Consider the following 54,753-nt stretch of genomic DNA (forward strand, 5'->3'; position numbering starts at 1 on the left):
CCGCCCCCCCCGCGCCCCGGGGGCGGGGGGTTCAACCCCCCCGGGGGCCGCGGGGGGGGCCGGCGCCCCCCCCCCGGCCGGCCGGCCGGGGGGGCGCTCGCCGTCAACCCCACACGGGCGGACCGGCCCCACGCGAGAGCCCGGGCTACGAACAGGGGGTCGGTGGCGGCGTGACCTGGCAGATCACGACGAGTTCGAGGCGGGGGACGACGTAGTGGGCGACGAGGCCGCCTGCTACGTCGAGGTAGCGCATCGGCTCGCCGCTGCCTTGATAGGTGGTGCCGTCCAGGCAGAACGCTGCAGCGGCGCGGACGAGTTCGGCAGCCCGTCGCTCGACGGCGGCAAGGAATTCAGCGGGAGCGCCAGCGGTGACGTGCTGCTCGCTGGGGAGGTATTCCCAGCTCCAGGTCATGCGGTCACCGCCGCGTAGGCCGCGCGGTAGACCTCGGCGACGGTGGTGGCGTGCTCGCGACACTCGTGGACGGTGCCGGCGTGGTTGGCCAGGTAGTTCGCCCGGTGGTAGGCCTGAGCGGTGGCCGGGTACCGCTCGATCTCCACCACGGCGGCCCAGTGTGTGACGAACGAGCGGATCGGCTGGACGCTCCCGGCCTCGATGGCCTCGGCCATCGCTCTCGTCTGCCCGTCGATCATCTCCGGGAGCCGGTCCGGAGCGACGACGGCCAGTGCGGCCTTGAGCGCGGCCGGACTCTGCTCGGGTCGGGGGATCAGTTCCACTCCATCGTGCACCGGCTGACTCATTGCGGCACTCCTCTCCTCCGGAGCGAGACTACTTGGCAACGACCCCGGAGTGGGTGCCCGCACCACGGCCGGCCTGCCAGCGGGTACACGGAGGTCGCCCGTCGTGGCAGGAAATCATCACGTCCACGTCCTCCCAGGTGTCTGCGCCGTCCATACCGGGTGGTCCGCCCGCCACAGCCTTGGTGCGCTTCAGGTGCGAGTTCGGTTCGTTTGCTCCGAGCCGCCGGTCGACCTCCCCAGGCACGGAGCGCGGCACCGGTACGCGTGCTGGCCGCACGCACCGTCCTGTCCTCTCACCTACCAGGTCTGGTAGGTGAGAATCCCATGATCGCAAGGAGATCCGAGCAGCGCACCATATGTTTCGGCGCCCCGTTCGCCAGGCGTTCCGGCGGAAGCGGTGGTGGCATGACCTCCGACCTCGTGGAGGCGGATCCTGACGGCCGACCCCGACGCCGCACCGAACCCGGGCACCCGCACCGGCGCGGCGCCGCTGCGGGCGGCGGCGTGGACGGCGGCGCTCGCCGGGCCGGGGGCGCGGTGCCGGGGGCGGGGCCTCCACGGTGGAGCGCAAGGCGATCGTCGCTCTCCCCCGAGGGTCGATGGCCGGCGGTGGGCGAACATGTCGTGTTCCGTGCAACTTCGGGGTGGTTTCGTGGCTGCTCGATCCCCGGTCGAGGGGCTCGCGCCGTCCTTGCGCCCCGACGGCGACGCTCTTCATGGGCCGCGATCACCCCGGCGGCTCGACACCGGACACCTCGACCGAAGGATTCCCCATGCAGATCGGCAGGAAGCTCCTCACCCTCACCGCCACCGCAGGCCTCGCCCTGGCCGGGGTGGCCGTGGCGGCACCGGCGAACGCCATCGGCGGGGTGGGCTGCCCGACGAACGGGCTCACGGTCACCACCAGCGGCAACGGCAACTACTGTGCCGCGGGCTCCATCGGCTACAAGAACACCAGCAGCCTGTTCGGGATAGGCCAGATCGACCACGTCATCTACGAGTCGACCCAGTGGAACTGGGCCGCCTTCTACAACTCCAGCGGCGTCATCAAGCTGAAGCCCGGTCAGTCCACCGGCTACCTCGGCGGCGTGATCACCTACGCGCTGGAGATCGACAACCCGAACTGGACGTGACCACCGGCCCCACCGGTCCGTGAATCCGGCACCCGCCACCGACCCGCAGTCGCCCGTGGCGGGTGCCGCTCCGCCGCGCCCGCTCCCGGAGGACGGAAAGATGAAGCGCTCCACGACCTCGGCCCTGACGCTCCTCCTGCTGACGGCCCTCGCGGGCTGCGGAACGGGCGGCGGCACGGGCGGCACCCGCCCGGCGCCCCCGCAGCTGGGCGACATCCCCACCATCACCGGCGTCGCCCAGGTGGTGCGCCCGATCGACGCCTACCTCCCCACCGCGGCGCAGAGCCGCACGGTGGAACGGGCCGCCTACCTGACGAGTGCCCGCTGCCTGCGGCGGCTGGGCATCACGGAGCCGCCCGGCCCGGACCCGGCCCGGGCCGAACCCGCCGACGGGGACGTCCGCTCCCGGCTCTACGGCTACTTCGCGCCCGACCGTGTCGCCACCACCGGCTACGACGCCGTCGTGGCCACGGGCACCGGGCAGCCCGCCTCCCCCGCCACCGTGCAGGTGCTCACCGGGCGGGACGCGACCGGCACCCCGGTCGCGGACTTCCAGGGCCGGGCCGTCCCCAGGGGCGGCTGCCTCCAGGAGGGACTGGACGCCGTCGGCGGAGCGGTGTTCCTGACCTCCGACCCCTCCGCCCTGCCCGGCGGAGGCCCGCAGGAGCCCCTGACGGACCCTCGCGTCGTGGCCGCCGACCGGCAGTGGAGCAACTGCATGAAGGACCGCGGCTTCGCCTACGCCACCCCGGCGGACGCCTACATGGACCCGCGCTGGCGCAGCGGCCGCACGCAGGGCGCCGCAGCGCCCGCCGACCACACCCCGGCCGAGCTCGCCACCGCGGCCGCCGACGACGCCTGCAAGCGGTCCACCGACTTCATGGGGATCGCGGTCGCCGTCCAGGCCGCCTACGACCGGCAGTACATCGCGGCGCACCCGCAGGAGCTGACGGCGTTCGCGCAGGGCGTCAGCCGGCACGTCGCCGACGCGCAGAGGCTCGTCGCGCAGGACGCGGCCGGGTAGCGACGGCCCGGGCGGCGAAGGGCCCGAGGCGACCCGCTCCGGCGCGGGGTCCGCCGGTCGGTCCAGGCCTACGGACGCGTCAGCCCGGCCGCCGACCGTCCGATACCGGCCGGCTCGCGGACCGGAACGACGGCCCTCGTCCGTCCGGTCCGAAGCCACGACACGCTCCAGGAAGCCGCCGACGACAGGCTCGACGAAGTCGCCGGCCGGCTGCCCTGGGGTCTCCGATTCCGGTCACCGGTGCGACGGTTCGTCCATCAGCCGCGCGGTGCTGCGGGCGAAGGCGCACAGCTGCTCCACCGCGGGCAGGCAGGCCTGCGGGTCGGGTGTCCGGGTCCCGCGTTCGGCGGCCCGGGCGGCACACCACTGCTCCCAAAGGCCGCCCGGCGCGAGGAACCTGAGCGCGTCGTCGCGCCCCGACTCCCCGTCCAGGTGGAGCAGCGCCACCATGGCGAACAGCTGGTCGTAGGACAGGTCGGGCCTGCGCAGGTACCGCTCCAGGTAGGCGACCAGCAGGGCTGCGTCGGCCTCGGTGGCGAAGACCGCGAGGGCCGCGCAGTAGGAGGCACCGACGTAGGGTCCCTCGCTGGCGAGCAGGAGTTCGCCGATCCGCTCGCGGTACTCCGTCCGGCCGGAGACGACGATCAGCCAGGTCGCGACCTTGCGGTCGCGCCAGCCGCCCTCCAGCAGGACGTCGAGGACGCGTGGGGTGACCTCACCCGCCGCCCGGGCGAGTTGCTGCGCCGTCCGGTCCCGCTCGGCGTCGTCCCGGCGGAACAGGGAAGGGCCGAGCCGCAACTGCCACCGCCCCGGCACGGCGTAGCGCTTGAGGAAGTCTCGCGTCTCGGGGTCGTCGAAGGTGTCGCGCATGGCCGTATCCTCCTGGGCCGGCCGGCCCTCCACCAGGGGTTTTTACTGGCGGAGCGCGGGATCCGACGCCTGCGGACGTGTCCGGCCGCCGCCGTGGGTCACCGGGCGGCGGACGAGGCGGCGGGCGAGGCGGCGGGGGAAGCCGCGGACGAGGCGGCGGGCGAAGCCGCGGCCGTTGCGGCGAACGGCCCGTCCAGGGCGGCCCACTGCAGGAGCAGGACGGTCTTGCCGTCGGTGATGCGTCCGTCGCGGACCATGGCGAGGGCCTCGGTGAAGGGCAGTTCGAGGACTTCGATGTCCTCGCCGTCCGCCTCGAGTCCGCCGCCGTCCCCGGTGCGGTCGGCCGGGGTGTAGGGGGCGGCGTAGAAGTGCAGGCGCTCGGTGACGGAGCCGGGGCTCATGTAGGCGTCGAGGACGTGGGTGAGCGGTCCGAGCGTGACACCGAGTTCCTCGGCGGCCTCGCGCCGGATGGCGGCGAGCGGGTCGTCGCCGTCGAGGAGCCCGGCCGCGGCCTCGACGAGCATGCCGTCCGGGTGGTCGTTGACGTAGGCGGGGTAGCGGAACTGGCGGGTGAGCAGGACGCGGCCGCGTTCGACGTCGTGGGGCAGGACGACCGCGCCGTTGCCCCGGTCGTAGGTCTCGCGCTGCTGGGTGACCCAACGTCCGTCACGGCGGCGGTAGTCGAAGGTGGTGCGGCGCAGGACGTGCCAGCCCCGGGAGGTGAGCTCCACGTCGCGGACCAGGACGCCGGGGTTGCGGTGCAGGTCGCGGCCGGCCTCGTCGAGGCCGGTGCGGCCGCGGTGGTCGGGGGTGTCGATACCGGGGCGGGGGTTCACGCGTTCTCCTGCGGGGTGCGGCGCGGGAGTTCGGCGGCGTCGTGGAAGACGGGCAGGCCGCGGCGACGGGCGGTGGCGACGTCCTGGTCGGCTCCGGCGGAGTCGCCGGGGAGCCGGAGCACGGCGTCGCAGTGGGCGAGCAGGCGCTCGGCGGTCGGGTAGAGGACCTGGTCGGCGAGGGGGTCGGTGGGGCCCGCGCCGGCCGAGCGCAGTACGGGCAGGGCGATCCACTCCCCGATCACGGGGACGTGCCCGGCGGCGAACACCGGCCAGGCGGCGGCTTCGAGGCGGGCGAGGTTGGCGGCCATGGCCTGCGGATCGCCGTCGGTACCGGAGCGGTAGGGGCCGGCGATGAGGACGAGCAGGGGCTGGTCGGTCGTGGGCTGGTCGGTCGCCATCGGCTGGTCGGTCGTGGGCTGGTCGGTCATGGCGCGCTACGATACACGCAGAAACGTGCAAGAACAGGAGAGAACGCGGATGCTGGCTGCCGAGAGGCGTGACCACCTGCTGGGACTGCTCGCCCGGGAGGGCAAGATCGTCGCCAAGGAGGTGGCCGCCGACCTGGGGATCTCCGAGGACAGCGTGCGCCGCGACCTGCGCGACCTCGCCGCCGAAGGGCTGTGCCAGCGGGTCTACGGCGGCGCGCTGCCCGCCTCCCCCGCCGTCGCCGACTACGCCGCCCGCCAGAGCGTCACCCCGGACGGCAAGCGGCGGGTCGCCGCGGTCGCCGCCGCGCTGGTGCGGCCGGGCGGCGCCGTGATCCTGGACGGCGGCACCACCGCCCTCGCCGTCGTCCACGCCCTCCCGCCGGACCTGGACTGCACCGTGATCACCCACAGCCCCACGATCGCGGCCGCCCTGCTCGACCACCCCCGCGCCGAGGTCTTCCTCCTCGGCGGCCGCCTCTTCAAGCACTCCGCGGTCACCTGCGGCGCCGCCGCGGCCGAGGCCGCCCTGAACGTGTCCGCCGACCTGTTCCTGCTCGGCGTCACCGGCGTCCACCCCGAGGCCGGACTGACCACCGGCGATGCCGAGGAGGCCGCGATGAAGCGCGCCCTGGCCGCCCGCGCCGCGGACACCTACGTCCTCGCCTCGTCCGAGAAGATCGGCGCCGCCTCCCGCTTCCGTGTCCTGCCCTGGGAGGACGTCAGCGGCCTGATCACCGACGCCGACCGCCACCACCCGGTCCTCGACCGGCTCGCCGCGCAGGGCGTGGAGATCCTGGCCGCGGACTGACGGCTGGCGGGCAGGCGGGCAGGCGGGCGGGCTGACGGGCTGCACAGGGATCGGCGCCGCCAGAACGAGGACACCCGGACCCGGAACCGGGTAGCCGGGCTACGATCCCGGGGTCAGCCCCCGGACCCTCCCCGCAGGCCGTCCAGCACCAGGTCCGCCAGGCGCTCCGGCAGGTCCGGTTCGATCGGGCGGTGGCCGAGCAGGGCGCGGGTCTGGACCGGGGCGCAGAGCAGTTCCAGCGCCAGGGCCGTGTCGGTGCCGGCCGGGAGTTCCCCGCGCTCGACGGCCCGGCCGATGATGACTCCGGCCTGGTCGAGGCGGGAGCGCCAGAAGGCCTGCCAGGCCTCGGCGAGCTCGGGGTCGCGGGCGGTGCCGGGGCCGGCCCCGGCACCGGGCCCGTCGGAGCTGAGCACGGCCGCCTGGGCGACGGCGCGGCCGGCCGGGGTGGCGAGGTACTCGGCGAGCGCGCGGGCGAAGGCGGCCAGGTCGGTGCGGACGGCTCCGGTGTCGGGGACGGGGATTCCCTCGTCGCTGCCGGCCAGCATGGCGTCCAGGACGAGCTTCTCCCGGCTGCCCCAACGCCGGTACACCGTGGTCTCGTTGACTCCCGCGCGGGCCGCGACCGCGGCGACGGTGAGCCGGGTGATGCCCTCCTCCACCAGCACGTCCAGGGCGGCCGCCAGGACGGCCTGGCGGACGCGTGCGGCGCGGCCGCCCGGGCGGCGGCGGATCGGTTCCGGTGCGTGCTCGGTCATGTGTCGATCACCTCGGCCACCACCTTAACGCAGGACTTCTTGCCTTAAGCGCCGTCCCGGGCGCATAGTCACTAAGGCAAGAGTTCCGGCTTTAAGCGCAGCAGGAGGCACCACCATGCCCTTCACCTGGCCCCTGGACCCGCAGGACCTGTTCGTCGAGCGCTACCCGCAGATGACCCTCGGCCTGCCCGCCGACGAGGTGGACGCGGTCCGCGCCGCCGTCACCGGGATGTGGCCCGACCGGCCCGGCGGCTGGGTGCACGAGTGGTCCGCCCTGGCCGCCCGGCACGCCGCGGCCGGGCGCCACCGCCTGGCCGCGCAGGCGTACGGCTGGGCCAAGTTCCCCTCGCTCGCCGACGATCCGAAGCGCGCCGCGCTCGCCCGCCAGGTCGAGCAGTACGTCCTCGCCGCCCCCGGCTTCCCGGTGGAGTTCGAGCGCCGCACGCTCGCCGTCCCCTACCGTGGCGGCGAAACCACCCTGCCGGTCCACCTGATGGCCGCCCCCGGCCTGCCCGCCGACGCGCCGGTCGTGCTGGCCAGCGGCGGCGTGGACTCCTGGAAGACCGACCTGCACGGCATCTGGGAGCAGCTCGCGCTCGCCCTGCCGGCGCGGCTCCTGCTGTTCGACCTCGCCGGCACCGGCGAGAGCGCCCACCTGCCGATGACCCCGGACGGCGGGGCCGAGGTGGTCGCCGGGCTGGTCTCCCACGCCCGTGCGGCCGGCAACGGGAGGGTCGGCCACTTCGGCATCTCGATGGGCGGCCACTACTCCGCCCGGACGGGCCTGACCGGCGCGGTGGACGCCTCCGTGGTGCTCGGCGGCCCGGTGGAGCGCTCCTTCGCCCCGGGCCGCGGCTTCGCCTTCGGCATGGACGGCATCGTCGGCAACGCCCTGGGCTTCGACGCCCCGCCGGGCACGGCCGAGCGCGAGGCGGCCTTCGCCGCCTTCGACCTGCGCCCGCTGCTGGACCGGGACGCCAACGGGCCGATGCTGGTGGTCAACGGCACCGAGGACGTGCACGTCCCGCTGGAGGACACCCTGGTGTTCGAGGGCCGCCGGGACACCCGGGTCGTGCTGATCCCCGACACCGGGCACTGCGCGATCTCGCGCTTCGGCGAGGCGATGGCCGTGATCACCCCCTGGCTGGCGGACACCCTGACGGCGGTCTGACGCCCCCGGTCGGGCAGGGCCGGTAGCAGGGCGGGGCGACGCGCCACCACCCCAGGAATCTGGGATACCAGCCATTGAACGCACACTGACAAGCTGACGGCGGCGGACGGCCCGGCGGGCACCCCCGTGCCTTCCGGTCCGACCGCCGCATCCCCGTCGTCTCGCTCCCTGGAGAGCCCGTGCGTTCGCTAGTCCGGCGTGTCGTCCTCAGCCTCACCCTCGCCCTCGGCGGCCTGGCCCTGCTGCCCGGCGCCGCCTCGGCCGACACCCCCTCGACCGTCCTGTTCAACCAGTACTCCGAGCGCTGTCCGGACGGGTCCCTGGCCGGGATCCAGGACATGCACCCCTGCGCCCCGTCCGACAACCCCGGCATGTGGGTCATCAAGCCCGTCCCGGGATACCCCGAGCGGTACACCGTCAACAGCGCCGTCAACCCGGCCTACTGCCTGACCTCCGGAGACCTCCCGACCCTCGTCGGCTGCGTGAACGGCGCCACCTCGCAGCAGTGGGAGATCACCCCCTTCCAGGCCCAGGCACCCCTGTACGACCTGGTCGGGCTGCGGCTGAAGAACGTCTCCAGCTCCGACTGCCTGGACAACTCCCGCAAGAACTTCGGCGGCTGGAAGATCGTCATGCGCGGCTGCGACGGCGGCTCCTACCAGCAGTGGAACGTCTACCGCAGCACCTACGACGCCCTGTTCGGCGGCCGGCCCGCCCAGCACAAGGGCATGACCTGGGCCACCCTCGAACAGCGCGCCGACAACGTCGTGCACGTCGGCTTCGACGACCTCGCCACCAGCAACCCCTACACCGGCGACACCCCGGCCACCACCGTCCTGCCCCTGCTGTGCATCCGCCAGGACGGCCGCCCCGCCCCCGCCGGCGTCCCCACCGGCGGCTACCACAGCTGGGCCCGCGGCGAGGTGAAGGCCACCCAGCCCCTGCCCGGCAGCCGGCTCACCAGCCGCGCCACCGCCGACCAGACCTGCGCCACCGCCTTCGGCACCGGCTTCCGCATGGCCGAGTTCCACGACGCCTCCGGCTGGGGCCTGTGGGCCAACGGCACCCTCCCCACCGGCACCCGCTTCTGGACCGCCATCAACGACCAGCCCGCCAACCCCTGGAGCTGACCCCCCACCACCGCAACGGAGGCGGGCGCCGACCGGCGCCCGCCCCCGTTCCGTCATTCAAGACACGCCCCCACCACGGTTACGCCAGGCCACCCCAGTCGCCTTGGCTCCGCCACAGCGGCTCGTCGGGGTCGCCAGGTGCCACCTCGTCCGCATATGCGTACGTGCCGTCGACAACGCCGAGCAGAAACGCCGCGAAGCCTCCGTCGAACCGGTCCCACTCCTCCAGGCTCCGGTAGAAAGCAACCACCGGCCAGGTATCCGGTTCTTCGCTCTCGGCCAGCCAGAAGAACTGGTCCGCATTGGGGTTGGACCCCCAGGAGAGCAGACCACCCGACTCGGGGTGAATTGGATAGGGACAGTCTCCGTCAGCGCCCAGCTCGGCGGCGATCCCCTCCGTCGTCAGACACACGAAACCGGGGAAGCCCACCACCGGCCCGCCATCGTAGGACGTGCACGTCGGCACCCACACGGACAGCTCACCGTTGATCCGCACCGACCCATACCGGTCCACGAACTCCCGATAATCCGAAGGGAAGGCGAACCCGACCTCCTCGACGGACCTGTGCCACGGCGTCGCCGCAGGTCGCGAGGCGGGATCGCCGAGGAGCCGGGTCAACTGTTGAAGTTCCACATTCATCCTCTGTCCAGTTCGAAGAAGCTAGTTTCCTAGGGAGATCGCCTGGTTCCTACCGTTGAGGCGAGCGTTGTCCACGTAGGTGTATTCCATCATGTCAGGCACCCCGCTGGGGTATTGACTATAGGCGAGCAAGGAGAATCCAAACGGGACGGTACTGGCGGAGGTGCGGTAAAGGGGAATGACCGTGTAATTAACGATCTGCCCTTCTCTCATCGCGTCTCTGACATGTTCCTCGAACTCTCGGAAGCTATCCATCACGCCCGTGTTTGCCGCCTTTTGAAAGCAAGGCGCAAGATTCCTGTTGTCCGTTCCAGTTCCACCAAACTCCCGGGCGATGAAGTGGCAACGAGCCAACGGATCACTTGAAAGAGGAAATCCGTTAGCGGCTGCGATGTTCTGCGCGTCCTGCCACCCAGCAATATTGCCTCTCGCGCGGGTACCGCGGCTTCCGCTCGGAGCGCCAGCCAGGCAGGCGTGGGCTCCCGTAGGACGTTGGGTAGCTGAGGCCCCCGAGGCCACCACATCCTCCATAGCCCAGTAGTCGATCCACCCCCCCTTCTGGCCATTGTCATCCACTGCCCCCGCCGGGCGCTGGTCCAGGCAACTCCGCGGCTGGCGGGCCGGCTGACCTGAACCCGCCCCCGGCTGAGCACCGGGGGCGGTCTGAGTATCGGGGGTCGGCGCCACGTTTGGAGTGAGCGTCAGCATGCTCAGCATGTCAGCCGCGGTGTAGGAGGCGGCAATGATGCCGAAGAGCTCACGGATGTCCCTGCCAATCCAGTCGATCCGGGGAACCGGACGCTCCACTGCAGCCTTGGACGGATCCCAGAGCGGCCCCTTGGTCTGCCCATTGTCCTTTTTCTTATCTGCCTCCTTCTTCTTTTCATAGACTCGCGGCGAGCACATAACCATGCACCTTCCGCCGCCAGTGCCACGACCGCCGTCCTTGCCCGGGCCACGACCTGGGCCAGGACCCGGACCGTCACCACCGGGACCGGGCCCCTCACTGGGAGGGTCAGCAGGGACGTCCACGGGGCGGGGGCGGGCCGCAGCTCGGGCCCGGGCTTCCGCCTTTTCCAAGGCGATGTCGTCGACGTAGGCGGTGGAGGCGGCGTAGGAGCCGGCCGCGGCACTGGCGCCGCTCTGGGATTGCAGGTGCCGCTGGTAGAGCTCCCAGGCCGTGCCTGTGGCCGCGATCCCGGTGACGAGGGCGCCTGTCGCTGATACAGCGCTCCCCCAACTGAATGCGCCGCCGCCACCAGTAGAAGTGCCGGGTGCTGTCGCGGCACCCACACCGAACCCTCCTCCGAGGACCCTCTCGTGCCCCGAGGGGTCGGTGCCGTTGAGGGGGCTGGCGTTGCCGTAGGTGTAGCGGTTGGCCTGGGCGGAGGAGGACGGGTCGAGGAGCCAGGAGTCGCGGGAGGTGAAGGAGCCGGTGCCCGGGCGGTACCAGCGAGCAGCCATGTTGACGTCACCGGAATCCGGGTCGGTCCAGCCGCTCTGGTATCCGAGGCTGGTGGTGGTGCCGGTGGTGCTGGCGGGCTTGCCGAAGGGGTCGTAGGTGGTGGTGCCGGTGACCGTGGTGCCGTTGGCGTCGAGGGTCGTGGTGGCGTCGGTGTGCTGGTCGGTGCGGACCCGGACGGCGGTGCTGCCCTTGGAGGCGCCGAGCAGGTTGCCGGCGGCGTCGCGGGCATAAGTCCAGGTGCCGTCGCCGGTCACGCTGTTGGAGGCGCCGTCGTAGCTGAAGCGGGCGGCGTTGCGGCTGGTGACGCGGTCGAGGCCGTCGTAGGTGTAGGTGCTGGTGCCGTCGGAGAGCAGGCGGTTGCGCTCGTCGTAGCTCGCGGTGGCGGCGCCGTTCCTGGTGCGGTTGCCGGCGGCGTCCCACTCGTACGCGGTGGTGGTGCCGTCGACGCTCCAGGAGGTGAGGCGGCCGGCCTGGTCGTAGCCGTAGTGGTTGTCCTTGACCGGGTCGGTGGCGCCGCCGCTGACGGTCTTGCGGGTCAAGCGGTTGTCGAGGTCGTACTCGTAGGTGGTGCCGGTGAGTGCGGTGGCCGCGGGGTTGCCGGCCAGGACCTGGTCGCCGCTCAGCCGGCCGAGGGCGTCGTAGCTCAGGCGCCGTTCGGAAGTGGATTTGAGCTTGGCCGGGTCGGCCGGGTCCGGCGCGACGTAGAACTGCTTGTTCAGGCGGCCGTCGTCGTCGTATCCGTACCAGTTCTGGGTCTTCAGCTTGGGGTTGTTGGCCCAGTCGAGCTGGCCGTCGGCCTTGTAGCCGAAGACGGTCAGGTCGGTGTCCTTGTCCCAGCGCTTGGTGATGCGTCCGTCGGCGTCGTACTCCCAGGTCTGGTTGGGCGCGGTGAGGTCGGTGCCGGCCTTGGTCGGCAGGCCGCGGTCGTTGTAGGCGTACTGCTGGCCGTTGATGGCGGAGGAGTTGTGCCGGATCAGGTGCCCGGCCTTGTCGTAGGCGAGGTCGCGGTCGGTGGTGGCCGCCTCGGCGCCGGTGCCGCTCTCGTGGACCAGGCGTCCGGCCGGGTCGTAGCTGCTGGTGCGCACCACGCCGCCGGGTTCGGTGCTGCGCACGGCCTGCCCGGCCACGTCGTAGGCGGTGGTCCAGGTGCGGTCGGCGGCGGCCGGGTGGGCGGTGGTGGCGGGTTCGACGGTGGACTCGGGCAGACCCCAGGTGTTGAAGGTGTAGACGGTGGTGTTGCCCTTGCCGTCTGTCAGGCGGGTGCGGCTGCCGGAGGCGTCGTAGCCGAGGGTGGTGGTGATGGCCTGGCCGGCGGCGACGGGTTCGGTGACCTTGACCGGACGGCCGAGCGCGTCGTAGTCGGTGCTGGTGACGGCTCCGGTGGTGGGGCTGGTGCTGGTCAGCACACGCCCCTCCAGGTCGTAGGTGGCGCTGGTGGTGCGCAGCACCGTGCCGGCCGGGTCGAGGTTCTCGGTGGTGGCGGGGTTGCCGAGGGCGTCGTAGCGGGTGCGCACGGACTCGCCGAGGGGGGCGCTGGCACGCACGGCGCGGCCGAGGCCGTCGTACTCGGTCTTGGTCACGCGCCCGGCCGGGTCGGTGGCGGTGAGGGGCTGACCGGCGGGGTTGTAGGTGGCACTGGTGGTGCTGCCGGCCGGGGTGGTGAGGGCGGTGCGGTTGCCGGCGTCGTCCCAGGTGAACTTGGTGGTCAGGTTCTGCGGGGTGGGTTGGCGTTCGACGACGGTGGCGGTGAGGGGGCGGCCGAGTTGGTCGTAGGTGGACTCCGTACGGGCACCGACCGGGTCGGTGGCGGACAGCTGGAGGCCGGTGGGGGTCCAGGTGGCGTTCCAGGTGGGCGGGTTGTCGTCCACCGGAGGCTGGAGGGCGCCGAGCGAGTTGGGTTCGACGCGCTGGATCTGGTGGCCGAGTCGGTCGTAGCCGAAGGTGGTGCGCCGGCCGGCCGCGTCGGTGCTGGTGATGACGCGGGAGAGCTTGTCGTACTCGACGCGTCGCACCGCGGTGAGGGCGGTGCTGGAGCCGGGCGGGGTGTAGGAGGGCAGGCGGCTCTCGGTGACGCGGCCGAGCTGGTCGACGGTGGTGCGCACGACCTGGCCGAGCGGGTCCTTGGTGGAGACTGCCTCGCCGAAGGCGTTGTAGCCGGTGGTGGTGGTCGGTCGGGTGGTGGCGGTCGCTCCGGCACTCTCGACGGAGACCTGCGGGGCCGTGGTGGTGATCAGGCGGCCGAGGGTGTCGTACTGGTAGTTGGTGGTGCGGGAGGCGGGGTCGGTTCCGGGAGCGTTGCCGTTGGGCGTGGTGCTGGCGGTGAGCAGGCCTCGCTGGTCGTAGCTGAAGGTGCTGACGGCGGTGGGGCCGCTGGCGGAGGAGGCGAGCTGGGTGCGGGTCAGGCGGCCCGCGGTGTCGTAGGTGTTGGTCTGGACGCTGTTCTCGGTGTCGCTGACCTTGAGGGTGCTGGTGGTGACGCGGTCGTCGGCGTCGTAGCCGAGGATGGTGGTGCGGTTGAGGGCGGCCGGGTCGAGGACGCTCTGGGTGAGGCGGCCGGAGGGGTCCATCGTCTGGACGAGAGTGGTGCGTCCGCCGCCGGTGGTGCGCTTGACCAGGTAGCCGGCGCCGTCGTACTCGTTCGCCTCGAGGACGATCGAGTGGCTGGTGCCGTCGGCCTGGGTGACGTTCTCGGCCGTCGTGGTGGCGGGCAGGCCGTCGTCGAAGTAGGTGTGGCTGGTGACGGCGCCCATGGCGTCGGTGACGGAGGCCAGACGGCCGGCCGGGTCGTAGGCGCGGGATTCGAGGGTCAGGTCGCGCACGCCCTTGCCGTCGCCGTTCCAGCCCTCGACGACGGTGGTCGCCGGCTGGCTGCGCGGGGTGTAGGTGTAGCGGGTGACCTGACCGAGCGGGTCGGTGACGCGGGTGCGCAGGCCGAGCGTGTCGTAGCCGTAGCGGGTGGTGTTGCCGGCGGCGTCGGTGTCGGTGTCGATGCGGCCGGCGCTGTCGTAGGTGGTGGTGGCGGTGCGGGAGCCGTCGTTGCCGAGGATGTCGGCGGTGGTGGTGCTGGTGGGGCGGCCGTCGGCGTCGAGGACGAGGGTGGTGCGGGTCTGGTGGCTGTCACCGGTGACGGCGTCGGTGACCTTGGGCCCGGTCTGGGTGATGAGGTGGCCGAGTTCGTCGTACTGGTAGGTGGTGGTGACGCCGCCCGGCTGCGCGTCGGAGGTCTCGGTGGCCCAGATCTTGCGGCCCGCCGCGTTGTAGCCGTAGGTGATGGTGAGACCGCTGGGCAGGGTGGTGCGGGCCAGGTCGCCGGAGGCGTAGTAGGCGTAGGCGGTGACGGCGCCGCCAGCGGTGGTCTCGGTGGCGAGCAGGCCGGGCGGGGTGGTGCCTCCGCTGTAGGCGGGTTCGGTGCCGGTGGTGTAGCTGGTGCGCGTGGTGCGGCCGTCGGGGCGGGTGGTGGCTTCGGGCAGGCCGAGGGCGGTGTAGGCGACGGTGGTGCGGTAGGTGGTGTCGCCTGGCCCGGTGGAGCGGGCGTCGCGGGTCTCGGTGGGCTTGTCGTTGCGCGGGTCGTTGGGGTTCGCGCCGTTGTAGTAGTAGCTGGTGTAGGAGGTCCAGCAGGAGTTGACGTCGCGACAGGTGGTCAAGGAGATGGTGTTGCCGCGGGCGTCCTGGCCGCTGACGGTGGAGTGGCCGTTGGGGTCGGTGACGGTGTGGACGAAGCCGCCGGTGTCGTAGGTGTAGCTGGTGGTGTTGCCGGCTTCGTCGGTGCGCGAGATGAGGCGGTTGCCCCGGGTGACGTCGTGGATGTCGGTGGTGGTGTTGCCGGCCGGGTCGGTGAGGGTGACGCGGGAGGCGAGTTCGGTGGCCGAGGAGGCGGAGCGCGCCTGGTAGTGGGCGGCGACGCGTTCGGCGCTGAGCGGGTGCTGGTAGAAGGCGACCTCGTCGATCTGGCCGGTCAGCCAGGACCACCCGCCGTTGCCGCCGGGCCAGCTGCCGAGGTAGCCGCCGCCCAGGGTGATGCGGTCCATGTCGAGGTGGTTCGCGGCGCCGGCGGCGGAGCCGACCAGGGTGCCGTCGAGGTAGAGGGACTGGGTGCCCTGGCCTGCGCTGATCACCGCGTGGTGCCAGGATCCGTCGGTGACCGCGCCGCCCGAGGTGATCGGGGTGCCGCTGATGCCGTAGAACACTCCGCGCAGGCGGCCGTCGGTGCCGATGTAGAGGACAGGCACCGTGTTGCCGCTCGTCTGGTTGCCTTCGCTCAGGAGCACGCCCGGTCCGCCGGTGCGGAACCACATCTCCGCGGCGACGTCGCTCTGGGTCTGGAGGATCGGGGTGGGGAGACTGACGTAGGAGCTGTTGGTGCCGTTGAACTCGGCCGCGTGCCCGTCGCCGGGGCCGAAGGCGCCGGTGGTGCCGGCCTTGGCGTCGACGGTGTAGGTGCCGTTGCCCTTGATCGCGCCGACCTCGCTGGCGGCCGTGGTGCCGCCGGTCTCGTCCAGGCGCCAGTAGCCTCCGGGTGAGTCGGCGACCACGGCGCCGCGGTAGCCGACACCCTGGCCGGATACCTGAGCACTGCGGGCGCGGTAGTGGGCGACGACGTCGGTGTCGGTCAGCGGGTGCTGGTAGAGGGCTACTTCGTCGATGGTGCCGGTGAAGTGGCTGATGTCGCCGGACGTGGCGGGCCAGTACCGGGTGAATCCGGCGCCGATGTAGGTGTGGCTGTTCTGCTGGTGGTCGACCCCACCGGTCTGGGTGCCGAGAACCTGACCGTCGAGGTACAGGGTCTGGGCCGTTCCCTGGACGGAGAGCACGGCGTGGTGCCAGGCGCCGTCGGTGACGCTGGTCGCGGAGGTGAGCCCTTCGGGGGCGGTGCAGCAGAAGCGGCCGCGCAGCTTGCCGTCGGTGCCGACGTACATGACCGGGGCCCAGGATCCGCCCACGCCTGCCGGGTCGTCGATCTTTCGGCTCTGGTCGCCGATCAGGACGCCGGGGGTGGTGGTGTTGAACCACAGTTCGACGGCCAGGTCGGTCTTGGCGTGCAGGAGGTCCTGGGGGATCTCGACCTGGGAGTTGTCCGATCCGGTGAAGCGTGCGGCGGTGTCGTCGGTGGGCGCGAAGACTCCGGGGGCCTTCTTGGTGACGCCGTCACCGTAGCTTCCTGCCAGGCCGTTACCGACCTCGCTGGTGGCGGTGGCACCGTCGCGCTCGCCCAGGCGCCAGTAGCCGGCCGGGCCGGAGGCCTTGACGGCGTTGTTGTAGAGGAACGATCCACCGCTGAAGGTGGGTTCGGAGACCTTCCAGTCGCTGCCGGCGGCGTCGGTGACCTTGGTGACCCGTTCGGTGGTGGGGTCGTAGGTGACCTGGGCGCTGGTGCGGCCGGTGGGCAGGGTGGTTTTGGTCAGCTGGGAGCTGCCGGTGCGCAGGGCGTAGTGGTCGGCGACGGTCTGGTCGGTGAGCGGGTAGTCGTAGACCGCGACCTCGTCGATCTGTCCGTTGAACCAGGACGAGCCACCGTTGCCACCGGGCCAGTTGCCGGTGTAGCCGCCGCCGAGGTAGGCGCGGTCCATGTTGAGGTAGTTGATCTCACCGCGGTCGGTGCCCACCAGGGCTCCGTCCAGGAACAGGGCCGTGTTGTCCCTCGCCCCGGTGAGCACCACGTGGTGCCAGGCGTTGTCGGTGACCGTGCCCGAGCTGGCGATCGGTGCCCCGTTGATGCCGTAGAAGAGGCCGCGCAGCTTGCCGTCCGAGCCGACGTAGATCGTCGGGACGACGTTGTACGGGTCCTCCCCCATGGCCCGGTTCTGCATGCTGAGGATCACGCCCGCCGCACCGGTGCGGAACCACAGCTCCACGCTGCGGTTGACGGAGGAGGTGATGGCGCGGTTGGGCAGCTCGACGTAGGAGGTGGAGCGTCCGTTGAAGGTCACCGCGCCGTCGCCGCTGCCGGCGATCGCACCAGGCGCGCCCCAGGTGACGTCCTTGACCTGGGCGTCGTTGGCGACGGTCGAGCCGTCGCTCTGGCCGAGGCGCCAGTAGCCGCTGGGGCCGGCGTCGCGCACGGCCGTGCGGTAGCGCGAGCCGGTGCCGTACTCGTAGACGGTGCAGCCCTTGTCGGCGGCCAGGGCGACTCCGGGCGGGCAGACCTTGGTGAGCTGGTCACCGGTGTACTGGTGCGGACAGGGTGGAGGTTCGGGCCCCCGCGGGCGGGGTTCGTTAGGCTCGGGGCCGCAGGTGGGGCGGGCTGTGGGTGGTGGGGGTCCGGCGGGCCCTCGACCTGCGGGTTCGCCTTCCGATGTCGGGCGACTGAAAGCGGGTCTGCGCATGCTGGAGTACGACGCCACCGGGTTCCTGCGCGGCGGGGTGCCGCACCGGATCGTGGCGGGGGCACTGCACTACTTCCGGGTCCATCCCGCGCTGTGGGAGGACCGGCTGCGGCGGTTGCGGGCGCTGGGCGTGAACACGGTGGACACATACGTGCCGTGGAACTTCCACGAGGTGCGGCGCGGGGAGGTGGACTTCACCGGGTGGCGGGACGTGGCCCGTTTCGTGCGCCTGGCCGGGGACCTGGGCCTGGACGTGATCCTGCGCCCGGGGCCGTACATCTGCGCGGAGTGGGAGTTCGGCGGGCTGCCGGCCCGGCTGCTGGCGGTAGAGGGGCTGCGGCTGCGCTGCGCCGATCCGGCGTACCTGGCGGAGGTGGACGGCTGGTTCGACGCACTGGTGCCGGAACTGCTGCCGCTGCTGGCGAGCCGGGGCGGCCCGGTGGTGGCGGTGCAGGTGGAGAACGAGTACGGCAGCTACGGCACCGACGCCGCGTACCTGCGGCACCTGCGGGACGGGCTGGTGCGCCGGGGCGTGGACTGCCTGCTGTTCACCACCGACGGCGCCCACGACACCATGCAGCAGGGCGGCACGATCCCCGGACACCTGTCGACCGCGACGTTCGGCTCGCGCGCGCCCGAGCGCCTGGCGGTGCTGCGCCGCCAGCAGCCGCAGGGGCCGCTGGCGGCGATGGAGTTCTGGATCGGCTGGTTCGACCGCCTGGGCCTGCCGCACCACGTGCGCGACGCGAAGGAGACCGCGGCCTCGCTGGACGAGCTGCTGGCCACCGGCGCCTCCGTCAACCTGTACATGGCGCACGGCGGCACCAACTTCGGCCTGTGGTCGGGCGCCAACCACTCCGGCGCCCACCCGTGCGACGCCGGGTACGAGCCGACCGTCACCAGCTACGACTACGACGCGCCGATCGGCGAGGCGGGCGAGCTGACGGAGAAGTTCCACGCCCTGCGCGAGGTCATCGGCCGCTACCTGCCGCTGCCGCCCGGCGAGCTGCCCGCCGACCCGCCCCGGGTGGCGCCGCAGCACCTGGAGCGGGCGGACGGCCGGGCCGGACTGCTGGAGCACCTGGACGTGCTGTCCCGGGTGGCGGAGCGGGCCGCGCCGCTGCCGATGGAGCAGCTCGGGCAGGACCGCGGGCTGATCCACTACAGCACCCGGGTGCCCGGACCCCGGCCCGGGCTGCCGCTGCGCATCGACGGGCTGGCGGACCGCGCGCACGTCTTCGCGGACGGGCGGCTGCTCGGCGTGCTGGACCGCAACTCCCCCGGCGAGACGCTGGAGCTCGCCACCGGCGAGGACGGGGTGGTGCTGGACGTCCTGGTCGAGGCGCTCGGGCGGGTGAACTACGGCCCGCAGATGGACGACCGCAAGGGCATCACCCGCGGCGTCTCGCACGGCGGCCAGCGGCTGTTCGGCTGGCAGATCCGGCCGCTGCCGCTGACCGACCTGGCCGGGCTGCGCTACGACGACGAGGAGCTGCCCGAGGGCCGTCCGGCGTTCCACCGCTACACGGCCGTCCTCGACTCCCCCGCCGACGCCTTCGTGGCCCTGCCCGGCTGGGGCCGCGGCCTGCTGTGGCTCAACGGCTTCCTGCTCGGACGCCACAGCGCCGAGGGCCCGCAGCGCACCCTCTACGCCCCCGCGCCGCTGTGGCACGCGGGCGGCAACGAGCTGGTCGTCCTCGAACTCGACCGGCCCGGCTCAGCGGTGGAGCTGCGCGACGCCCCCGACCTCGGGCCGACGGCGGCCGCGCCCAGCTCCGAGTACTGACCGCGGGAGGGGAGGTCGGGCGCCGCGGCCCCCGCCCTCCCCTCCCGGTGCGCCGTCACGTCCCGGTGCGCCGTCACGTCCCGATGAGCTGCAGGGACGCCCACAACGCCAGGACGGCGGCGGCCAGGGTGGCGGGGACGGCGAGCACGCCCAGGCGGGTGAACTGCCGCAGGCTGACCTCGCCGCCCTGGTCGAGGACGATGCGCCGCCACAGCAGGGTGGCCAGCGACCCGGCGTAGGTGAGGTTGGGGCCGATGTTGACGCCCAGCAGCACGGCCAGGACGGCGCCGGGGCCGGCCGGCGCCGCCAGCGGCACCAGGACGAGGGTGGCGGGCAGGTTGTTGATGACGTTGGCCAGGACGGCGGCCAGCGCGGCGAGGCCGAACAGGGCGGGCAGCGCGGTGCCGTCCGGGATGAGGTGGGCGAGCCCGGAGGCCAGCCCGTTGTCGACGACCGCGCGCACCACGACGCCCAGCCCCAGCACGAACGCCAGGAAGGGCACGGCGGCGGAGCGGGTGATCGCCGCCACCGTGGTGCGGCCACGGACCAGCGCCCGCACGGCCAGCACCGCGGCCCCGGCCAGCGCCGCCCAGGCCGGGTTGACCCCGACCGCCGAGGCGACGACGAACCCGGCGAGCGTGCAGCCGACCGTGACCAGGGCGAACAGCGGCATCCGCGGCTCCTCGCCGGGCGGCGGCGCCTCGGCCCCGGCGGCCAGGTCGGCGGCGAAGAAGCGGCGCAGCACCGCGTACTCGACGGCGATCGCCACCAGCCAGGGCAGGGCCATCAGCGCGGCGAAGCGGCTGAAGCTCAGGCCGCTGGCGGTGAAGGCGAGCAGGTTGGTCAGGTTGGAGACGGGCAGCAGCAGCGAGGCCGTGTTCGACAGGTGCGCGCAGGCGTAGAGGTGCGGGGCGGGGCGGGCGCCGAGGCGGGCGGCGGTGGCGAGGACGACCGGGGTGAGCAGCACGACCGTGGCGTCCAGGCTGAGGACGGCCGTCACCACGGAGGCGACGACGAAGACCTGCACCAGCAGCCGTTGCGGCCGCCCGGCCGCGCTGCGCGCCATCCAGGCCCCGCAGGCGTGGAAGAGCCCTTCGTCGTCGCACAGCTGGGCCAGCACCAGGACGGCGGCGAGGAACCCGATCACCGGGCCCAGCCGGGCGGCCTCGGCGCTCGCGTGGTCGAGCGGGACGGCTCCGGTGACGATCAGCAGGGCGGCCGCGGGCAGGGCGAGCGCGGCCTCCGGCCAGCCCCAGGGGCGCACCACCGCGCCGACCAGGACCAGGGCCAGCATGGCGATCGACAGGGCCTCCGCGCAGGCGGTGTTCAGGGGACGCTCCTCGGGTTCGGTGGGGACGGGGAGGATCGCGGAGGGGTGACCGGGCCGTCGGCTCCGGGCCGCTGACCAGCGCCGTCACCACGATCCCGGACGACGGACGGCAGCATGCCACAGCCCTGCGCGGCCCGGCCCCGGCCCCCGGGGGCGCGGCACGGCCGGGCACCGTCGGCACGCCGCGGCGCGGTGGTCGGCCCGGCCGGAGATTCTCCGGGATCCGGCGTTCCGGCCCGATGCCGGGATCTTCGAGACGACGTGGTGCTCCTTCGACGTGCTGGCGGAGCACCTGCGGGAGCTCGCCCTGCTGAACCGGGGCCTGGACCTCTCGCTGACCGACCGGCGCGGCCCGGCCGGGGACAGGTCCGAGCGCTTCCACTTCCCGTGCGGGGCACGGGACTTCGTCGCCCTCCTCGACGGGGAGGGCGTGACGCCCGTCCACCCGGACGTCATCGGCTTCGAGTGCGAGGACCCGCGGATGGCGGGGACGCTGGAGGTGGCGCTGCGCTGGCGCGACTGCGCCGGGGAGCGGGTGCGCGGCTTCGCCAACAGCCGGGCCACCGCCCACGGGACGCACCTGGAGGGGCTGCGCGACGGGGTGGCCGCCGCGCTCGACGCGTACGCCCGCACGGCCGACCCGGTGGAGCCCGCCCCGGCACCGGTCGGCCCCGAGCTAATCGGCGAGGGCCTGACGGCGGTGGTGTCGGTGAAACTGGACCACCCCGAGTTCGAGGGGTCGATCCGCGACGTGCTCGGCAACCACCCGGTGCGCGCCTGCGTCGCGGAGGCCGTCCGGGAGCACCTCGGCGCCTGGCTGGAGGAGCACCCGGAGCGGGCCGCGGCCGTCGTCGCCCGGATCCTCCGGGGCGCCCGCCGGAGCTGACGGCCCCCGGCCCCCGCACGGCAGGCAGCCCCCGCCGGCTCAGCCCCGCCGCCTCAGTCCCACCAGAAGGACCAGTGGTGGCTGCCGACGAGTTCCTCGGCGTAGGCGGTGAGGGCGCCGGTGCCCTGGAAGACGAGGTCGGGGCAGAGGGCGGTGTGCTCGGCGGCCACGCGCAGGGCCTCGGCGGGGGTGGTGGGCGGGGCGGCGACGCTCAGGTCCAGGGTGTCGAAGCCGACCTGGACGACCTGGGCGCCGAAGCGGCGTTCCCAGTCGGCGAGGACGGCGGCGATCTTCGCGGTGTCCTCCTCGTGGTTGGTCGGACCGCGCCACCCGCAGGCGACCAGGGCTTCGGCGCCGCTCGCGGCGCCGACCAGGCCCAGGCGCGGGCCGCGCAGGCCCTGCAGGACGTCGGCCAGGGCGCGGGCCTCGCTGCCGGCGGCGCCCTCGCGGAGGGTGGCGGCGGGGGCGGGGCCGGGCCACCGGGGGCCGAAGGGGGCGAGGGCCTCCTGGAGTTCGGCGGCGTCCTCCGGGAAGAGCTCGTCCCCGTCCTCGTCCTCGCCGGTGCTGCTGATGCCCCGCCACCAGGTGCGCAGCAGCGCGGCGGGGTCGTAGTAGGAGGGGTCGGAGGCGGCCTCGGGGCTGAGTTCGCCGGACAGCCAGGGGCGGAACTCGCCGTCCTCTCGCAGCGGTACGAGCAGCAGGGGCCACAGGCCGGTCTGCGGGTGGGCGCGGTGCAGTTGCTGCCACAGGCCGGCGGGGGCCGCGTCGTCGCTGATCCACAGGTACGGCTCGCGGCGCCCCCACTGCTCGCCGGCTACCGGGCGGCCGGGCGGGAGGGGGACGGGCAGCGTGGCCTGCGGCGGCAGGGGCTGGGGCTGGGTCATTCGCCTCACGCTAGGCGCCGGCACCGACAGCCGGCCCTCGGCGGGCACCGACGGCCCGGCCGCCGCGCGGCCGCAGGCTGCGGGTGCGTCAGGCCCAGGGCAGGGCAGGGCAGGGCGGAGCGGGTGCGTCAGGCCCAGGGCAGGGCGGAGCGGGTGCGCCAGTACGCGTCGGCGGGTTCGGCGAGCGCGGTGAGGGCGGCCAGGTCCTCGGGGGTGGGGTGGAGGGTGGCGGCGGTGAGGTTGGAGGCGAGCTGGTCGAGGGTGGCGGCGCCGGACAGGACCAGGTCGGCCCAGGGCTGTGCGGCGGCCGCGGCCAGGGCGAGGGCGTCGGTGGACGCGCCGGTGCGGGCGGCGAGTGCGCGCAGGGCGGTGGTGTCGGGGCCGGTGGCGTTGCGGTCGGCGAGGCGGCCGTTGGCCATGCCCTCCTTGACGACGACGAGCCAGCCGGCCGCGTGGGCCTCGGCGAGCGCGGGGCCGGCGGAGGGTTCGAGGAGGTTCCAGGTGGCCTGGACGGCGGCGAACAGGGACCGGCCGTCGGCGGTGACGCGCAGGGCGGCGCGGATGGTGTCGGCCTGGGCCGGGCCGCTGGTGGACAGGCCCACCCGCACGCCCTGCGCGGCCAGGCCGGCCAGGCGGGCGTGCAGGTCGGGGTCGGTCAGGGCGGGGCTGTCGGGGGTGACGGAGTGGACGAGGTAGACGTCCAGGTGCGGGCCGAGCAGGGAGCGGGTCTCGCGGATCTGGCGGTCGAACACCGCCGTCGAGTGCTCCTTGACCTCGTGCGGGCCCGCCGCGTCGGCCTGCCAGCCGGCGGTGTAGGTGTAGCCCCACTTGCTGCCGACGGTGGCGTGGGCCGCGGCCTCGGGATGCGCGGTGAGCCACTGGGCGAGGAACTCCTCGGCCCGGCCGTAGGAGCGGGCCGTGTCGAAGTAGCGCACACCGGCGGCGTACGCGGCGTCGAGCAGGGCGTGGGTGCGCTCGCGCAGCGCCTCGACGGTGCGCTCGGCGGGCAGGTCGGCGTCGCGTCCGAGGGTGATGTAGCCGGGCCGGCCGACGGCTGCGGTGCCCAGGCCGTAGCGCGCGGTCGACGGGCGGTCGGCGGGCGCGTCTGCGGCGGGGGCCGTGGTGGCGTCGGGGTCGGTCGGCATGGCGGGGTCTCCTCGGGCGCGACGGTGCTCACCTGGGACTTTATCCCCGTGGCCCGCGCCCCCGGCAGGCCGGTGGGCCCGCGACGCCGGGGCCACCCCGGGAGCAGCCCGACGGCTGGGCCCGACGGCGGCCGGCCGGGCCCTACCGGGTGGCGGTGTCCTCCTGCGGGCGGGGCGCGGCCGTGGCGGGGCCGTCGGAGGAGGTGCGCACGGCGCGGGGCGCGGCCGGTGGCGGCGGGACGGCGGCGAGGTGGCGCGCGGCCCGGGCGGGGGCCGGGTTCGGGGGCACGGCGCCGAGGTGACGCGCGGCGGCCCGGACTGGCAGCGGGTGCGGGGCGGCGGTGGGGAGCTGGTCGAGGCGCAGGACGAAGTTGACGTAGTCCAGGGGCTTGCCGGGCCAGTGGCAGTCGTTGCTGACCAGCAGTCGGCTGCGCACGCCGTCGCGTTCGGTGACCGGCCCGGGGGTGGTGCGCAGGTTGGGCTGCCAGCTGCGGCCCCACAGGTGGTGTTCCAGGGTGAGTGCCCAGCTGTCCTCGTCGACGTCCAGGGTGGCGCCGACCCGCCCGGGGAGCACCCGGGCTCCGTAGGGGCTGCGCACCACCGCGCGCTGGTCGAAGTCGGCGTTCTTGCCGACCACGGTGATCCGCCACGCGCCGTGGAACCTGAGCACGCCGGCCCTCCTGACGTCCTGGCGCGCCGTCCGGCGGGCGCGCACCCGTCGGGGACTACGGCCGCGGGCCGCCGGGCGGCTCAACGCGGCGGCAGGGCGTTCCAGGCGTCCGGGGGTCAGGGACCGCTTCAGAGCCAGGGACGCCCGGGGGTCAGGCGGCGGGTCAGGCGGCGGGGCGGGCTTCGGGACGGGCTTCGGGGCCCGCGGTGTGGGCGAGTGCGGGGTAGCCGTGGGCGGTGAGGACGAGGTCGGCGTAGCGGTGGTCCTCGAACGGGACTCCGTGGCGGCGCAGCAGGTCGAACAGGTCGGCGAGGCGGCGGGATTCGGTGCCGCGCGGCAGTCCGTCGCGGGTGGTGCCCAGGATGCCCAGGACGGGCCCGTGCAGGCGGGTCCCCCGGTCGGCGCGGCCGGGCCCTCGGAGGGAGGCGAGGGGCCGGAGGGAGCGGAGGGACGGGCGGGAGCGGACGGGACGGGCGGTGGCGCGGGGGTCCGGGTTCAGGCGCAGCAGCAGGACGAGCCGGGGGATGCCGGAGTCGGTGTCGCGTCCGGCGTCCATGGTGAGGCCGTCGATGTCGCGCCACCGGTAGCGACGCGGGACGAACGCCCGGACGAGGGTGAGGCCGTGTTCGTCGGCGCGGACCCAGAAGCCGTACGGGACGGGCAGGGCCGCGCACAGGACCGCGGCGCCGGAGAGCAGGAGTGCGGGGACGGCGCCCATCCGGCCGGCGTCCCCGGAGTCGGCCAGGACGGCGCCCATCGCGAGGGCGAGCACACAGCCGACGGGGGCGCCGGCCGCCCGCCACAGGAAGCCCAGTCGCACGGTCTGCGGTCGTCGTGCCGCCGTGTCCACGGTTGTCCCCTTTCCCAGTTCCTGCCGTCGGCGGGCCGGGCCGGTCGGGCCGGGTGCCACCGCTGGTCGTCAACACCTCGCGCTCCCACGGGAGCCGGTCACTCTACCGGTGGGCGAAGATCGTTCGGCCGCCCCGGGGGAAACGTCAAGTGTCGGCAAAAAGAACGAGTCTGACGACTCATCAGATCGTTCGGGCCGCCTTCCGTCCAGCATGTCAGGCACCTCCGGAAGGGTCAACCAAGGTGAATCCCGGGTGACTTGGGATCCACGTCAGCTCATGCCGTTGGGCTATCGTGGCGTGGCCGGTCCCGGCGCGCCCACCAGGGCGCGCGGTGCGCGGGGCCCGGCCGGGGGAAGGGTGGGGTGGGTCATGGCACGGTCGCCCCGGGAGGACGGGCCGGCGGAGCCGTCCGCACGGGTGGAGCCGTCCGGGCCGTCGGATCGGTCCGGGTCGTCGGATCGGTCCGGGCCGGCGGAGCCGTCCGGGCTGGCGGCCCGGATCGAGGCGCTGTTCCAGACCGTCCGCAGGCCCGACCGCGAGCAGTACACCAACGAGGAGGTCGCCCGGGCCTGCCGCGCGGCGACCGGGGAGTCCTTCTCCACCACCTACCTGTGGCAGCTGCGCACCGGGCGCCGGGACAACCCGACCAAGCGCCACCTGGAGGCGCTCGCCCGGTTCTTCCAGGTGCCGCCGGCGTACTTCTTCGACGAGCGGCAGGGCGCGGAGATCGCCAAGGAGCTCGCCCTGCTCGGCGCGCTGCGGGACGCGGGTGTGTGCAGCCTGGCGCTGCGCGCGGTCGGGCTGTCGCCCGAGGGCCTGGACACGGTGAGCGAGCTGATCGACGTCATCGCCCGCCGGGACGCGGCGCGCCGCAACCAGGCGCCCTGACGCCGGCGGCGGGGGCCGCGGACGGGCAGGGCCGGCGAGCGGGGCGGGAGGACCGACGGGCGGGGGCGCACGGGGAGGTGCACGACGGGCCCGGCGGGCGGGCCGATCGGGGGATCGGCGCATCGCCGGGGACGGCGTTCGGGGCCACGGTCGGGGGCCACGGTTCGGGGGCGGCCGCGGCCCTGGGGCCGGGGTCGTGGGAGCAGGGCCGCGGGAACAGGGGTTCGCAGACCCGGAGGGTCGGGGGGATCGGGGGTGGCCGGGTCGGGGGACCCGGAGCGATCGGGGGATCGGGGGTGAGGGATCGCTGAGCTGGGAGGGAACACGGCGTGTGGGACGACAGGTGCTACCGGGTGGCGTTACGGCGCTGCCGGCGGGTGGCCGAACGACTGGAACTGCCGAGCCCGTTCGACGCCACGGTGCTGCTGGAGCGGCTCGCCCGGCGGCGGGGGCGGCCGATCTCCCTGCTGCCGGTGGCCGCCCGGGCCGGGACGCCCTGCGGGCTGCTGGTCTCCACCCGGGAGACGGATTACATCCTGTACACCGCGGACACCAGCGCGCTGCACCGCCGGCACATCCTGGTCCACGAGATCGCCCACCTGCTGCTGGAACACGCCGGTTCGGCGCCGCTCGGCCCGGTCTCCGCCCTGCTGCCGCACCTGTCCCCCGCGTTGGTGCAGCGGGTGCTCGGGCGCACCTGCTACGACGAACCCCAGGAGCGGGAGGCCGAGTTGCTGGCCTCGCTGATCCTCAGCCGGGCCTCCGAGGCCGACGCCGCCCACCCGCCGGGCCCCGACGCCGCACCGCGCGCCGGCGGCCTGGACCTCCTGGACGCCCTGGACGCCCTGCTCACCGGCGCACCCGCGGTGCGGCCGCCGGCGGACACCGATCCGGGCACGGGCACCGCAGCGGCACCCGAACCGGCAGCAGGCACCGCACCGAGCCCGGGCACCGCACCCGCAGCCGCACCGGGCGCCGAACCGAGCCCGGGCGCCGGTCTGAGACCGCGCGCCGGCTCCGCGGGCGCCACGCCGCGGACGGGACGGCCGTGACCGGCCTGACCGTCTACGGCGTGGCCCTGTTCTTCGCCCTGGGCACCTGCCGTCTCGCCCACGGCCGCCGGACCGGCCCGCGCGCCGTCGCCCGCTACACCCGCCACGCCGCCGCCCTGCTGTCCGCCGCCCTGCTGCTGCTCGCCCCGCCCAGCGTCGAACTCGCCGACCGGCTCGGTCCGTTCGCACCGGTGCCGGTGGTCCCCCTGGTGCCGGTGCTGGTGGGCGAGGCGCTGCGGCTGTGCGCGGCCTGCGCGGTGCGGCTGCTCGCCCTGGCGCTGTGCACCCCCGAACCGGGGCGCCGGGCGGTGCGGCGCCGACTCGCCGTGCTCGCCGGTGTGCTGGCGCTGCGGGCGGCGCTGCTGGCGCTGGCCTCGCCCGGCCCGGGGGCCCGCGAGCTGAGCGCCGCGCCGTCCACCGGCGCCCACCTGGCGCTGGCCGGGTACAGCGCCGTCGGCGTGCTCTACCTCGCCCACTGCCTCACCGCCCTGCTGCGTCAACTCCTGCGGCTCACCCGGGCGTCCGGCGGGCCGGGACCCACGCGCACCGGGTTGCGGCTGATCGTGCTGGGCGTGGCCGCCGGCCTGCTGTGGACCGCCTGGGGCGTCGACGACGTGGTGCGCGCGGCCGTCACCGGCTCCCAGGACGGTGCCGAGGACGCCCTGTGCGGCGTGCTGGGACTGGTGTGCGTGACCCTGCTCGGGGCGGGCCTGCTCGGGGCGGGCCTGGGCGCGACGCCGTGGCCGGTCGTGCCGGCCGCCGTGAGCGGCTGGCTGCTGGCCCACCGCCGGCACCGGGCGCTCGCCCCGCTCTGGCGGGACCTGCACACCGTGCTGCCGGAGATCGCGCTCGTCCCGGTCCGGCGGCTGTCGGCGCTCCTGCCGCCGCGCGACCCGCAGTTCGCGCTGTACCGGCGGATCATCGAGATCCACGACGCCCGGCTGATCCTGCGCCAGCACCTGGACCCGCGCACCGCGCAGTGGCTAGCCGGCGCGACCCGGCGCTTCCCGCCGCCAGCCGACCGGGCGGCGGCCACCGCCGAGGCCGCGGCACTGGCGGCCGCCCTGGAGCGCGCGGCCGCCGGCGCCCTGCCAGACCCGGGCGCGGCGCCCACCGCGCCGGCCGCCGTCCCGGCGGCCGAACCGCCGCGGGCCCTGGGGTCGGAGGCCGACCACCTGGCGCACCTCACCCGCGTCTACGCGACCTGCCCGGCCGTCGCCGAGGTCCGCACCCGGGCCCGCGCCGCCCACTGCGCCCGCTCCCCCGCCGTGGACGGGCCCGGGGCCGAGCCACCGGCGGGCCCGGGGCTGCTCGGGCGGTGAAGCGGCGAAGGTGCCCCGGGAACACCACGTCACCCATGCCCTGGACCCCCGTACGACAGGCCGGGCGGTGCCGCGCTCCCTCGTTCGCCCGCTCCCGGCGCGTTCTGGTCGACGGCCCGGTCAGTTCCGGTTCGGCTTCAGGGTCGGCCTGATCTCCTCCCACCAGATCAGGACGGCGCCGGCGGCCAGGACCAGGACGTTCGCGGCGAGCAGCAGCCATCCGCCGGTCAGGAGGCGCCTGTTCACGGCGGTGTACCCGGAGTCACCACTGTGGTCCTGGAGGATCCCCAGGAAGAGGAGGATGGACAGCCCGGCCCAGAGCACGGAGATCCCGGTTCCCACGGCTGCCAGTTTCCCCGGTTCGCGTCCCGCGCGGGGCAGCCCGGTCGCCGCGAGGACGATCGCCACGGCGGCCCCGATGAAGCCGATCGGGACGATCAGCCAGTCACTCGGGTCAGGGCTGCCGTTGGCCGCTCCGAAGAGGTGCTTCCAGTCGAAGGCCAGGACCACCTGAACCGTCTTCTGCTCGGCGGTGAGCGTGAAGGTCTGCTCCATCATCGGGTTCTTGCCCGCTCCGACGAGAGCGGCGGCCGCCATGAGGAGCAGGGCCTTGACGAGCTCTGCGGGAGGGCGCTCCTTGGGGTGCTCCGGCGGCTGCGGCGGGCGTTCGCCGGGTGGGCCGGGCCGTGAAGCGGGCCCCGGGGGCCGGTCGGGCTCCCGCTCGTCGCCGTCTCCGCGATCGGGCCGGGTCCCGGGCCCGGTGGGGGTGCGGCCCGTCTGGGGCGGTTGCGGGGCGGTGAGCGCGCGCAGGGCGTCGGTGCGTTCGCGGATCGCCTCGCGCGCCCCGTCGATGCCCATCCAGGCTCCCGGGCCGGCCGCGCCTCCGAGGAGCGCTTCGCACCGTTCCCGGACCTGGGCCGGTGTCGGGCGGCGGCCCGGGTCCTTGCCGAGGCAGTCGGCGATCAGCCGGCGCAGCGGCTCGGGGACAGCGCCCAGGTCCGGGGTGTCGGCGACGATCCGGTGGGCGACCGCCCACTCGTTCTCCGCGCCGAACGCCTCCCGTCCGGTGACCAGGAAGTAGAGGGTGGAGCCGAGCGCGAAGACGTCCGAGGCCGGGCCCACCGCACGGCCCATCGCCTGCTCGGGCGACATGTACAACGGGGTGCCGATCCGGGTCGACTGGCTGGAGTAGGTCACCGACTGGGTCAGGGACTTCACGATCCCGAAGTCGATGACCTTGGGCCCGCTCTCGTCCAGCACGATGTTCGCGGGCTTCAGGTCGCGGTGCACCACCCCGGCCGCGTGGATGTCCGCCAGTGCGTGCGCGATCCCCCCTGCCAGCAGCAGCACCTGACGCTCCGGCAGCCCGCGGGTGCCCAGCACCAGGTCGCGCAGCGAGGGGCCCGCTACGTACGAGGTCGCCAACCACGGCCGCTCCGCCCGGGCGTCCGCGTCCAGCAGGGGGGCGATGTGCGCACCCCGCACCCGCTGCGCGGCGGCGATCTCCAGAGCGAACCGCTCGGCGAACTGCGGCTCCTGCGTGAACTCCGAGCGGATCACCTTCACCGCCGCCGGCACCCCGCCGGGCGACAGGGCCAGGAACACCTGACCCATCCCGCCCTCACCCAGCCGTGCCAGCAGCTGAAACCCGCCGAAGCCGTCAGGATCGTGCTCCCGCAGCCCCGCGAACCGGAATGCCGTACCCGCCACGACCCACAGCCCCCCGCTGCTCCGCCATCGGACCTCCGGCACGAACAGCGACCGTTCGCACACTCGCACCGAGCGTAGGGATGCCGCCGGCCCACCGCCAGTGGGCCATCGAGTCCGACGGTGCCGAGCCGGAGGAGCACTGGCGAAACGACGGGGACCGCCCGGCCCCGTCGGGCCCGAGCGGTCCTTCCCCGGGAGGACGCGGGCCACCGGGGCCCGGCCCGTCCACCGGGGTGCGTCGCATGCGGTTCAGGCGTGCGTCAGCTGACCGACTGCTTCACCAGCGCGGCGATCTTCTCCTCGACCTCGGCCGTGACCTCGGTCAGCGCGAAGCCGGCCGCCCACATGGTGCCCTCGTCCAGCTTCGCCTGGTCGCTGAAGCCGAGCGTGGCGTAGCGGGCCTTGAACTTCTCGGCGCTCTGGAAGAACAGGACGACCTTGCCGTCCAGCGCGTAGGCGGGCATCCCGTACCAGAGCTTCGGCGCGAGGACCGGGGCGTTGGCCGTGACGACGGCGTGGACGCGCTCGGCCATGACCCGGTCGGAGTCCTGCATCTCGGCGATCTTCGCGAGCACGTCCCGCTCGGCCTCCGCCGCCTTGTCGGCCTTCGAGCCGCGCTTGGCCGCCTTCTTCAGCTCGTCGGCGTGGTCCTTCATCGCGGCCCGTTCGTCGGCCGAGAATCCCTCGTGCTTGCTTGCGCTGCTGCTCATGTCAGATCTCCCATTGAGGATCTCGATGTGCGGGATCTTGAGGGGACCTTATCCCGACTCACCGACACCGGGCCACGACGACCAGCACTGAGCGAAGAGCATTCCTGCTGCCGCAGGTGGACGGCGAAAGGTCCGCCGCACGCAAGGCTATCCGGTGCTCCGGCACCGCAGTTGAACGATGGTTCGCGCACTTGAACAACGCCGCCATGAGGATTCCGCGGGAGTCGACGGCCGGGATCCCCACCCGGTGACGGCCGTGTTCCAGGGCGAACGAACCTGACGGAAAGAACGTGTGACGTGGCATCGCCTGACTGTTCGCCACACGGCTTTCCCAGGAGGGCTCATGGAAGAACATCGGGTTCCCGACTGCGGTTCGGGCCCGGCAGGGTCGGGTGCAAGGACGGCGCGCCGGTCGGACGGGCACCGGGCGGGGATCGGGATCCCGCCGTCGCCGAGGACGTCGCCCGTTGCGCGGGACGGGCGTGGCCGGCGGGGGCGGCACGCACGGAGAGGACGCACGCACAGCAACGCGGGCCGGGGCGGATGGGCCCCGGCCCGCGTTGGGGAGCCGGAATGCGGAGCCGGGCGCTCACGCCCCGGTGCTCAGCACTGGGGGCGGCGGCCGTGGTTGGCACCGCGCCTGGCCCGGGCCTTCTTCTTGCGACGACGTTTCGACGACATCGGCTTCTCCTCTCACCACCAGGACCCCCGGCTTCCACCGTTCCACACCGGGCCCGCCCCGGCCTGTCGGGAGCACCCACCTGCGGCCCGGGGCGCCGGCAGGCCCGGGCACTCGGGCCGTCCGGGGGCTCAGGCGTTCCGGGGGCTCAGGCGTTCCGGGCGAGGGCGGCGCGCCAGGCGGGGCTGTCGACGTAGTGGTTGTCGAAGCGCTCGGCGGAGGCGGCGATGGCGCTCGGGTCGCTCTCGCCGCGCATGACGCTGCCCAGCAGGCGCAGGTAGTCGAAGCGGTCCATGCCCGGGGTGAACACGAACAGGACGTCGGCCTCGGCGCCCGGGGCGGCGGCGAAGGCGTGCGGGGTGTGCGGGGGCACCGCCAGGAAGTCGCCCGCGCCGAGGACGGTGACCTCCTCGCCGAGCAGCACCTGCAGCGAGCCGCTGATCACGAAGAACAGCTCCCACGCCTTGGTGTGGAAGTGGGCGGGGGCCCCGACCGCGCCCTTGGCGAAGGTCGAGCGGTAGCTGGTGAAGCCGCCCTCGGTGTGCGCGGAGTCGGCGAGCAGGGTCATGGTGCTGCTCGGGTCGGCGCAGATCTCGGCCTCGGCGCAGCGGGTCAGCACGGGGGCCGTGGTGGGGGCCTGGACGGCGGTGGTGTCGGTGGTGGCAGCGGCGGGGGCGGTGGTGTTCGTCGTCGTCATGTGATCAGACTAGATTGCCAAAGACCCACGGACAGGTGGCAATTCCACCTCGGTTTCATGGGTCAATTCCGGAGCGCGGCCGGTGGCGGCCGGCCGTCAGGACAGGCCGCGGAGCTGGACGGCGCGGGTGACGGCGAGCAGGTCGGCGGGGGTCAGCTGGTCCAGGACGCGGGTGGCGTGGGCCAGCAGGTCGGCGGCCGCGGCGGTGAGGGCGGCCTCGTCGAGCGGGCGCTCCGGCAGGTCGCAGCCGTCGGTGAGCAGCGCCTGCGCGACGGCGCGCAGGTCGGCGGTGGCCGGTTCGCGCGCGGTCAGCGCCAGGTGGGCGGAGGGCTCGTCGCCCTCGGCGCGGGCGGCGTGCGCGAGGCCGCGCGGGACGTAGAGCACCTCGCCCGGGCGCAGCACGGTGTCGGGCAGCAGCTCGCCCGCTCCGGCCGCCGCGGGCCCGGCGCCGGACGCGGGGGCGGCCTCGGTGGCAGGGGCGGCGTGCACCCGCCAGCGTCCGGTGCCCCAGAGCTGGAGGGCCAGGACGTCGCCGTCCTCGCCGTGCCCCGGGTGGTCCCGGCCGCCGGGGGCGGCGAGGACGCAGTCCGCCCGCACCGGCAGGCCGAGGCGGGCGCCCAGGCCGGCGGCGAGTGCGCGCACGCCGGTGTGCCACTGCTCGACGTGGCGCAGCAGTACGGTGACCCGCTCGTCGCGGACCAGGGCGCGCACCGACGGGCCGTCCGCGCAGTCGTCCAGCACCTGGCCGCGCGCGGCCCGGGGGCGGCAGAACCGGTGCGCGGGCAGCTCGGCGGCGCCCTGGTGGAGCCCGATGTAGGGGATCCTCAGCAGGCCGTGGTCGAGCAGCCGCGCGAGTTCGGGGCGGGTGAGGACCTCGAGCGGCGGGTCGGCGGGGCGCAGCACGGCCGGGGCGGTGCGCCACAGGGCGGTGCGGAAGTGCGTTTCGTCCGCCACGCAGCGGTGCAGCCAGTTCTGGGTCATCTGCGGGTCTCGCTCTCGGGCGGTCGGGGCGGGCCGGGGGCCGGGTTCGGGGCGGGGGTCCGGGTTCGGGGCGGGCCGGGGGCCGGGGCTGGTGGTCGGGGCGCCGCCGGGTGACTCAGGCGGCGGCTCGGGCGACTCGGACGACGGCTCGGACGACGGCTCGGGCGGCGGGTCAGGCGCCGTGGGCGGTGCGGCGGGCCCCGGCGACCAGGTCCTCGGGGGTGACGGCGGTGAGGCGGGCGCGCAGGTGGTCCAGCAGGACGGCGCCGGCGCGCAGCAGGTCGGCCTCGTCCAGGGGGCGCTCGGGCAGGGCGGGCCCGTCGGCGGGACTGTCGGCGAGCAGGGTGCGCAGCCGGGCGCGCAGGTGGTCGGCACGGGCCTCGCGCAGGGCGACGGTCAGGTGGAGGGAGGGGGCGGGCCCGGTGGCGCGGGCGGTGTGGGCGTGGCCGTCGGGGACGTAGAGCACCTCGCCGGGGTGGACGGGCGTCTCCAGCAGGCACCGTCCGGGGGTGTCCTCGCGGCCGGGCCGCCAGGCGGGGTCGGCGGGTGCGGGGTGGACGCGCCGGTGGGTGGTGCCGTCGAGCTGGATCACCAGGAGGTCGCCGTCGGTGCGGTGGGCGGGGCCGTACGGTCCGGGCGGGGTGTGGTCGAGGAAGGCCTCGGCCGGGCGTCCCGTCGCCTCGGCCAGGCCGGTGGTGAGTTCCCGGACACCCGGGTGCCAGTGTTCGAGGTGGTGCAGGTGGAGGGTGGCGCCCTCGTCCTGGATCAGGGTGCGGACCAGGGCCGGGTCCAGGCAGCCCTGGAGGGGGTGGCCGGTGACGGTCCGCGGGGTGCAGAACCGTTCCTCCGGGAGGGGGTCGCCCCCGGCGGTGGACAGGGTCGCGTACGGGGTGCGCAGCGTTCCGCCGTCGACGAGGTCGGACAGGGCCTGCGGGGTGAGGAGCCGGGTGGGCGGGTCGGCGGGGTGGAGGAGGGCGGGGCCCCGGCGCCAGTGCCGGCGCAGGAAGGTCTCGGGGTCGCCGACGCAGCGTTCGAGCCGGTCCATGGCCGTGGCGGGTCCTTTCCGGTGGTTCGTCGGGGGCGGGGCGGCCGGTACGGGGCGTTGCGGCGGGCGTCGGGGCCTCGCGGGCCGGGCGGGCGCGGGCCGGGGGCCCCGGTGGCCTGGACGGCCGCCGGAGCCCCTGGGGTCTGTCGTCGGACCCGTGTCCGCGGGATCCGGGATCCGGGGTCCGGGGTCCGGGGTCAGCTGATGTGCGAGGGGCAGTGGTGGCCGCAGTCGTCGATGGCCATGTGGTCGGTGTGCACGTCGGGCGTCGTGCCGTGGCCGACCGGGCCGTGGACGGCCGGCGTCCGCACCACCGGGCCGTGGACGGTCGGGGCGTGGCCGGCCGAGGCGGAGGCGGCCGCCGGGGCGAGGGTCGCCGCGCCGAGGGCGGCCGCGGCGGCGACGGACAGCGCCGTCCGGCGGGCCAGGACGGCGAAGGTGGTGGTCGTGGCGGTGGTGCGGGTACCCATGGTGGTCTCCTTCGGGACGGGGGTGGGCGCGCCCTGGTCGGGCGGGCCCGGTGGGGCGGCCGTGCGCCGGTGGGCGCGTCGGCCTGGTGCCGGGGGGATGCCGGGGAGGCGGGATCCGGTGGCCGGGGAGGCGGGTTCCGGTGGCCGGGAGGGGCGGTGCGGCGCGGTGGTGTGTGGTCAGCCGGCCGGCCCGGGGGTGTCGGGGCCCGCCGGGCCGTTGCCGGCGGTGAGCGGGATGCGCAGCACCAGCGGTTCGGCGCCGGGCCGGCACTGCAGGCGGTAGCCGCAGCCGGGTGGCAGCAGCAGCCACTGCCCGGGCCTCAGCCGGACGGTCTGTGGTGATCCGTCCGCCCGGTCCGGCCCGAACCGCCCACCGGGGCCTGTCGGTTGGACGCGCCCGGCGCCACGGCGCTGGAACAGTAACAGGCTGCTCGCGCTCCGGCCGGTGAGGGCTCCGGCGCCCCCGACCGCGGCCGGCTCCACGAGCCGTCCGAGGCGCTCGTGCAGCGCGGCGGCGAGGGCGGCGGTGTGCCTCGACCGTCGGTGGGCGTCCGGCGCGGGCGGCGGTTCGTCGCCGTCCGGGCCGTCGTCCTCGGTCCACAACAGGGCCGGACCGTGGCCGAGTCGGCGCTGCAGGAAGCCGACGACGTCCTGCAGCAGGTCGTCGTCCCGGAGGGTCGGCAGGTGCGACTCCTGGCCCCACAGCATCGCCTCACCTCCGCCTCGGCCGGGTTCCCGCCGCCCCCGCTCCGATGATCCATCGTGCGCAGCGGCCGCCGTGACGCACAGTCCCGGGTTCCCGGTCCCGGGATCACGTGACACGGGCGGGCTCGGCCGGCCCGTCGCGGGGCGGACGGGTCGGCCTTCCCGACGGGCCTTCCGTCCGGGGGCGCCTGCCCGTCCGTCCGGGCCGTCCGTCCGGGGCTCAGTCGTCCAACAGCCCTGCGCGGGCCGCGGCCACACCGGCCTGGAAGCGGCTGTCGGCCGCCAACTCGTCCATGATGTCGGCGATGTGGCGGCGGGCCGTGCGCAGCGACATGCCCAGCCGGCGGGCGATCGCCTCGTCCTTCAGGCCGGCGGCGAGCATCCGCACGATGGTCTGGTCGAGCTCCTGGGCGACCTGCCCGAAGCCGTCCTCGGCCGCCTCGGCGAACGGCCTGGCCAGCGTCCACGTCTGCTCGAAGATCTCGCACAGGTATGCCACCAGGGCTTTCTGACGCACCACCAGGGCGCCCCACGAGCCGTCGTCCAGGGGCAGGAAGGCGAGCTCGCGGTCGAAGACGATGAGCCGGCCGAACAGCTCGTGGGCGGTGCGGTACTCCGCGCCGAGCGCGGTGGCCGCCTCCACGTAGGCCTGGCTGGGGCCGTTGAAGCGGGCGGTGTGGTGGTAGAGGGTGCGCATCCGCACTCCGCGGGCGAGCAGGACGCGGTCGCGCCGCAGCGCGTCCTCCATCGCGGCGGGGACGCGGGAGCCGCCGCCGGGCTGGCTGGTGAGGACCTCGCTGCGGCACTCGGCGGAGGCGCGGTCCAGGGCGGCGCGGACCTCCGGCAGGGTCGCGATGACCTGCAGCTGCGGGGGGTCGTCCGCGCCGGGGGCGTCGGTCGCGGGCCCGTCCGCGGCGTCGGCGGCGCTGGCGTCGGCGGCGCCGACCACGGCGGCGTCCCCGCCGGCGGCGGCGTTCCCGCCGGCGGCGCGGATGGCGGCGCCGACCACGGCGGCGTCCCCGCCGGCGGCGCCGTTCCCGCCCGCGACGGCCTGCCGGTGGACCGGCAGGAAGCCGGCCACCAGGGCCTGGCGGTGGGCCAGTTCGGCGCGGCTGCGCCGGACGGCGGCCTCGACGGGGTCGGCCAGGGCGGCCATCGCGGCCTCGGGGGCGACGGCCCTGCCCAGGCGCGGGTCGTCGGGGTCGCGGTGGACCAGCTGCCAGGCCAGGAGGCGTTCGAGGGCGGGTGCGGCGCCGTCGGGGTCCAGGCCGAGGCCGGTGAGGTGGGCGGCGAGGGCGGCCGCGTCCAGGCTGCCGTGTTCCAGCACCCAGGCGTAGGCGGCACCGTCGGCCGGCTCGGGAGCGGGCGCGGGGACGGGGACGGGGACGGGGACGGGGACGGGCAGGGCTGCCGGTACCGCCCCGTCCAGGGCTCCGGGGCCTGGGCCTGGGTCGACGCCCGGGCCCGTGCCCGTGGCGGCCGACCGGGGCGGATGCGGCGGGGTCTGGGGTGAAACGTCCACTTCCGTCCCCCGGTCATCTTGCTGCCAGTGCTGTCGGTGGGGCCCCGATCGATGGCGCGGGCGGCCCTTGATCGTCATGCTAGTTCACAGGCCGCCGGGGCCCCGCCGATCACGGCTCCCGGCCCGCCGCCCGCTCCCCTGTCGCGTCCTGGAGGACCCCTTGAAGCGTTTCGTCGCCGCCACCGCCCTGCTCGCCGGACTGCTCACCGCCGCGGTCGGCGGCGCGGCCTCCGCCTCGGCCGCGGCGGCGACGGACACCCGGCCGGCGATCGGGGCGACCCAGCCGTCGCCGGTGCTCCAGCCGCCCGGCGCCACCAAGAACATCGCGGACACCTCCTGGGGCGGCAGCTGCCACACCCCGCTCTGCAAGCCGATCATGTGACGCCGCCGGCCGGTCGGACCACCCCGACCGGCCGCCCTCCCCGGCCCGCCCCGGTTCGTCCCGGCTCGCCCCGTCCCGTTCCGTCCTGGTCCGTCCCGGGCCGCCCGCGGCAGAGAGGCTCCGACATGCCCGTCACCACCCCGTCCTTCGCCACCGCGCCCGCACCCGCCGCACCCGCTGCGCAGGCCCCCGCCGCCTCCGCCATCGCCGGGCTGAGCCAGCGCGAGTGCCAGGTCCTGGAGCTCCTCACCCAGGGCGCCACCTACGGCGCGATCGCCCGCCGCCTGGAGCTCAGCCCGCACACCGTCGACACCTACCTGCGTCGCATCCGGGCCAAGACCGGCACCAGCAACCGGATCCAGCTCGCCCTCCTCGCCCACGCCGCGATGCCCATCTCCGGACGCCTCGGCGTCAACTGACGGACGATCAGCTACACCTGGGGGAACCTAGGGTGGCGGTATGAGACACCGCACGGCACTCGCCGCCCTCGCCCTGTCCACGGCCGCCCTCCTCGCCGCCACGGCGGCACCGGCGCCCGCAGCCCCGCAGCAGTCCACGGCCCCGCAGCAGTCCGCCGCCCCACCCGGGGCCCGCGCGGACGATCCCGGGACCGCCCCCGACAGTGACGGGGCCCCCGACAGCACCGCCGACAGCGCCCCCGGTGAGGTCACCGGCCTCGACGGACTCGCCGCCTACCGCCACCAGCCGGTCACCTGGGCCACCTGCGCGGATCCCGGGCTCGCCGCCAGCGGCACCGAATGCGCCACCCTCAAGGTCCCGCTCGACTACCGCGCACCCCGGGGCCGCACCCTCGACCTCGCGATCTCCCGGATCCGGGCCAGCGACCCGGCCGAACGCCGCGGCATCCTGCAGACCAACCCCGGTGGCCCCGGCAGCCGCGGTCTGGACATGCCCACCGCGCTGCTGGCCCGGGCCGCGCCCGAGGTGGCCGCCGCCTACGACGTCATCGGCATGGACACCCGGGGCACCGGCGCCAGCGGAGCCCTGGACTGCGGCCTGGAGCGCGGCAGTTGGCTGCGCTCGGTGGGCACCGACCAGTCCGGCTTCGAGGAGAGCCGGCGCCTGGCGAAGAACGACGCCGACGCCTGCTGGGCGAAGTACCCCGACCTGCTGCCCCACCTCACCACCCGCAACATCGCCCGCGACGTCGACCTCGTGCGCGCCGCCCTCGGCGAGCGGCGCACCTCCTGGTTCGGGCAGTCCTACGGCTCGCTGCTGGGCGCGGTGTACGCGCAGATGTTCCCGGGCCGCGTCGACCGGCTGGTCCTCGACAGCGCCCCCGACCCCGCCCGCTACGGCATCCTGATGTTCCAGGACATGGGCCCCGCCCACGAGCGGGCCCTCGACGACTTCGCCGCCTGGGCCGCCCCCCACCACCGCGAGTACGGCCTCGGCGCCACCCCGGCCGCCGTGCGCGCCACCGTCGAGAACCTGGTGCGGCGCGCCGAGGCCGCACCGATAGCCGTCGACGGCTTCCAGGTCGACGGCCGCCTGCTGCCGGTGCTGCTCACCGTCTGCCAGGGCGACGACCGCGACGGCGCCGACTACGCCGCCGTGCTGCGCCAGCTCCTCGACGCCGCGGACGGCAAGCCGGTGCAGGTCACGCCCGGGCTGCACGAGCTGCTGACCGTCGTCTTCCAGCCGCGCAGCGTCGGCGCGGACCTCGACCTGGCCTCCGCGATGGCCGTCCTGTGCGACGACGTCGCCATGCCGCGCGACCCGCAGTGGTACCGCGCCGCCGTCGAGCGCTCCCGCGCCTCCCAGCCGGTCTTCGGCCCGGTCTACAACGGCCCGACGCCCTGCGCGTTCTGGCCGCAGGCGCCCCGGGAGACCCCGGTGGAGGTCGACAACGCCGTGCCCGCCCTGCAGATCCAGTCCACCGGCGACACCCACACCACCTACCCGGAGGCCCTCGCCATGCACACCCGCCTGCACGGCTCGCGCCTGGTCACCGTCCCCGGCCGCACCCACGGCCTCTACCTCGGCGGCTACAGCCCGTGCGCCCAACAGGCCGTCGACGCCTACCTGGTGACCGGCGCCCTCCCCGCCGCGGACACCACCTGCCCGCGCTGACCCCTGCCCCCTGAACCCCTGCCCGCTCCCGGCGCCGGACGTGACCCGCCCCCTCGTCGACAGCCGCGTGCTACGGTCCTCAGCTCCGCAGCGGGTCGAGGGGCCGGGCGCAACGCCGGCGCAGCCCGTCCGACCGGCGCCGCACCATCGTCCGACTCACCACGCGGGGACGGGCGGCTGCTGCGCCGGGCCGAGCGTGTGCGGACGGAGACCGACCGCGGCTTCCTCGCGGCGCTGCCGCCGGCCGAGGCCGACGCGCTGCTGAGCGCCCTGCGCACGCTCGCCACCGGGTAGCCGCCCGGGGCCGGTGGGCCCGCCCGTCACCCGTCCGTGGCGGCGGATGTGCACGGCACCCCGGACGGCCCGTAGCGTCGCCGTCGGCATGCGGTCGACACCGCGTGCCGCGGCAGGGCCAGGGGTGTCGACGGTGGGGGGCGTACGGGCGATGAGGCGGATTCGACGGGCAGCGGCGGCCCTGGCGGTGGCGGCGGCGGTCTTCACGGCCTCGGCCTGCAGCTCCTCCCCCGCGCCACCGGCCCCGGCCGCCCCGGCTTCCCCGGAGGGCGCGGCGGACGACGACCCCGCCGGTGACCCGGGCGGGCGCCCGCTCGCCCTCGTCTACCGCGGCCCGGCCGCCTGCGACGGCTGCCCCGAGGCCACCCGGCAGCTGCTGGAGCACGACGGCTACGCCGTGCACTACATCGGGCCGCAGGAGCACCTGCACTTCGGCCCCGGCGCGCTCGACCACGCCGCCCTGTACGCCCAACCCGGCGGCACCAACGGCCAGGAGGTCGGCACCGCCTGGCGCCTGCTGCGCCAGGACCCGGGCTTCACCCCGGACCTCGTGCGCGACTACGTCCGCGCCGGCGGCCGCTACCTGGGGCTGTGCATGGGCGGCTACCTGGCCGGCGACCCGGGCTACGACCTGCTGCCCGGCGACTCCGGCCAGTACATCCGCACCCCGGGCGCCACCGTCACCGACGACCGGGACCACCTCGTCGCCGTCGCCTGGCGCGGCCGCCCGCAGCGGATGTACTTCCAGGACGGCCCGTACTTCGACGTCGACGGCCCCGGCGTGGACGTCCTCGCCCGCTACGGCAACGAGCGCGCCGCGGCCGTCGTCGCCCCGTACGGGTCCGGGCGGGTCGCCGTCAGCGGCCCCCACCCGGAGGCACCGGCGGACTGGTACCGCGACTACGGGCTGCCCGACGGGTCGGCCACCGGCCAAGCCCTGGGCGAGGAACTCCTGCACGCCCTTCAGGCGGCCCGCTGACCGAGTTGGAGGAGGGGCAGGGAGCGTCCGGAGAGGGCCTCGGCGAGGCGGGCGGCCTGGGCGGGGGCCATGGTGTCGGGCAGGCGGCGCACGGGGACGAAGCGGGCGCCGAGCAGGGCGCTGCGGTGGCGGGGCGCGACGGTGAGGCGCTCGGTGGTGACGGTACCGCCGTCGAAGACCAGGGCGAGGCGTTCCAGGTGGCGGTCGGCGGGGGTGAAGTCGACGGCGAGGACGGCGGTCAGGTTCAGGGTCAGGCCGGTGTCGTGGTGCAGGTGGCGGGCGGCGGCCAGGTGCGGGGGCTCGTTGGGCCGGGCCGCACCGCCCGGCAGGATCATGCCGTCCAGGTAGTCGGGGTCGACGAGCAGGACGTCGCCGCGCAGGTTGCGGACGAGCGCGAGGCAGCCGAGCCGGCACACGGGCGGCTTGGCCAGCAGACGGGGATCACGCATCAGGGGGTCATTTCCTCAGGGCGACGAACAGCAGGAGCAGGGCGAAGCAGGCCCACCAGCACAGACGGGCGAGGAGGTCAGTCGTCATACGTCAGGCGCTCGTAGCGAAGCCCCTTGCGCAGCAGGTCGACGATGCGCAGCACCTCGGACGCCCGGGCTGCCCCCAGAGCGACCAGGTAGCAGCCGGTCCGGCGCCCGTACTCCCAGTCCACCTCCGCGGAGGGCAGCGTCACCCCGCCCAGGGCGAGCACGGTGGTCAGGTCGTCCAGGGCGTCGGCGGCCTGGCGCCGCTGGTCGGCGGTCACGCGGGAGAGGGTCGACATCAGTGCTCCCCCGGCCGCTTGTGCACCTCGAACACCCGCCAGGCACTCCAGGCATCCGTGAAGGAGGAGAACCCCTTCAACCCGCCGGAGTCCTGGCACAGCCACTCCCCCGTCATCTCGTTCCGCACCCGGTAACACCGCCCCTCGGGGTCCCACCGAACCCCGTAGCCGTGCAGCTCGGGCACTTGGTCATGCGTCATGGGAATAACCTTCCGCAGCCGATCTTTCACGCTCTGTGTGGAAAATGGTTGCGGAACGACCCCCTCGCAGGGAAGGATCTGAAGTCGCCAGTTCAGCATGGTTCAGTTGGGAAGCATCATGAACCGTAAGGATCTTGATCCTACGTCATCTCCCTACGCGGCCCTCGGGATCCAGCTCCGCCGCTCACGCGAGGCACGCGGCCTGACCCAGACGGAGCTCGGAGAGGCCATCGCCTACTCCGGCGCCTACATCTCCAGCATCGAGCGCGGCGTCCGCCCGCCGAGCCGTCGGTTAGTGGAGGTCGTGGACGAGTACCTCACCACCGGTGGCACGCTCGCCCTCATGCTCGACCAGCTCGAACACAGCATCCTCATAGAAGGTTTCCCCGAGTACGCCGAGCGGGAGGCGGAGGCAACCGCGCTCCGGCTCTTCCAGATCGGGGTGATCTCAGGACTGCTGCAAACCGTTGACTACGCCACCGCGTATGAGCAGGCCTTCGTCCGGCGCGGATCTGTCACACAGCAGCAAGCCGACGAGCGCACACGCTTTCTCCTTGCCCGACAGGAACGGATCAACCGGCCATCCCCTCCCTACATTCACACGGTTCTCGATGAGTGGAGTCTGCGACGGCCAATCGGCGGTCCAGCCGTGATGGCCGACCAGTTGGCCCATCTCGAAGAGCTCGTCGACCGACCGAACGTGACTCTCCAGATCGCGCCACTGAGCCTCGGAGAGAACCGGCCGTTCGCACACCCGGTCACATTGCTCACGATGCCCAATCGCTCACTGCTCGGCTACTCAGAGAGCCACCAGCGGGGCTATCTGGAGCGCGACGCCGAAACCCTCGCTGGCTGGAGCAGGGAGTACGATCGGCTGCAAGCCGAGGCCCTGCCTCTGGCCGCGTCGCTTGAGCTGATCCGCGTAGTACGGAAGGAATTTGAACGTGCAGCTTGACCTATCCGGCGCTCGCTGGCGCAAGAGCACGTACAGCGGCGGCGGGGGCGAATGCGTCGAGGTGGCAGACGGCCTCCCCGGCACCGTCCCAGTCCGTGACTCCAAAGACCCTCACGGTCCCGCGCTTGCCTTCCCCGCCGACGCCTGGCAGTCCTTCGTCACCGCCGTCCGCACCGGCGAGTTCGACGCCCGCTGACGGCAACACCCGCCTCGCCGCCCCACCCACGGGGCGGCGAGGCGATCTGAACTCCCCCAGCAGGTTCAACCCGACCAGGGCAAACGGCACCAGGCTTCTCTCCCAGCGGCCGTCTCTACCTCAAGGTTGGTGAACGAGTGGTCTGGTCCGACACCCACCACATGAACCTCAAGGCCGGCCACGACCGCGAGGTGCTCGCGGTCTACCCCTACCGTTCGGCCTGCCCGAAGTCGGTGTGGGCGCAGCTGATCGCCGAGGCCAGTGCCGACGTCTTCCTCTGCGGGTACACCAACTACTTCGTCTGGCTGGAGCAGCCAGCCCTCCTGCAGACTCTCCGCCGCAAAGCCGAGAGCGGCTGCCGCATCCGGTTCCTTCTCGGAGATCCCGGCTCCGAGACGACCCGCAGGCGTGAGCTGATCGAGGATGTCGCCCTCACGGTGTCCACGCGGATCAGGGTCACCCTGGAGAACCTGGGCAAGCTCTCCGACACCGAGGGCGTCGAGGCCCGCTTCAGCGCGGAGGAGGACGGTCCGAACCATGTCGGCCTCTCGGTGTTCCGCTTCGACGATCACGCCCTCGTCACCCCGCATCTCGCCCGGGCCGTCGGCCACGACTCACCGATGATGCACTTCCGGCGCAGCGAGGAGAACGGCATGTTCGACCGCTTCTCCGAGCACGCCGAGGAACTCTGGTCCCGGGGCCGCGACATTCGATCCGACTCCACCTGAGGTTGAGCGAATCCGCCGCACCAGCCGGCTCACGGCGAAATCGGCTGCCGCGCCTGCGATCCCGCCGTCCGCACCGGCGAGTTCGACTGAACCGGCAAGCCACCGCCGGAGTGGGAAGCCTGGGCAGGGGTAGCTCTGGACGGCACAGGAGGGCATGACATGGCCGACGACAAGTGTGGATCGGCCGGACAGTCCAACGGCTGGTCGATCAAGCGAGCGGCTTGCGGTAGCGGACATACTCGTTCTGTCTCCGGAACCCCACGCTCTCGTAAAGATCGTAGGACCGGTGGGGATTCGCCGTGCCCGTGTACAGCCTGGCCGTCGTTGCACCCTGCTCGCGAAGGCTTCGCAGCCCTTCCAGCAGCAGGATCCGGCCGATTCCGAGGCGTCGCCGGTCCGTTCGGACGCTCAGCTCTTCCACCTCGCCCACGGTGTGGTCGTGGTTGCGGATGGAGCAGAGGGCCACGCCGAGCATCTCCCGCCCCCTCCAGGCAGCCCTCCAGCATGCCGGGTCGGCGGTGTCGACGAAGTCCTGGAAGGTCCATTTCCGAGTGAAACCGGTTTCCGCGTACGACTCGACGACCGTCCTCCAGGCCGCGCGGTAGTGGCCGGTCCCGATCGGCCCCGTCCTTATCCCGGCCGGGAGTTCGCTGCCTCGTTCGGGCAACTGGTGCAGATCGCCCAGCTCCAGCTCGACCAGGCTGAAGACACGTCGGTAGCCGGCTGCGAGCAGAAGCGCCGTGGCGTCCTGCTCGGAGACCGTGGCGTTCGCACCGATCACTGCAGTCCGAGCCGTGCCATGGTCTTCGACGAGCCGGCCGATCCGCTCTTCGGCCCAGCGCAGCATGGCTGACCCGATGCCCTGGTCGCGATGCTCGGGCACGAGGTAACCGCGGTGCAGGTAAAGCCACGTATCGTCCCGCTCCTGCCACCACCGGATCGTCGAGTATCCGACGACGCTCCCGCCGCGTACCACCAGGACCTGGTTCTCGGACGGCTCGTCCAGCTTGGCGGAGGCCTCGGCGATCCCGGCCGCCGTCGGGAGCACTTCCACAACCGAACGGGTGTCGACCCCGTCCCGTTCGACACATCCCAGCCGCACCGCGGCCATGGGGCCGTGGTCCTCCTCGCCCCGGTACGGGCGGAACCCGAAGCCGGCGGGGAGGTCCTGTCCCGGTGTGTCATCCGACATGAGCGGATGATCTCGGACTTCGAGGCAGGTCCGCCACCCTGTTCATGGTTCATGCTGCGGTCGTGTTCGGCCGTTCCACGGGGCAGCCGCGTTCGACGTGGGCTCCGGCTCGGACGAGAGCGACGAGGTGGGGCGCATTCACGGCTCGCCAGCGGGTCTGGTGAGGAGCGGGAAGTCGGTCTCGCCGACTTCCCACTCGAACGGGCCCTGCTGGTCGTCGGGTTCGTGGCCCTCGCCGCGCCGGCCGGCCACCGGGGCGTCGTCCCTCGTGGACGACGCCCTGGTGGGCTCACCAGCTCTTGCCGGCCTGTTCCCGGATCGTGTGGTTGATCCGGTTGAAGAAGCCGGTCATGGCGATCTCCAGGATGATCGCGTTCAGCTGCTCCCCGGTGAAGTGGTCGGCGGCGGCATCCCAGATCTCGTCGGTCACACCGGGGGCGCCGTCCTGGATGCGGGTGGCGGCCTCGGTCAGCGCGAGCGCCGCCCGCTCCTCGTCGGTGAAGAACGGCGTCTCGCGCCACGCGACCACGTGGTGCAGCCGCTCGTCCGTCTCCCCGGCCTTCTTCGCGCCCGAGACGGTGGCGAACACGCACGGCGCACAGCCGTTGACCTGACTGGCGCGCAGGTGGACCAGCGACAGGAGGCGCCGGTCGACACCTCCGGCGGCTACCGCCTTGTGGAGGTGCTGGATCGCGGTCATCAGGTCGGGGTTCATCGCACCCTTGAGGCGTGGTTCCATCAGGTCTGCTCCTTCAGTGGTTACCCGGGCCCGTCCGGACCCGTCATCACCCATGACGGAACGGATTCGGGGAAGGTAACAACATGTTCGAGACCGGCTCGACGGACCCGGTGGCCCAGGCGTTCGAGTCCCAGCGCGACCGGCTGCGCGCGGTCGCCCACCGCGTGCTCGGCTCGCACGCCGACGCCGAGGACGTGGTCCAGGAGGCCTGGCTGCGGCTCTCCCGCCAGGACGCGGCGGTCATCGAGAACCTCTCCGGCTGGCTGACCACCGTGGTCGGCCGGATCAGCCTCGACGTCCTGCGCTCGCGCCGGACCCGCCCCGAGGCGTCCTACGACGACCAGCTGCCCGAACTCGTGGTGACGCTCGACGACGCCCCCGCCCCGGACGACGACGCGGTGCTCGCCGACTCGCTCGGGCTCGCGCTCCTGGTCGTCCTCGACTCGCTCCGGCCCGGCGAGCGGCTGGCGTTCGTGCTGCACGACCTGTTCGCGGTGCCGTTCGACGAGATCGGACGCATCCTCGGCAGGTCCACCGACGCCGCCAAGATGCTCGCCAGCCGCGCGCGCCGAAAGGTCCGGGCGACCGAGCGGCCGATTCGCGCGGGCCGGGAACAGCGCGAGGTGGTTGGCGCCTTCCTGGCGGCGGCCCGCGGTGGCGACTTCGACGGTCTGCTCCGCGTGCTCGACCCCGAGGTGAGGCTCACCGTCGACACCCCCGGCGGTGTGGTCGTCACCCTCGGCGCCACCAAGGTCGCCGCCGGCGCGCAGCTGGCCGCCGGCGCGGCCGCCCTGGGCAGGGCGGCGCTCGTGGACGGCCGTCCCGGCGTCCTCTCCTGGCGCGAGGACGGCACCCCGCTCTCGGTCCTCGCGTTCACCGTCACCGACGGCCGGATCACCGCCATCACGGCAGTGGTCGACCCGGCCAAGCTCGCGCGGATCGACCTGCCTGCCCCTGCGTGAGCGGCTGCGTCACCAGCCGATCGGGGTGCTCGGCACGGGAGGCGTACCAGCGTTCCAGCGTTTCGAGGCTGAAGACCTCGGGGGTGGCGGTCAGTCGGTCCGTTTCCGGTTCGGCTGCCACCGCGACCAGCGCGTCGGCCGCCGCGCCGGCTGGGCCCGCCGGCCACGGCCCCGGCGGCAAGTCGAGCTGTTCGGGACCGGCGAGCTCGCACACCCCCGCTCCAACGAGCCGGCGCACCGTCCCGCGCGTCGCCGTCCGGCTGACCGGGGAGAGCTCCCCGGTCGGCCTGTCACGCGGCGGAGTACGGATCGACGATGGTGTGGTGCCGTTGGGCGGTTTCCAGGACCTCCTGCGGAAATCGGGGGCCGGCAACGTAGTGACGGCCCTTGGTCTGCCCCACCGCTGTCAGCAACTCCGCCTTGGTCAGAGCCTGCAGGTCCCTCGTCGCCTGCTGGGTGTTGATCGCCTCGGCCTTCTCGTAGCGCGAGCGGCGCACCCGCCCCACCATCGCCACTTCGTGCAGAGCGGTCGTCTGCCGCTCGGTGATCCCGTAGCGGTCAGCCGCCTCGATGAGCTGCGTCCAGCAGTTGTTGGACCGGTCGACACGGCGCTGGACCCGCTGCGCCTGCTGGTGGTACGCGAGGAGGTTGAACTTGATCCACGGCAGAGTCTCCCGCTGGGGCGACCAGACCGGCCCGCCGACCTCGCGCAGCACCTTGTAGTACTCCCACGTGTTGCCGGGCATACCCAGCCACTCTTCGATCGAGGAGAACTCGGGAGCGAGGACTCCTCCCCGGGCGATCAGGAGGGTCTGCAGGGAACGGGACATCCGGCCGTTGCCGTCCGACCACGGGTGGATCTTCACCAGGTTGAGGTGCGCCATCGCGGCCCGCACGAGGACGTGGATTTCGAGGTCGCCCTCGTTGAGCCAGCCGACGAGCTCACCCATCAGGCCGGGCAGCGATTCGTGGTCCGGCCCCTCGTAGTCCGTGGCGAGCTCGTCACCGGGGGCCGTGATCCGGATGGCGGTCCTACGCCACTGGCCGGCAGTCTTGAGCGGGTGGTGGTGGCCTTGGAGCATCCAGTGCAGAGCGTTGAGCAGTTCCTTGCTGTAGCGGAAGTCAGCGGCGTCATGGAGGGACTGGATATAGGTCATGGCCTGCTGATAGGCCAGGGTCTCCGTCTTGTTCTCGTCGCTGGCCTCGACCTCGCGCTCGCCGTCCATCAGGTCGGCGACGTCCCGCGCGTCGACCCGATAGCCCTCGATGGTGTTCGAGGCTGCGATGGCACTGGCCGTGAGGGCCTTGCGCAGGTCGAGCGTCCATTTCATGGGGGCCTGTTGAACGGCGTGCCGCAGCTGGTCCCGCATGGAGTTGATCTGTTCCAGGACCTGATGGTCAACGGTCTCGAGGCGGGGCGTCTGATACAGCATGCACAAATGATACCCACACCCTATCATTCAATCAATGTCGCGCGCCGGGTGCGGAGCCGGTCCTCCCGCTGCACCAGTGGGGAGGATCCGGAGACGGGGCCGCCCTGCCAGGACCCGGGGGCGTCGGGGCCGCGTCCGGTGCGCAGCGTCGCGGCGTAGGCCGCCGCGTCCGCGGCCAGCTCGGCGCGGGTGGCCGAGAGGACGCGGACCTCGCCGCCGGCGCGCGCGGCCAGGGCGGCGCGCAGCCGGGAGAGGCGCAGGGCACCCGTGTAGGCGGGGAGGTCGTCGGGGGCGACCCAGGCGGCGTCGCGGATCTCGTCCGGCTGGAGGCGCAGCGGCGGGTGGGGAAGCGCGACGGTGCCCAGATCGAAGTAGAACTGGACGCCCGGCATGTTCGGCAGGTCGCTGCCGTCGCCGCTGGCCCAGGCGATGTGGAGCAGCCGCCCGGCGCTCAGGCGTAGCCCCGTCTCCTCCAGGAGCTCCCGCTCCGCGGCCTGTTCGGGGGTCTCGCCGGTGTCGATCACGCCGCCGGGGCAGCCCCACGGCTCGCGGTTGAAGCTGCGGACGAGCAGGATGCGGCCGTCCGGGTCGGTGACGAGGCAGGAGACCGCGGGGAAGGCGCGGGCGATGCCGGAGAGGTAGGCGGGGACCTCGGCGGATCCGGATCCGGGTTGTGACATCGACAGGGCTCCTCGGATGGTTCGTTGCCCGCGCACGTCCGGAGACTGCGGAGACGCTGCAGGGGGCGCAGCGGCTCGCCGGACGGCCGCGGACGGGTGGGCGGGCACCAGGTTCGCTCTTTCGGATCCTGATGGTCCACCGGATGGCACCTGAGGCCGGGCGTCCCGTTGCCCGCGGCCGGTGGCCGCGGGTGCGGGTGCGGGTGCGGGGAACCGAAAGGTCCGGCTACGAAGTCATGTTCGATGTGAACCCCGACGCAGCAGTCCAGAACCCCCCGGCCCGGCCCCCGATCAACCGCAGGCGGCTCCTGCTCAGCGCCGCCGGGGGCGTGGGCGCCCTCGCCCTCGTGGGCGGTGCCCGGTGGTGGGCGGACCGCGGCGCCGAGCGCGGCCCCCGGCTCTGGGACACCACGGCCGCGAGCGGGCGGGTCCTGCTGGCCGACGGCCCGCAGCAGGCCGTCTACGTCTCGGGGTACGACGGCACCGTGCGCGCGCTCGACCCGGGAACCGGCGCGGTGCGCTGGAGCCGGACGGTCGGTGCCCCCGACCCGGTCACCGAGAGCATCGGCGGGCGGCCGGCCGTCGTCGGGAGCGGCGTGGTGTGCGTCACCGGCACGACCGGTCTGCAGGCCTTCGACGCGGCCACCGGCGAGCCGCGCTGGCAGGTGCCCGTCCCCGAGTGGAGCGACCTGCCCTGGGGGACGGGCCCCGCGCTCGGCGGCGGTACCGTCTACGCCGTCCACGGCGGCTCGCTGCATGCCTACGACGCGGCCACCGGCGAGACCCGCTGGAGCAGGGCCGCCGATGTCAGCGGCCACCTCGCCGCGGACGGTGACGGCGTGTACGCGGCCGGCGCGGCCGCCGGGGTCCGTGCGTTCGACGCGCGCACCGGTGGGCCGCGCTGGACGGAGGACACCCTCGTCCCCACCGGCAGCACGCCGCTCGTCCACCGGGGCGCCGTCCTGTTCGCCCACGCCACCGGGGCGGCGGCCACCACCGGGGTCTCCTCGCTCGACGCGGCCACCGGCCGGGTGCGCTGGCGGCGCACGCAGCGCGGCGCGACCAACTGCCCGCTGTCGGTCGCGGGCGGGACGGCCTGCTTCCTCAGCGGAACGCGGCTGACCGGGTTCGACACCGAGACCGGTGAACCCCGCTGGCAGAGCTCCGTGGTCGCCGGCCTGGGCCGCGGGGAGAGCTCGATGACCGTCGCCGAGGGCGGCGTCTACGTCGGCACCAACGACGAGCGGCTGTTCGCCTACGCGCTCGACACCGGAAAGCTCCGCTGGCAGGACGCGCCGGAGAAGCTCCGCAGCGACACCGAGTACACCCGGGTCTCACTCGCGGCCACCGGCACGACGGTCTTCCGCAGCACCCTCAACGGCGGCGTCCACGCACTCGGTGCGTCCGCCTGACGGCCCCTGCGCCCCGGAGGTGTGGGCGGCCCTGCGGGGGCTTGCGGATCCTGCGTCAGCCCTCGCCGCCGCCCGCCAGCTGGCGTGACGCGCTCTGCGCGGCGTCCTCGACGCCGCCGCGCAGCAGGACCTCGCCCAGCAGGGTGAGGTGGTGCACCACGGTGCCGCCCCGGCGCTCCTTGGCGGTCAGTCCGGCCTCGGCCAGGATGCCGGCGTGCTCGCTGGCGGTGGCCGGGGCGAGGCCGAGTGCGGTGGCCAGGTCGCCGGTGCTCAGCGGGCCGTCGGCGGCCAGGATGCCGAGGGCGGCCGCCCTGGTGCGGCCCAGGAGCGCCGTCAGGGCCGGGCGGGGGCCGGGCCGGTCGTCGGTGAGCGGGCGCCGGCCGGCGGGCACGGGGTAGATCAGGACGGGCTGCGCGCCCGGGGTCTCGAGTGCGGCGACCACCGGGCGGCCGGGGGCGAAGACGGCCGGCTGGAGGAGCAGGCCGCGGCCCGCGGGGTCGAGTTCGACCGGGCAGCGCGCGCCGGGCAGGTGCAGGAAGGGCCGCTGCCAGCGCACGGCGGGGTGCAGCGTGGCCAGCACCTCGTCCAGGCCGGCGGTGGCCAGCTGCCGTGTCCGGTAGCGGTGTTCGGCGGCCACGCGCGCATCGATCCGCTCCCGGTACGGGGTGATCGCCGCCGTCTGGTACTCCGCGGTGAGGTCGCCGAGCAGCAGCCGTGACCTGCGGTCCCCGGCGGCGAGGTCCCGGGCGAACGGGGTCAGCCGCCGCAGGCGTCCGAGCGCGCCGAGGTAGTGGCGGCCGGCGCGGTCCAGCGCGTCCGCGGTGGCCTCGGCGGTGTCGCGGCCGTCCGGGCGTACGGTGAGGAACTCCGGGACGGCGGTGGCCGAGAACAGGTCGAACAGCATCGCCGAGCGCGGCTTCCAGCGCTGTCCGAGCTGCTCGCGCCACTGGCCGAGCCGGTGCTCGGAGCGGCGGGTCGCCAGCAGGTGGAGGCTCAGCGACAGCTCCGCGGACATGTCGGCCGTCGGCGCGATCCGGGTGCGCGCGAGGTCCTGCTCGGTGAGGTGGATGGTCAGCACCTGTCGATCCTGGGCCGCGGCACCGGCCCGCGACAAGGGATCCGGCGGGGATTCGGCGAGGGCCGAAACCCTGGCCCAGGGGCGCGCGACTGACGCATCGTCATCGGCATCGCCACCGAGCCGTCCCTGCGGCGGGGGCGGGAGATCCGCCGCCGGGACGGCACCCTGCAGACCCGAGGAGAGACCACCATGCGCATGCACACCTGGACGCGCCGCGCCGCCACCCTGGCCGTGGGCGCGGCCGCCGCGCTCGCCCTGACCGTCGGTTCCGCCAACGCCGCGGGCAGCATCTCGAAGGGCATGTCCGGTCCGAACGTGAAGTGCCTCCAGCGCGCCCTCGACGACGTGGACGCCGCGGGACTGGAACCGGACGGCAGTTTCGGCAACCTCACCTACGACGCCGTCGTGGACTTCCAGAACTCGCACGGCCTGCGCGGTGACGGCATCGTCGGCCCGCTGACGGGCGGCGCCATCAAGTCCGTGATCAGTGCGCGGTACAACGCCGGGCACGGCAACGACGACCCGCTGGAGCGCGAGCTGGGCGACTGGCTGTCGGGCTGCAGCAGCCAGCTGCCGGGCTGATCCCGGGGCGGCCGGGGCGGGCGGCCCGGCACCGGACCGGCCGGGGCCGGGGAGCGGGGCCGGGGAGTGGGAAGTCGGCGGGGGCGACTTCCCACTCCCCGGCCCCACTTCCCGACCCCGCCCCCCGCACTGCTCCGGCTCAGGCGGTCTCGACCGGCAGGCCCGCCTCGACCCAGTCCTGGATGCCCTCGCGGTACTTGCGCACGTTGCGGTAGCCGAGGGCGGTCAGCCGGTCGGCGACCTGGCCGCTGTTGGGGCACGCGGGGTTGGAGCAGTAGGTGACGATCGCGGCGTCGCGGTCGGGCAGCAGCGCGGGGGCGTGGGCGTCCACGTCGGCAAGGACGAGGGCCAGTGCGCCGGGCAGGTGCTGCTGGTCGTAGTAGGCGCCGCCGAGCGCGTCGACGACGGTGACGGTGTCGGCTTCGATCGCCGCGGCCAGTTCGTCACGGGTGATGAGTGCGGTCATGTCGCTACCTCCGAAGGAATCGGACTACAGTCCTCTTATGGCTCACGACAGTAACGGACCACAGTCCGGTTCGGCAATCCCCCTCGACCTGCTGCGCACCCCGCCGCCCAGGGAACGTGCCGACGCGGCCCGCAACCGGGCCGCGGTACTGGACGCCGCCGCGAAGCTCTTCGCCGAACTGGGCGTCGAGGCCGTGTCCATGGACCAGATCGCCGCGGCCGCCGGCGTCGGCAAGGGCACCCTGTTCCGCCGCTTCGGCGACAAGTCGGGGCTCGCCGTCGCCCTCCTGGACGCCCGCGAGCGCGTCCTCCAGGAGGGGATCCTGCACGGGCCGCCGCCGCTCGGCCCCGGAGCCCCGGCGCCCGAGCGCCTGACCGCGTTCATCGACGCGTACTTCGACTACCTGCTGGAGCACCTGGCGCTGGTCCGGATGTCCGAGACCGCCACCCCTGGCGCCCGCTACCGCATCGGGGCCTACCGGTTCTGGCACCGCCACCTGGCGATCCTGCTCGCCGGCGCACCCGACCCCGACCAGACCGCCCACGCCCTGCTCGCCGCCCTGGCCGCCGACCACGTCGCCGCGCTCCTGCCCGAACTCGGCGAGCAGCGGATGCGCAGCGGCCTGATCCGCCTGGCCCACAGCGCGCTGTGACGCCCCCGGGGCCGTCCGGCGGGCGGCGGCCGCGCGCCCGGCCCCGTCGGACCGCTCAGCGCAGGTTGTTCTTGAACCCGTCGAGGATCACGGCCAGGAACAGCGCGCCGAGCACCCCGGCCAGGGCCAGCACAACGGCGGCGGCCATCCCGACGACGGCCCAGACGCCCGCCCCGAAAACGAGCAGCAGCACGAACCCCGCACCGCCCAGCGCCGTCATCCCCGCCAGCAGCGTGAACATCATCGGCGGCCCGGTGAACCGGTTGCGCCTGACCTTCGCCATGGACCAATCCTGCCCCAACTCCCGCTCGCCGCCCGGCGAATGCGCACCTCCGCACGGTGCGGCCCGGACGGCCCGGTTCGAAAAGGGCCCCGGGAGCCGCTGTTAGCCTGTTCGACATGATCATGAAGAGCGCCGGGTCACGGATGTCCGGCGTGCTGGGGCCGGGTGGTCCGCAGCGCGCCCTGATCGTCGCGAGCTTCGTCAGCCGGGTGGGCAACGGGCTGTTCAACACCGCCGCGGTGCTCTACTTCACGCTGGTGGTGCACCTGCCCGCCGCGCAGGTCGGGGTCGGCCTCACCGTCGCCGCGCTGGTCGGGCTGCTGGCCGGGGTCCCGGCCGGGAACCTGGCCGACCGCTACGGGCCGCGCACCGTCTGGCTGACGGCCGTCGCCCTGCAGGCCGCGACGATGGCCGCGTTCGTCCTCATCCACGACTGGGGCACGTTCACGCTCATCGCCACCCTGGACCGCCTGGCGGCGACGGCGGGCGGGGCCGCGGGCGGAGCGCTCGTCGCCCGCGCCGGCGGGGACCACCCGGCCGCCTTCCGCGCGAAGCTGCGCACCTTCGTCAACCTCGGCGTGGTGACGGGCACCCTCGGCGCCGCCGTCGCCGTGTCGGTCGGCACCCGCCAGGCGTACACCGCGCTCATCCTCGCCAACGCCGCCAGCTTCGCCTGCGCCGCCCTGATCGCCCTGCGCGGCGTCCCGAACTACCGGCCGCTGCCCCGGCCCGAGGAGCACCACCACGCGGCCGTCCTGTCCGACCGGCCCTACCTGACCTTCGTCGCGCTCTACGGCGCGATGGGCCTGCAGTACCAGACCGTCTCCCTGCTCCTGCCGATCTGGCTCTCCGCCCACACCGACGCGCCCCGCTGGACGGTGGCGGCGGTCAACGCCGTCAACAGCGGGGTGTGCGTGCTGCTGCAGAGCAGGATCGGCTCCCGGGTGGAGACCACCGGCCAGGGCGGCCGGGCGCTGCGCCTCGCCGGACTGCTCTTCCTGGTCAGCTGCCCGTTGATGGCCCTGACCGCGGACGTTCCGGTCTGGGTCGCGCCGGGGCTCGCCGTCCTCGCCGTCGTCGTGCACAGCCTCGGAGAGGTGTGGGAGTCCTCGGGCGGCTACGCGCTCGGCTTCGGCCTGGCCCCCGACCACGCCCAGGGGCAGTACCAGGGCTTCCTCGGCGTCGGCTTCAACGCCGGACAGGCGCTGGCCCCGCTGGTCCTCACCACGGCGGTCCTCGGGCTCGGGCAGGCGGGCTGGCTGCTGCTCGGCGTGTTCTTCGCCGCCCTGGGCGCAGCCGGACCGCCGGTCGCCGCCTGGGCGCAGCGCACCCGCCGCCCCGCCCCGGCCGCGACGGCCCAGGACCGGCCCGCGCGGACCCCACTGCCCGACGGCGCGTAGGACTTCCCGGCCGGGCGCCGGAGCCGGGAGCCGGGCTCGGCTCGGGGACGGCCTGGCGGCGACGGCCGCGGGGCCGGAACGGGCCGGGGTCCGGGCAGCGCCTGCGCGGGCGCTGTCCGGACCGCGGGCCGCAGACCTGCCGGACATCTCCCGCGCAGCGCTCGGCTCCGGCCGCGTCCGCACGGGGACGGCTCCGTCCCTGCCCGCCTCACATCCGGGACTTCAGCACGTCGACCTCACAGCCCGGTGCGAACGGGTCGAAGCCGTGCTCGCTCAGCCAGCGGACCACCAGCAGGCTTCGCAACGACCACCACGCGCGGATCACCTCGCGATCGACGTCGGTGCCGTAGCCGGCGAGGACGTCATCGAGGCGCTCCTCGTGTCCGAGCGTGAAGGTGGCCAGGTCGGACAGGGCGTCGCCCCGGCCCGCCTCGGACCAGTCGATGATGCCGGTGACCTCGTCGCCGTCGACGAAGACGTGGGCGATCTGCAGGTCGCCGTGCGTGAACGCCGCGGTCCACGGCCGGAGCGCGGCCTCGGCGATCCGGCGGTTGCGGGTGACCAGGTCGGCGGGCAGCAGGCCGCTCGTCACGAGCGCC

General features: G+C 74.1%; 54 protein-coding genes (1 of these 54 cut by a window edge). 22 read left to right on the forward strand and 32 right to left on the reverse strand.

All coding sequences use genetic code 11. The features are described 5' to 3' along the window. Window positions 1-145: 145 nt before the first annotated feature. The gene (locus ACIRS1_RS06270; protein ID WP_402837273.1) at window positions 146-412 is read right to left on the reverse strand and encodes a hypothetical protein; all 267 of its coding nucleotides are present in this window, start codon (window positions 410-412) and stop codon (window positions 146-148) included. Continuing rightward, the gene (locus ACIRS1_RS06275) at window positions 409-747 is read right to left on the reverse strand and encodes a hypothetical protein (RefSeq protein WP_360210600.1); all 339 of its coding nucleotides are present in this window, start codon (window positions 745-747) and stop codon (window positions 409-411) included. The genes ACIRS1_RS06270 and ACIRS1_RS06275 overlap by 4 nt, the downstream gene beginning before the upstream one ends. A 785-nt stretch (window positions 748-1,532) precedes the next feature. Here ACIRS1_RS06275 and ACIRS1_RS06280 point away from each other — a divergent pair. Both ACIRS1_RS06280 and ACIRS1_RS06285 read left to right on the forward strand, forming a co-directional pair. Beyond that, entirely contained in the window at window positions 1,533-1,892 is a 360-nt protein-coding gene (locus tag ACIRS1_RS06280; protein WP_360210602.1) for a hypothetical protein, read from the forward strand. A gap of 100 nt (window positions 1,893-1,992) precedes the next feature. Beyond that, a complete protein-coding gene (locus ACIRS1_RS06285; protein WP_402837275.1) occupies window positions 1,993-2,916 on the forward strand; it encodes a hypothetical protein in 924 nt (307 codons plus the stop codon). A gap of 234 nt (window positions 2,917-3,150) precedes the next feature. Here the strand turns inward: ACIRS1_RS06285 and ACIRS1_RS06290 are convergent, their stop codons facing one another. The 3 genes from ACIRS1_RS06290 to ACIRS1_RS06300 form a co-directional block, all read right to left on the reverse strand. Further along, complete coding sequence (locus ACIRS1_RS06290) at window positions 3,151-3,786, reverse strand: DUF6000 family protein (protein ID WP_402837277.1); 636 nt, start codon at window positions 3,784-3,786, stop codon at window positions 3,151-3,153. Window positions 3,787-3,884: 98 nt separating this feature from the next. Beyond that, window positions 3,885-4,622 carry an NUDIX domain-containing protein gene (locus tag ACIRS1_RS06295; protein WP_360210608.1) on the reverse strand — a complete coding sequence of 246 codons (738 nt, stop codon included), beginning with the start codon at window positions 4,620-4,622 and terminating at the stop codon, window positions 3,885-3,887. After that, complete coding sequence (locus tag ACIRS1_RS06300; protein WP_402837746.1) at window positions 4,619-5,020, reverse strand: DUF4406 domain-containing protein; 402 nt, start codon at window positions 5,018-5,020, stop codon at window positions 4,619-4,621. Before ACIRS1_RS06300 ends, ACIRS1_RS06295 begins: the two co-directional genes overlap by 4 nt. Before the next feature lie 79 nt (window positions 5,021-5,099). Here ACIRS1_RS06300 and ACIRS1_RS06305 point away from each other — a divergent pair, with 79 nt between their 5' ends. Next, window positions 5,100-5,858 carry a DeoR/GlpR family DNA-binding transcription regulator gene (locus tag ACIRS1_RS06305; protein WP_402837279.1) on the forward strand — a complete coding sequence of 253 codons (759 nt, stop codon included), beginning with the start codon at window positions 5,100-5,102 and terminating at the stop codon, window positions 5,856-5,858. Window positions 5,859-5,971: 113 nt separating this feature from the next. On the opposite strand, the gene ACIRS1_RS06310 is transcribed toward ACIRS1_RS06305, so the two are convergent. After that, window positions 5,972-6,613 (reverse strand): TetR-like C-terminal domain-containing protein, encoded by a 642-nt coding sequence (locus ACIRS1_RS06310; RefSeq protein WP_402837281.1) that lies wholly within the window; start codon window positions 6,611-6,613, stop codon window positions 5,972-5,974. A 115-nt stretch (window positions 6,614-6,728) separates the two neighbouring features. On the opposite strand from ACIRS1_RS06310, the gene ACIRS1_RS06315 reads away from it, so the two are divergent. Both ACIRS1_RS06315 and ACIRS1_RS06320 read left to right on the forward strand, forming a co-directional pair. Then, on the forward strand, window positions 6,729-7,784 hold the full coding sequence (locus ACIRS1_RS06315) for an alpha/beta hydrolase (protein WP_402837283.1): 1,056 nt from the start codon (window positions 6,729-6,731) through the stop codon (window positions 7,782-7,784). A gap of 179 nt (window positions 7,785-7,963) precedes the next feature. Further along, window positions 7,964-8,914 carry a hypothetical protein gene (locus ACIRS1_RS06320; protein WP_402837285.1) on the forward strand — a complete coding sequence of 317 codons (951 nt, stop codon included), beginning with the start codon at window positions 7,964-7,966 and terminating at the stop codon, window positions 8,912-8,914. A 79-nt stretch (window positions 8,915-8,993) separates the two neighbouring features. On the opposite strand, the gene ACIRS1_RS06325 is transcribed toward ACIRS1_RS06320, so the two are convergent. Together ACIRS1_RS06325 and ACIRS1_RS06330 are read right to left on the reverse strand one after the other, a co-directional pair. Next, complete coding sequence (locus ACIRS1_RS06325; RefSeq protein ID WP_402837287.1) at window positions 8,994-9,548, reverse strand: hypothetical protein; 555 nt, start codon at window positions 9,546-9,548, stop codon at window positions 8,994-8,996. Between the two features lie 27 nt (window positions 9,549-9,575). Beyond that, window positions 9,576-17,078, reverse strand: a complete 7,503-nt coding sequence (locus ACIRS1_RS06330; protein WP_402837289.1) for a LamG-like jellyroll fold domain-containing protein — start codon at window positions 17,076-17,078, stop codon at window positions 9,576-9,578. A 262-nt stretch (window positions 17,079-17,340) separates the two neighbouring features. Between ACIRS1_RS06330 and ACIRS1_RS06335 the strand changes: the two genes are divergently transcribed. After that, entirely contained in the window at window positions 17,341-19,128 is a 1,788-nt protein-coding gene (locus tag ACIRS1_RS06335; RefSeq protein ID WP_402837291.1) for a beta-galactosidase family protein, read from the forward strand. Window positions 19,129-19,201: 73 nt separating this feature from the next. On the opposite strand, the gene ACIRS1_RS06340 is transcribed toward ACIRS1_RS06335, so the two are convergent. Continuing rightward, window positions 19,202-20,422: an SLC13 family permease gene (locus tag ACIRS1_RS06340; RefSeq protein WP_402837293.1), complete on the reverse strand. Its 1,221-nt coding sequence runs from the start codon at window positions 20,420-20,422 to the stop codon at window positions 19,202-19,204. Window positions 20,423-20,735: 313 nt separating this feature from the next. Here ACIRS1_RS06340 and ACIRS1_RS06345 point away from each other — a divergent pair, with 313 nt between their 5' ends. Beyond that, a complete protein-coding gene (locus tag ACIRS1_RS06345) occupies window positions 20,736-21,344 on the forward strand; it encodes a hypothetical protein (RefSeq protein WP_402837295.1) in 609 nt (202 codons plus the stop codon). 53 nt (window positions 21,345-21,397) lie between these two features. Here the strand turns inward: ACIRS1_RS06345 and ACIRS1_RS06350 are convergent, their stop codons facing one another. The 4 genes from ACIRS1_RS06350 to ACIRS1_RS06365 all read right to left on the reverse strand — a co-directional run bounded on the left by ACIRS1_RS06350 (window position 21,398) and on the right by ACIRS1_RS06365 (window position 24,893). Beyond that, window positions 21,398-22,228 (reverse strand): DUF4253 domain-containing protein, encoded by an 831-nt coding sequence (locus ACIRS1_RS06350; RefSeq protein WP_402837297.1) that lies wholly within the window; start codon window positions 22,226-22,228, stop codon window positions 21,398-21,400. 128 nt (window positions 22,229-22,356) lie between these two features. After that, complete coding sequence (locus tag ACIRS1_RS06355) at window positions 22,357-23,373, reverse strand: aldo/keto reductase (RefSeq protein WP_402837298.1); 1,017 nt, start codon at window positions 23,371-23,373, stop codon at window positions 22,357-22,359. Window positions 23,374-23,515: 142 nt separating this feature from the next. Then, a complete protein-coding gene (locus ACIRS1_RS06360; protein WP_402837299.1) occupies window positions 23,516-24,043 on the reverse strand; it encodes a hypothetical protein in 528 nt (175 codons plus the stop codon). A gap of 163 nt (window positions 24,044-24,206) precedes the next feature. Continuing rightward, entirely contained in the window at window positions 24,207-24,893 is a 687-nt protein-coding gene (locus tag ACIRS1_RS06365; RefSeq protein ID WP_402837301.1) for a hypothetical protein, read from the reverse strand. Between the two features lie 370 nt (window positions 24,894-25,263). Here ACIRS1_RS06365 and ACIRS1_RS06370 point away from each other — a divergent pair, with 370 nt between their 5' ends. The 3 genes from ACIRS1_RS06370 to ACIRS1_RS06380 all read left to right on the forward strand — a co-directional run bounded on the left by ACIRS1_RS06370 (window position 25,264) and on the right by ACIRS1_RS06380 (window position 28,156). Then, on the forward strand, window positions 25,264-25,782 hold the full coding sequence (locus ACIRS1_RS06370; protein WP_402837303.1) for an XRE family transcriptional regulator: 519 nt from the start codon (window positions 25,264-25,266) through the stop codon (window positions 25,780-25,782). 329 nt (window positions 25,783-26,111) lie between these two features. Further along, the gene (locus tag ACIRS1_RS06375; RefSeq protein WP_402837304.1) at window positions 26,112-26,834 is read left to right on the forward strand and encodes a ParH-like protein; all 723 of its coding nucleotides are present in this window, start codon (window positions 26,112-26,114) and stop codon (window positions 26,832-26,834) included. After that, complete coding sequence (locus ACIRS1_RS06380) at window positions 26,831-28,156, forward strand: MAB_1171c family putative transporter (protein ID WP_402837306.1); 1,326 nt, start codon at window positions 26,831-26,833, stop codon at window positions 28,154-28,156. The genes ACIRS1_RS06375 and ACIRS1_RS06380 overlap by 4 nt, the downstream gene beginning before the upstream one ends. A 120-nt stretch (window positions 28,157-28,276) precedes the next feature. Here ACIRS1_RS06380 and ACIRS1_RS06385 read toward each other — a convergent pair whose 3' ends face one another. From ACIRS1_RS06385 to ACIRS1_RS06420, 8 genes are all read right to left on the reverse strand, one after another. After that, entirely contained in the window at window positions 28,277-30,076 is a 1,800-nt protein-coding gene (locus tag ACIRS1_RS06385; protein ID WP_402837308.1) for a serine/threonine-protein kinase, read from the reverse strand. A 50-nt stretch (window positions 30,077-30,126) separates the two neighbouring features. Next, window positions 30,127-30,576 carry a hypothetical protein gene (locus ACIRS1_RS06390; RefSeq protein WP_360207131.1) on the reverse strand — a complete coding sequence of 150 codons (450 nt, stop codon included), beginning with the start codon at window positions 30,574-30,576 and terminating at the stop codon, window positions 30,127-30,129. Between the two features lie 827 nt (window positions 30,577-31,403). Then, window positions 31,404-31,952, reverse strand: coding sequence for a cupin domain-containing protein (locus tag ACIRS1_RS06395; protein ID WP_402837311.1), 549 nt, complete (start codon window positions 31,950-31,952; stop codon window positions 31,404-31,406). 96 nt (window positions 31,953-32,048) lie between these two features. Next, entirely contained in the window at window positions 32,049-32,933 is an 885-nt protein-coding gene (locus ACIRS1_RS06400) for a JmjC domain-containing protein (protein ID WP_402837313.1), read from the reverse strand. A 172-nt stretch (window positions 32,934-33,105) separates the two neighbouring features. Next, complete coding sequence (locus tag ACIRS1_RS06405) at window positions 33,106-33,978, reverse strand: JmjC domain-containing protein (RefSeq protein ID WP_402837315.1); 873 nt, start codon at window positions 33,976-33,978, stop codon at window positions 33,106-33,108. Window positions 33,979-34,175: 197 nt separating this feature from the next. Next, window positions 34,176-34,448, reverse strand: coding sequence for a hypothetical protein (locus ACIRS1_RS06410; protein ID WP_402837317.1), 273 nt, complete (start codon window positions 34,446-34,448; stop codon window positions 34,176-34,178). A gap of 177 nt (window positions 34,449-34,625) precedes the next feature. Continuing rightward, window positions 34,626-35,156 (reverse strand): hypothetical protein, encoded by a 531-nt coding sequence (locus ACIRS1_RS06415; RefSeq protein ID WP_402837318.1) that lies wholly within the window; start codon window positions 35,154-35,156, stop codon window positions 34,626-34,628. 217 nt (window positions 35,157-35,373) lie between these two features. Then, a complete protein-coding gene (locus tag ACIRS1_RS06420) occupies window positions 35,374-36,675 on the reverse strand; it encodes a LuxR C-terminal-related transcriptional regulator (RefSeq protein ID WP_402837320.1) in 1,302 nt (433 codons plus the stop codon). Between the two features lie 160 nt (window positions 36,676-36,835). Here ACIRS1_RS06420 and ACIRS1_RS06425 point away from each other — a divergent pair, with 160 nt between their 5' ends. From ACIRS1_RS06425 to ACIRS1_RS06440, 4 genes are all read left to right on the forward strand, one after another. Next, window positions 36,836-37,057, forward strand: coding sequence for a hypothetical protein (locus ACIRS1_RS06425; RefSeq protein WP_402837321.1), 222 nt, complete (start codon window positions 36,836-36,838; stop codon window positions 37,055-37,057). Between the two features lie 125 nt (window positions 37,058-37,182). Then, window positions 37,183-37,476 carry a response regulator transcription factor gene (locus ACIRS1_RS06430; RefSeq protein WP_402837323.1) on the forward strand — a complete coding sequence of 98 codons (294 nt, stop codon included), beginning with the start codon at window positions 37,183-37,185 and terminating at the stop codon, window positions 37,474-37,476. A 40-nt stretch (window positions 37,477-37,516) separates the two neighbouring features. Next, window positions 37,517-39,151: an alpha/beta hydrolase gene (locus tag ACIRS1_RS06435; protein ID WP_402837325.1), complete on the forward strand. Its 1,635-nt coding sequence runs from the start codon at window positions 37,517-37,519 to the stop codon at window positions 39,149-39,151. A gap of 445 nt (window positions 39,152-39,596) precedes the next feature. Beyond that, the gene (locus tag ACIRS1_RS06440; RefSeq protein ID WP_402837327.1) at window positions 39,597-40,424 is read left to right on the forward strand and encodes a BPL-N domain-containing protein; all 828 of its coding nucleotides are present in this window, start codon (window positions 39,597-39,599) and stop codon (window positions 40,422-40,424) included. On the opposite strand, the gene ACIRS1_RS06445 is transcribed toward ACIRS1_RS06440, so the two are convergent. From ACIRS1_RS06445 to ACIRS1_RS06455, 3 genes are all read right to left on the reverse strand, one after another. Then, on the reverse strand, window positions 40,409-40,873 hold the full coding sequence (locus ACIRS1_RS06445) for an NUDIX domain-containing protein (RefSeq protein WP_402837328.1): 465 nt from the start codon (window positions 40,871-40,873) through the stop codon (window positions 40,409-40,411). The genes ACIRS1_RS06440 and ACIRS1_RS06445 overlap by 16 nt on opposite strands. 77 nt (window positions 40,874-40,950) lie before the next feature. Beyond that, window positions 40,951-41,196, reverse strand: a complete 246-nt coding sequence (locus ACIRS1_RS06450; RefSeq protein WP_360207101.1) for a hypothetical protein — start codon at window positions 41,194-41,196, stop codon at window positions 40,951-40,953. Then, window positions 41,196-41,396: a hypothetical protein gene (locus ACIRS1_RS06455; RefSeq protein WP_387902701.1), complete on the reverse strand. Its 201-nt coding sequence runs from the start codon at window positions 41,394-41,396 to the stop codon at window positions 41,196-41,198. The genes ACIRS1_RS06450 and ACIRS1_RS06455 overlap by 1 nt, the downstream gene beginning before the upstream one ends. A 118-nt stretch (window positions 41,397-41,514) precedes the next feature. On the opposite strand from ACIRS1_RS06455, the gene ACIRS1_RS06460 reads away from it, so the two are divergent. The 3 genes from ACIRS1_RS06460 to ACIRS1_RS06470 all read left to right on the forward strand — a co-directional run bounded on the left by ACIRS1_RS06460 (window position 41,515) and on the right by ACIRS1_RS06470 (window position 43,275). Beyond that, window positions 41,515-42,351: a helix-turn-helix domain-containing protein gene (locus ACIRS1_RS06460; RefSeq protein WP_402837330.1), complete on the forward strand. Its 837-nt coding sequence runs from the start codon at window positions 41,515-41,517 to the stop codon at window positions 42,349-42,351. After that, the gene (locus ACIRS1_RS06465) at window positions 42,335-42,547 is read left to right on the forward strand and encodes a DUF397 domain-containing protein (RefSeq protein ID WP_402837332.1); all 213 of its coding nucleotides are present in this window, start codon (window positions 42,335-42,337) and stop codon (window positions 42,545-42,547) included. The genes ACIRS1_RS06460 and ACIRS1_RS06465 overlap by 17 nt, the downstream gene beginning before the upstream one ends. Before the next feature lie 137 nt (window positions 42,548-42,684). Continuing rightward, window positions 42,685-43,275, forward strand: a complete 591-nt coding sequence (locus ACIRS1_RS06470; RefSeq protein WP_396317065.1) for a DUF5919 domain-containing protein — start codon at window positions 42,685-42,687, stop codon at window positions 43,273-43,275. Window positions 43,276-43,483: 208 nt separating this feature from the next. Here ACIRS1_RS06470 and ACIRS1_RS06475 read toward each other — a convergent pair whose 3' ends face one another. Together ACIRS1_RS06475 and ACIRS1_RS06480 are read right to left on the reverse strand one after the other, a co-directional pair. Further along, the gene (locus ACIRS1_RS06475; RefSeq protein ID WP_402837335.1) at window positions 43,484-44,467 is read right to left on the reverse strand and encodes a GNAT family N-acetyltransferase; all 984 of its coding nucleotides are present in this window, start codon (window positions 44,465-44,467) and stop codon (window positions 43,484-43,486) included. Between the two features lie 289 nt (window positions 44,468-44,756). Continuing rightward, window positions 44,757-45,206 (reverse strand): carboxymuconolactone decarboxylase family protein, encoded by a 450-nt coding sequence (locus ACIRS1_RS06480; RefSeq protein WP_402837337.1) that lies wholly within the window; start codon window positions 45,204-45,206, stop codon window positions 44,757-44,759. Window positions 45,207-45,289: 83 nt separating this feature from the next. Between ACIRS1_RS06480 and ACIRS1_RS06485 the strand changes: the two genes are divergently transcribed. Continuing rightward, window positions 45,290-46,168, forward strand: a complete 879-nt coding sequence (locus tag ACIRS1_RS06485) for a sigma-70 family RNA polymerase sigma factor (RefSeq protein WP_402837339.1) — start codon at window positions 45,290-45,292, stop codon at window positions 46,166-46,168. 290 nt (window positions 46,169-46,458) lie between these two features. Here ACIRS1_RS06485 and ACIRS1_RS06490 read toward each other — a convergent pair whose 3' ends face one another. Then, the gene (locus ACIRS1_RS06490; protein WP_402837341.1) at window positions 46,459-47,601 is read right to left on the reverse strand and encodes a Fic family protein; all 1,143 of its coding nucleotides are present in this window, start codon (window positions 47,599-47,601) and stop codon (window positions 46,459-46,461) included. A gap of 23 nt (window positions 47,602-47,624) precedes the next feature. Further along, on the reverse strand, window positions 47,625-48,281 hold the full coding sequence (locus tag ACIRS1_RS06495) for an NUDIX domain-containing protein (RefSeq protein WP_402837343.1): 657 nt from the start codon (window positions 48,279-48,281) through the stop codon (window positions 47,625-47,627). Window positions 48,282-48,517: 236 nt separating this feature from the next. Here ACIRS1_RS06495 and ACIRS1_RS06500 point away from each other — a divergent pair, with 236 nt between their 5' ends. Continuing rightward, window positions 48,518-49,693, forward strand: coding sequence for a PQQ-binding-like beta-propeller repeat protein (locus ACIRS1_RS06500; protein WP_402837345.1), 1,176 nt, complete (start codon window positions 48,518-48,520; stop codon window positions 49,691-49,693). Between the two features lie 55 nt (window positions 49,694-49,748). Here the strand turns inward: ACIRS1_RS06500 and ACIRS1_RS06505 are convergent, their stop codons facing one another. Beyond that, entirely contained in the window at window positions 49,749-50,771 is a 1,023-nt protein-coding gene (locus tag ACIRS1_RS06505; protein ID WP_402837347.1) for a hypothetical protein, read from the reverse strand. 189 nt (window positions 50,772-50,960) lie between these two features. On the opposite strand from ACIRS1_RS06505, the gene ACIRS1_RS06510 reads away from it, so the two are divergent. Continuing rightward, window positions 50,961-51,353: a peptidoglycan-binding protein gene (locus ACIRS1_RS06510; protein ID WP_402837349.1), complete on the forward strand. Its 393-nt coding sequence runs from the start codon at window positions 50,961-50,963 to the stop codon at window positions 51,351-51,353. Between the two features lie 139 nt (window positions 51,354-51,492). On the opposite strand, the gene ACIRS1_RS06515 is transcribed toward ACIRS1_RS06510, so the two are convergent. Further along, window positions 51,493-51,819 (reverse strand): rhodanese-like domain-containing protein, encoded by a 327-nt coding sequence (locus ACIRS1_RS06515; RefSeq protein WP_402837351.1) that lies wholly within the window; start codon window positions 51,817-51,819, stop codon window positions 51,493-51,495. Between the two features lie 37 nt (window positions 51,820-51,856). Between ACIRS1_RS06515 and ACIRS1_RS06520 the strand changes: the two genes are divergently transcribed. After that, window positions 51,857-52,471: a TetR/AcrR family transcriptional regulator gene (locus ACIRS1_RS06520; protein WP_402837353.1), complete on the forward strand. Its 615-nt coding sequence runs from the start codon at window positions 51,857-51,859 to the stop codon at window positions 52,469-52,471. A 55-nt stretch (window positions 52,472-52,526) separates the two neighbouring features. Here the strand turns inward: ACIRS1_RS06520 and ACIRS1_RS06525 are convergent, their stop codons facing one another. Next, the gene (locus ACIRS1_RS06525; protein WP_402837355.1) at window positions 52,527-52,754 is read right to left on the reverse strand and encodes a hypothetical protein; all 228 of its coding nucleotides are present in this window, start codon (window positions 52,752-52,754) and stop codon (window positions 52,527-52,529) included. A gap of 116 nt (window positions 52,755-52,870) precedes the next feature. Here ACIRS1_RS06525 and ACIRS1_RS06530 point away from each other — a divergent pair, with 116 nt between their 5' ends. Then, window positions 52,871-54,154, forward strand: a complete 1,284-nt coding sequence (locus ACIRS1_RS06530) for an MFS transporter (protein ID WP_402837356.1) — start codon at window positions 52,871-52,873, stop codon at window positions 54,152-54,154. 208 nt (window positions 54,155-54,362) lie between these two features. On the opposite strand, the gene ACIRS1_RS06535 is transcribed toward ACIRS1_RS06530, so the two are convergent. Then, on the reverse strand, window positions 54,363-54,753 hold the 3' portion of the coding sequence (locus tag ACIRS1_RS06535) for a phosphotransferase family protein (protein WP_402837358.1). The gene runs 356 nt beyond the window's last position; the window shows 391 of its 747 coding nt (coding positions 357-747); its start codon lies off the right edge, out of view; it ends in the stop codon at window positions 54,363-54,365.

The organism is Kitasatospora sp. NPDC101176 (genome assembly GCF_044768035.1).
Lineage (GTDB): Bacteria > Actinomycetota > Actinomycetes > Streptomycetales > Streptomycetaceae > Kitasatospora.

Excerpts from the sequence above, each read along its gene's own strand:
- ACIRS1_RS06510 (WP_402837349.1), top strand. The coding sequence starts at position 50,961 with ATGCGCATGCACACCTGGACGCGCCGCGCCGCCACCCTGGCCGTGGGC.
- ACIRS1_RS06315 (WP_402837283.1), top strand. The coding sequence starts at position 6,729 with ATGCCCTTCACCTGGCCCCTGGACCCGCAGGACCTGTTCGTCGAGCGC.
- ACIRS1_RS06430 (WP_402837323.1), top strand. The coding sequence starts at position 37,183 with ATGCCCGTCACCACCCCGTCCTTCGCCACCGCGCCCGCACCCGCCGCA.
- ACIRS1_RS06450 (WP_360207101.1), bottom strand. The coding sequence starts at position 41,196 with ATGTCGACCCTCTCCCGCGTGACCGCCGACCAGCGGCGCCAGGCCGCC.
- ACIRS1_RS06440 (WP_402837327.1), top strand. The coding sequence starts at position 39,597 with ATGAGGCGGATTCGACGGGCAGCGGCGGCCCTGGCGGTGGCGGCGGCG.
- ACIRS1_RS06500 (WP_402837345.1), top strand. The coding sequence starts at position 48,518 with ATGTTCGATGTGAACCCCGACGCAGCAGTCCAGAACCCCCCGGCCCGG.
- ACIRS1_RS06480 (WP_402837337.1), bottom strand. The coding sequence starts at position 45,206 with ATGGAACCACGCCTCAAGGGTGCGATGAACCCCGACCTGATGACCGCG.
- ACIRS1_RS06455 (WP_387902701.1), bottom strand. The coding sequence starts at position 41,396 with ATGACGCATGACCAAGTGCCCGAGCTGCACGGCTACGGGGTTCGGTGG.
- ACIRS1_RS06305 (WP_402837279.1), top strand. The coding sequence starts at position 5,100 with ATGCTGGCTGCCGAGAGGCGTGACCACCTGCTGGGACTGCTCGCCCGG.
- ACIRS1_RS06405 (WP_402837315.1), bottom strand. The coding sequence starts at position 33,978 with ATGGACCGGCTCGAACGCTGCGTCGGCGACCCCGAGACCTTCCTGCGC.
- ACIRS1_RS06335 (WP_402837291.1), top strand. The coding sequence starts at position 17,341 with ATGCTGGAGTACGACGCCACCGGGTTCCTGCGCGGCGGGGTGCCGCAC.
- ACIRS1_RS06355 (WP_402837298.1), bottom strand. The coding sequence starts at position 23,373 with ATGCCGACCGACCCCGACGCCACCACGGCCCCCGCCGCAGACGCGCCC.
- ACIRS1_RS06340 (WP_402837293.1), bottom strand. The coding sequence starts at position 20,422 with ATGCTGGCCCTGGTCCTGGTCGGCGCGGTGGTGCGCCCCTGGGGCTGG.
- ACIRS1_RS06350 (WP_402837297.1), bottom strand. The coding sequence starts at position 22,228 with ATGACCCAGCCCCAGCCCCTGCCGCCGCAGGCCACGCTGCCCGTCCCC.
- ACIRS1_RS06415 (WP_402837318.1), bottom strand. The coding sequence starts at position 35,156 with ATGCTGTGGGGCCAGGAGTCGCACCTGCCGACCCTCCGGGACGACGAC.
- ACIRS1_RS06310 (WP_402837281.1), bottom strand. The coding sequence starts at position 6,613 with ATGACCGAGCACGCACCGGAACCGATCCGCCGCCGCCCGGGCGGCCGC.
- ACIRS1_RS06290 (WP_402837277.1), bottom strand. The coding sequence starts at position 3,786 with ATGCGCGACACCTTCGACGACCCCGAGACGCGAGACTTCCTCAAGCGC.
- ACIRS1_RS06400 (WP_402837313.1), bottom strand. The coding sequence starts at position 32,933 with ATGACCCAGAACTGGCTGCACCGCTGCGTGGCGGACGAAACGCACTTC.
- ACIRS1_RS06495 (WP_402837343.1), bottom strand. The coding sequence starts at position 48,281 with ATGTCACAACCCGGATCCGGATCCGCCGAGGTCCCCGCCTACCTCTCC.
- ACIRS1_RS06280 (WP_360210602.1), top strand. The coding sequence starts at position 1,533 with ATGCAGATCGGCAGGAAGCTCCTCACCCTCACCGCCACCGCAGGCCTC.
- ACIRS1_RS06515 (WP_402837351.1), bottom strand. The coding sequence starts at position 51,819 with ATGACCGCACTCATCACCCGTGACGAACTGGCCGCGGCGATCGAAGCC.
- ACIRS1_RS06475 (WP_402837335.1), bottom strand. The coding sequence starts at position 44,467 with ATGTCGGATGACACACCGGGACAGGACCTCCCCGCCGGCTTCGGGTTC.
- ACIRS1_RS06460 (WP_402837330.1), top strand. The coding sequence starts at position 41,515 with ATGAACCGTAAGGATCTTGATCCTACGTCATCTCCCTACGCGGCCCTC.
- ACIRS1_RS06530 (WP_402837356.1), top strand. The coding sequence starts at position 52,871 with ATGATCATGAAGAGCGCCGGGTCACGGATGTCCGGCGTGCTGGGGCCG.
- ACIRS1_RS06490 (WP_402837341.1), bottom strand. The coding sequence starts at position 47,601 with ATGCTGTATCAGACGCCCCGCCTCGAGACCGTTGACCATCAGGTCCTG.
- ACIRS1_RS06390 (WP_360207131.1), bottom strand. The coding sequence starts at position 30,576 with ATGAGCAGCAGCGCAAGCAAGCACGAGGGATTCTCGGCCGACGAACGG.
- ACIRS1_RS06285 (WP_402837275.1), top strand. The coding sequence starts at position 1,993 with ATGAAGCGCTCCACGACCTCGGCCCTGACGCTCCTCCTGCTGACGGCC.
- ACIRS1_RS06525 (WP_402837355.1), bottom strand. The coding sequence starts at position 52,754 with ATGGCGAAGGTCAGGCGCAACCGGTTCACCGGGCCGCCGATGATGTTC.
- ACIRS1_RS06270 (WP_402837273.1), bottom strand. The coding sequence starts at position 412 with ATGACCTGGAGCTGGGAATACCTCCCCAGCGAGCAGCACGTCACCGCT.
- ACIRS1_RS06485 (WP_402837339.1), top strand. The coding sequence starts at position 45,290 with ATGTTCGAGACCGGCTCGACGGACCCGGTGGCCCAGGCGTTCGAGTCC.
- ACIRS1_RS06395 (WP_402837311.1), bottom strand. The coding sequence starts at position 31,952 with ATGACGACGACGAACACCACCGCCCCCGCCGCTGCCACCACCGACACC.
- ACIRS1_RS06445 (WP_402837328.1), bottom strand. The coding sequence starts at position 40,873 with ATGCGTGATCCCCGTCTGCTGGCCAAGCCGCCCGTGTGCCGGCTCGGC.
- ACIRS1_RS06410 (WP_402837317.1), bottom strand. The coding sequence starts at position 34,448 with ATGGGTACCCGCACCACCGCCACGACCACCACCTTCGCCGTCCTGGCC.
- ACIRS1_RS06435 (WP_402837325.1), top strand. The coding sequence starts at position 37,517 with ATGAGACACCGCACGGCACTCGCCGCCCTCGCCCTGTCCACGGCCGCC.
- ACIRS1_RS06370 (WP_402837303.1), top strand. The coding sequence starts at position 25,264 with ATGGCACGGTCGCCCCGGGAGGACGGGCCGGCGGAGCCGTCCGCACGG.
- ACIRS1_RS06300 (WP_402837746.1), bottom strand. The coding sequence starts at position 5,020 with ATGGCGACCGACCAGCCCACGACCGACCAGCCCCTGCTCGTCCTCATC.
- ACIRS1_RS06520 (WP_402837353.1), top strand. The coding sequence starts at position 51,857 with ATGGCTCACGACAGTAACGGACCACAGTCCGGTTCGGCAATCCCCCTC.